Below are 56,411 nucleotides of genomic sequence, written 5' to 3'. Positions count from 1 at the left end.
GCGTTGTAGTGGGGGATGGGTTGTTCATATTGTCGAGGACGGCAAACTGACAGTTCTTCGGTTCAAGACACAGTTTCCCGCCGAAAATTACGCCGATGGCCAACGAGCCAGGCTCGGTCTTGCTGCCAAGCCACCGATCGACGAACCTGATATGTAACGCGATCAGGCGTCGGATGGCTGGCGAGCCTTGGCGCCGGCGGGAAACACTTTGCCGAAGGCCCACCTCAATGCTGCTTGCGGCCGTTCGGCTAGCCATATTCGCGATGATGGTTGGCACCGCTGCCGATGCGGAAGACGGTGGCCTGCTTGATCGACACGGCGGCAAAGATCATGAAAAGCCAGGTCGTCAAGGACCCAGCCGCGGCGCTTGAGAAAGCAGAAAGAATTTGCAAGCCGCCACCGCAAGTAACCTGAGACAAGGGTCAGACATGCAAACCGCTGTTCGCGGATCAGCAGCTGCGAGACATTGCGCCATCCCACGAAGGCCCACGGTGCCCAAGGCGCAGTGGGCATCGGCCTTTTTCAGCAACTTCGTCGAGTCTTAGACCAGACGCTCTTCAGTGCCGAGGCTCGCACATCTGCGGAGCGCGGCTCACGCCCCGGAAACCAAGGCTGGAATTGCCAAAGCTTCATTCGCCTCATCAAGGATCGAGAAACTGTAACGGCCGTCTGTGTCAAGATCGACGGAGTAGCTCAGGCGGTCGAGTATGTAGTTATCCTGGTCGAACGTGACGATGCGCGGCTTCAGCGAGGTGATATGCGCTTCGTCCAGGTAGATGGAGTTGCAGACGATAATTGGGTCGTCGGGCTGACAGGTGCGAGCCGCCGCTCCGTTGAGGATGCAGCACCGTGAACCGCGCTCGCCGAGGATGACATAGGTCGAAGTCCGCGCACCGGAATTCTTGTTCCATATCTCCACGAATTCCATCGGCAGGATCCCGGCTGCCTCGCAGTGGTCGGGGTCGAGCGTTATCGAACCATGGTAGTTGAGGTTCGCTTCGGTGACGTGGATGCCGTGCAGCTTGCCGGCGACTAGTTTTCGCATTGGTCGTTGTCCCTGTATTCATCGTTCAAGGTCAGTCTTGGCAGTTCGGTTCGCGCGGCTAAATTCCAACGACGATCGCACCGCCGCTAAGACCCGCACCCGCGGCCGCCAGAAGAACCTTCTCCCCCGGCCGGAACGGCGCCGCCCGATGGGCGAGCGACAGCGAGAGCGGGATCGTCGCGGCGGAAGAGTTGCCATACTCGGCGATCGTCTTGACGATCGCTTCATCGGCGATGCCGAGGTTTTGCCCGACCGCATCGAAAATGCGGGCATTGGCCTGGTGCGGCACAAACCGATCGATGTCCTGTGGTCGCACTCCGGCAACGGCAAGCGCGCTTGTAGAGCAATCGGTCATCATCTCAACAGCTTTGGCGAACACTTCGCGTCCGTCGGTCATCGTCATCCGAGTTTGCCCGAGATCCAGATCGTCATGGAATGGGATGCTGCTTCCGCCGGCCGGGATCTGGATCAGCCCGTAGCGCGAGCCGTCCGAATCCACCGAAGCGCCGAGAATACCTAGATCAGGGTTCTCGCACGCACCAATCACCAGGGCGCCGGCGGCATCGGCGAAAAGGACTGAGCTCGCGCGCTCGTCTGGATTGATGCGGCGGCTGAGGATGTTGGCGGCGATGACCAGCGCTGGTTTGCCGTGCAGGCGGGTGAACCCGTCCGCGAACATCAGCGCATAGATGAAGCCGGCGCAGGCGCCGGTTAGATCGACCGCGCCTGCGCGGCCAAGGCCGAGCTTGTGCGCGACCAAGGGTGCACTGGGCGGCAGAAGGTGGTCGGGCGTCGAGGTGGCAAGCAACAGCAGCCCTATGTCGCTGCGGTCAATACCGGCGTTCGCCAGCGCCATGTCGCCAGCCTGCGTGGCAAGACCAGACAGCGTGTCTTGGTCCGTTGCCCAGAAGCGCGAGCGTATCCCGGTGCGCCGCTCGATCCAGCCGGGTTCTAGCCCGAGACGGTTTTCGATTTCCGGGTTCTCGACCTTGCGCGACGGCGCATGATGACCAAACCCGAGGACGCGCGACGATCGGCTCATGGCTTTGTGCCGAAGCGTTCGCCGGCCTCCTCGATGGCGTCATGGAGCCCGTCCAATTCCTCGCCGATGATGCAATAGGGCGGCAGAAGATAGAGGACATTGCCGAGCGGGCGCACTAGCAGGCCGCGCTCGAGGAAGAAGGCGCGGAGCTTCGGCCCGATCTCGGCCAGATAGCCGGCTGAGCCGGTGCGCAGATCGAGTGCCGCGATCGTGCCGGTCGCCCGGCAGTCGGTGAAATATGGATTGTCCCGGAAGCGTTGCAGCCCGGCGGCCTGCTTCGCGCTCAAGGTCGCGATCCGTTCGGCCACCGGCTCGTCGCGCCAGATCTCGACATTGGCAAGTGCTGCCGCGCAGGCAATCGGATTGGCGGTGTAGGAACTCGAGTGGAAGAACGTCTTCGTGCGGTCCTCGGAATAATGGGCCTGGAAGATGGCATCGGTGGCAAGTGTGGCGGCCAGCGGGATGGCACCGCCGGTCAAGCCCTTCGAGGTGCACATGATATCAGGAGATATGGACGCCTGCTCGCAGGCGAACATGGTCCCGGTGCGCCCCCAGCCGGTCATCACCTCGTCGGCGATCAGCAGAGTGCCGGAGGTTTCTGCGATCTTCTTCAATTCGGTGAGAACCGAGGCCGGATACATCAGCATGCCGCCGGCGCCAAGCACGAGCGGCTCGACGATCAGCGCGGCCACGCGCCGGTCACGGCTGACGGCCTCGAAACGATCCAGCGTTTCCTGCTCGCGCCCGGAGGCCGGGAAGGGGATTGTGTCGACCTCGAACAGCAAGGGCTCGTAGGCGGCGTTGAACACGCCTCGGGCGCCGACGCTCATCGTGCCGATGGTGTCGCCATGATAGCTGTGCTCCATGACGACGATGCGCGAGCGCGGCGCGCCGATGTTGCGGAAATAGCCGAGCGCCATCTTCAGCGCGACTTCGACTGAGGTCGAGCCGCTGTCGGAATAAAACACCCAGTCGAGACCGGTGGGAGCGAGCCCGACAAGCGCCCTGGCCAAGCGTTCGGCTGGCTCGTGGGTGAAGCCCGCGAAGATGATCTGGTCGAGGCTCGACGCGGTCGTCTCGATGGCCCTGATGATGCGGGGATGGCGGTGGCCATGCGTGACGACCCACCAGGACGAAATGGCGTCCAGGATACGTGTGCCGTCAGCCTTGTAGAGATAGGCGCTTTCCGTCCTGACGATTTCAGGGATAGCCGGCTCGAGCGCGTGCTGGGTGAACGGATGCCAGACTTGAGACTGCGACATCACTCGCCTCCTGCGATCGCTGCGAGGTCGAAGCCGGCAACCATCGCTTCCCTCAGCGTCTCACTCGTCAGCGGATCGAGCAGCGGCAGCCTGCCAAGCTGGCGTATGCCGCTGAATTCCACGATTGTCCTTTGCGTATCGGCCACTTCATCGCCGATGAAGGCGATGCCGACGAGCGGGATCGAGCGAACCCGCAGGGCCTCGATCGACAACAAGGTGTGATTGATGGTGCCGAGCTTGGTACGGGCGCACAGGATGACCGGCACCCGCCACTGAGCGAATATGTCGATGAACTTGGTCCGCCGGTTGAGCGGCACCATCAGTCCCCCGGCACCTTCGATGACGATCGGACCCGGCAAGTCCGGAAGCGAGAGCCTTGCCACGTCTATCGCGACGCCATCGAGTTCGGCCGAACGATGCGGCGACAGCGGCTCCTTCAGGCGATACACTTCCGGCAGCACGCGCCCCGGCGGAAGGCCGGCAAGCCGCGCAACAACCTCGCTGTCGGTCTCGCCGTCGAGGCCCGACTGCACCGGCTTCCAGTAGAAGCCGTTGAGGAAGCCGGCCAATCCCGCCGAAAACACCGTCTTGCCGATTCCGGTATCTGTTCCGGTGATGACGATGCGCTTGGTCATGTCGAGGCCAGCACCTCGACGAGCGCCTCGACCATGGCGGAAATGTCGGCTTCGTCGACGTTGAGCGTCAGCGAAATGCGCAGTCGCGATGTGCCCTCGGGTACGGTCGGCGGACGAATGCCGCGTATGTCGAAGCCGCGCGTCTGCAGCGCCGCCGCCACCGCCATCGTGCGCCTGTTGTCGCCGATGACAAAGGGCTGGATCTGCGAGCCGCTGGGCTTCACGCCGCAGCGCTCGGCCAATTGGCGGCCCGCGAAGGCTACGCACTCCTGCAGCTGGACACGGCGTTGGGGCTCGTCGGATAGCATGGCCAGCGCTTCGCGCACTGCCACCGCCACCAGAGGCGACGGCGCGGTGGCGTAGATGAATGGCCGGCAGCGGTTGACGAGATAGTCGCATAGCGTTCCCGGCCCGGTGACGAGTGCGCCGGACGCGCCGAGCGCCTTGCCGCATGTGTGAAGTGCGACAATGTTGTCGCGGCCCTCGAAAGCGGCGGCCAGCCCGCGGCCGTCCGGTCCCCAGATGCCGGTGGCATGCGCCTCGTCTACGACGAGGAATGCCTCGTGCCGATCGGCAAGCGCGATAAGGCGCGCCATCGGGGCGCGGTCGCCATCCATGCTGTAGAGGCTTTCGACCGCGATCCAGATGCGGCCCATGCCGCCTTCGGCGCGCCAGCGGGTGATCGCATCCTCGACAGCATCGATGTCGTTATGCGCGGCGAGCTTGAACTCGGCGCGGCCAGCGCGGGCCCCCTCATGCATGCTGGCATGAGCAAGCTCGTCGAGGATCAAGAGGTCGCCCTTTTGCGGCAGCGTCGTCAGCAGAGCGAAGTTGGCGATATAGCCGCTGCCGAAGAACAGCGCGCGTTCGGCGCCGAAGAACGCCGCGGCGTCTGCCTCCAGGGCCTCGTGCTCCGGTGAGTTGCCCCTTAACAACCGCGATCCGGTCGCGCCGACCGGCGTCCCCCGCGCAATCGCCGCCGCCACCGCTTCGCCAAGTCTTTTGGAGGCGGCAAGCCCGAGATAGTCGTTCGACGAGAAGTCGAGCCCGGCGCGCGGTGCAATTGTGCGCAGCCGGTCCTTGCGCGCCAGTCCGCGCAAGGACGCGTCATACCGGGCAAGAAGTGCCTCGTTCATTGCGTGCCGATTTCCATCGGCTCGATGCCGAGACGCTGGAACAGCAGAGTATCCTTGTCTTCGCCGGGATTGTCCGCCGTCAGCAGTGTGTCGCCGACGAAGATCGAGTTGGCGCCGGCAAAAAAGCACAGCGCCTGCATTTCATCGGTCATGGCGGTGCGGCCGGCGGAGAGTCGGACATGCGATTTCGGCATCATGATGCGCGCCAGCGCGATGACGCGCACGAATTCGATCGGCTCGATGGGTTTAGCCTCGGCAAGCGGGGTGCCCTCGATCGGGATGAGCATGTTGATCGGCACGCTTTCCGGGTGCTCCGGCAGATTGGCCAGCGTCACCAGCATGTCGATCCGGTCCACCGGTTCTTCGCCCATGCCGACGATGCCGCCGCAGCAGACCTTGATGCCGCTGTCGCGGACATTGGCCAGCGTGTCCAGCCGGTCGGCAAATGTCCGGGTCGATATGATCTCTGAGTAATAGCGCTCGGAGGTGTCGATGTTGTGGTTGTAGTAGTCGAGACCGGCCTGTTTCAGACGAGCGGCCTGCTCAAGATCGAGCATGCCGAGCGTCATGCAGGTCTCCATGCCGAGTGCCTTGACACCCTCGACCATCGCCACCACCGCGTCCATGTCGCGCGCCTTCGGGTTTCGCCAGGCCGCGCCCATGCAATAGCGGGTGGCGCCGGCATCGCGTGCCTTGGTCGCCTCGGCGATGACGCGCCGGACCTCCATCAGCTTTGACGCCTTCAACCCGCTTTCGTGATGTGCCGATTGGCTGCAATAGCCGCAATCCTCCGGGCATCCGCCGGTCTTGATGCTGAGAAGCCGGCTCAGCTGGACCTTGTTGGGATCGAAATTCTGCCGGTGAACGGTCTGCGCCTGAAACAAAAGGTCGTTGAATGGCGCGTCGTGGAGCGCTTGGGCTTCCGCTCGCGTCCAAGGGGGAAGCGCCCAACCGATTGGATCCGAGGTCAGGTCTGGGCAGAGTTCGTTCATAAGGTCTTGTTCTCCATAATCTGCCGTCCTTGACCTGGAGCGTTGCAGTGGATGCTGAAGACAAGGCGCATGCCAGCGGGAAGTCTCGAAACGCGACTGGTGGCGCTCTTGAGCGGACTCTCCAACTGCTGCCCGCAGGCTCAACTCACGTCATCCGTGGGGATTACGGTTTCCGTTATTTTACTCTGAGCACAGGAATGCTCCTTTCTGATCGCGTCGCAGGATTCGGTGAAGGCGACGTCCAGCAGATAACTCAGAAGTTCCAGCCCGTGAGAGGCCGCCAACTGGCGCATCTCGTCGAGTCGGCAGATGATGACGCCAAGGGCTGCGACGCGGCTTTCTGTGCCTTGCTGGTCCGTCCCTCCCGCCTCCGTTGTTGAAGCGTGTCGCCTGGCGCCGAGAAGGCTTGCGTCGGCTGTTGGTGGAACCGGGGACGTGCTGACGCAGGTTAGCCTGCGACCAAAGGAGTTCCTGCGATCCCGGTTCATGTCCTCTCCATCAGTTCAGATGCCTGTTGCAATTTCGGTCGGCCGGCATGTCGAGACCAATGTCGAGGATGGGCGCGCTGTGGGTAAGCCAGCCGACCGATATGAGGTCGACGCCTGTCGCCGCAATTGCCGGGGCGCTCGCCCGCGTCACCCGGCCCGAAGCCTCGGTGATCGCGCGGCCACCGACCATAGCCACAGCCTGCGTAAGGTCCTCGACCGACATGTTGTCGAGGAGCACGGCGTCGACACCCGCTGCCAGCGCCATTTCCAACTGGTCCAGCCTGTCGACCTCGACCTCGATCTTGACCATGTGACCGATGGCGCTGCGCGCCCGCTCGATTGCGGTGCGGATATCGCCGGCAATGGCGATGTGGTTGTCCTTGATCAGCACGGCGTCGTCGAGCGCGAAGCGGTGATTGGCACCGCCGCCCGCTCGTACCGCATACTTTTCCAGGACACGCAGGCCGGGCGTCGTTTTGCGTGTGCACACGATTTTTGCGTTATGGCCCCTCACCGCGTTTACGAGCGTAGCCGTTGCCGTCGCGATGCCGCTGAGTTTGCATAAGAAATTGAGCGCAGTCCGCTCCGCCGTCAGCAGGCTGCGCGCCGGCCCGTTTACGATCGCGATGGTCTGGCCGGCCGAAACCTTTCCGCCCTCAGGACACCGCAGCTGGATGCTGATCCCGGGATCGACCAGCAGGAAGGCAAACATGACCAAGTCGAGCCCGGCAACAACGCCTGCCTGCCGGGCATTCAACGCCAGCGTCGCTTTGCAATCGGCGGGGATGATCGCATCGCTCGTGATGTCGCCGGCTCTGCCCAGGTCTTCAAGCAGGGCAGAACGCACGATGGGCTCCATGATGATCTGGGGAAGTGGTGCAAGTGAAGTCATGTCAACGGCTCCGTTCGGATGCTTGCCATCTGAGCGTGACGGCATTCTCAAAAGCTGTGCAGAGCGTCAATCGTGAGGGGAGGGCGGCGGCATCGCGCCCGGGGAAATCGGATCGAAAGTGGGAGCCGCGGCTCTCCTCGCGCCGAAGGGCGGCGATCGCCATCAACAATGCCACCAGGGCCGGACCGGCCGCGGCCGTCTCGCAAACAGAGATCGGCAGCAGTGTCGCGACCGTGTCGCACAATGATTTCCCATTCCGAACAATGCCAAGCGCATTGGACACAATCGGGCGAATAGGTGAAGGGTCGGGCCGGATGGGAACAGTTGCCGGAAGCCTAGGCCACTGCCAACCCGCAGAGGTACCCGCGACGCTTTCAGCCACCCAGGCGGCGGTTGCAACCGCTTCGGTCAGCGAGTTGCTGGCAAGCCGGTTGGCGCCATGCAGTCCTGTGCATGCGACTTCGCCACAGGCCCACAGGCCGCTAACGGAAGTTCGCCCCTCGGCGTCAACGGCCACGCCGCCCATGTGATAGTGAGCAGCGGGCCGTACGGGAATGGGTTCCACCGCCGGATCGATGCCGGCATGCTTGCAAATAGCGTCGATTGCCGGAAAGCGTCTTGCGAATTTCTGCCCGAGACAATGTCGGGCATCGAGATAGACGCCATGCCCGGCGGCGAGCTGATCGGAGATCGCCCGCGCAACCACATCGCGCGATGCGAGTTCTGCCCCGGGCGTGTCTGCCAGGAAGCGATGGCCGTGCTCATCGATCAGCACCGCGCCTTCGCCACGCACTGCTTCGCTGACAAGCGGCATTGGCCGGCGCGCAATGTCGAGGGCCGTCGGGTGGAATTGCACGAATTCGAGATCGGCTAGTTCCGCTCCAGCACAGGCTGCCAGCGCCAGGCCGTGCCCGAATGAGGAGAGCGGATTGGTTGTATCGCAAAACAGGCCGCCTATACCACCGGTCGCCAGCACCACGCGGCGTGTGGGCAATGCGAACACGGCGCCATGCAGGACAGTCAGCAAGCCAACAATGCTGCCCTCTGCGACAACCAAGCGAAGCGCTGTCATGCCTTCCATGATCGTGATCGAACGGGTTCGCCGCGCCACGCCGAGTAGCGCCCGAAACAACTCGCGGCCAGTTGCGTCGCCGGCGGCGTGCACGATGCGGCGACGCGAATGCGCCGCTTCCAGGCCCAGCCGTAGCCTCCCGTCTAGCGACCGGTCGAAAGGAGCACCAAGACGAATAAGGTTCTCGACGGCTTGAGGTACGGTCTCTACCACCCTCCTGGCCATTTGTTCGTCGCAAAGCCCATCGCCGGCAGCAAGCGTATCGGCGAGGTGCAAGTCGGGGCTGTCGTCCTCCCCCAGACTCGCTGCGAGCCCGCCCTGGGCTAGGATGCTCGAGGCTTCGGTTCCGAGCGAGGTCCTTGACAGAAGGACGACTGGTTGCGGCGCCAAGTGTAGCGCCGTCATGAGCCCGGCGATACCAGCGCCGATGATGACCGGCGCTCCGCCAATGTGATGGATGTCCGCCGTCATACAAAGAGCATGCGTTCCACAGCCCAGCGGGCCCGTTCAGCGACATGAGGATCGATCGTGACGACGTGGCGGTTCTCCTCGAGCGCGGTCCGGATGTTGGCGAGCGTGATGCGCTTCATATGCGGGCACAGATTGCATGGGCGCACGAAATCTACTTCCGGATGCTCGACCGCGACGTTGTCGCTCATGGAACATTCCGTCACCAGCACCACACGCGCCGGCCTATGCCGCGCGACATAGTCGGACATCGCCGCCGTCGAGCCGGCGAAGTCGGCTTCCGCGACCACTTCAGGCGGACATTCGGGATGGGCAAGTACGCTGATGCCGGGATGGGCCTCACGCAGCTCGCGGATGTCGGCCGCCGTGAAGCGTTCATGCACCTCGCAGCGCCCTTTCCAGGCGATGATCTCGACTTTGGTTTGCGCCGCGATGTTCTTTGCCAGATATTCGTCGGGCAGCATGATCACGCGCGGCGCGCCGAGCGATTGAACGACTGCAAGCGCGTTGCCCGAGGTGCAGCAGATGTCGGATTCAGCCTTCACCGCGGCGGAGGTGTTGACGTAGGTCACCACTGGAACGCTCGGATAACGCTGCCGCATCAGGCGCACGTCTTCGGCGGTGATCGACTCGGCCAGCGAGCAGCCGGCACCGAGATCCGGGATGAGCACGGTCTTGTCCGGGTTGAGCAGCTTGGCGGTCTCAGCCATAAAATGCACGCCCGCGAGCACGATGATTTCGGCATCGACCGTCATTGCCTTGCGGGCCAGCGCCAGGCTGTCGCCGACGATGTCAGCCACGCAGTGAAAAATCTCCGGCGTCTGGTAGTTGTGCGCCAGGATGACCGCGTTGCGCTGTCGCTTCAGTTCCAGGATCGCGTCGATGTCCTCGACGAAGAGCGGCCACTCGATCGGTGGGATCACTCGCCGAACGCGGTCGTATAGTGAGGCGCTCGAAGGCAGGACGGCGCTCATCGAGCCTCCAGTTATAGTCAACGCGATTATAAGGCCTATATAATCGTTGTGACTATAAGTGGTGTCAAGCCCGTGCGAGCGGCAATTTTGTGCCGGCCACAGGCCTCTCGTCTAGAATGGCATGGTGGAAGCGGTAGAGCTGCGCCGGCCGGCCGCCGGTCTCGGCGGTCGTCGCCCCGGTCTTCTCAACCAGCTCCTGCTGCTCTATGAGCCGTCGAAAGTTCGGCTTGTTGATAAGCCTGCCGGAGAGCGCCTCCACGGTTCGTTGTAGCTGTAAGAGCGTGAAGAGCGGCGGCATCAGTTCGAACACAACAGGCCGGTATTTGATCTTGGAGCGCAGCCGCGCAATAGCCGTTGCCAGAATGCGGCGATGATCGGCGCTCATCGATCTGCCCGGCACCGGAGCGAGGATGGCCGAATCTCCGCCGCGTTTTGCTTCCTCCACCAGGGCGGCTTCATACAGCAGCTCGTAGCGCTGCAGCGTGAGCTCTTCGTTCCATGCCCGGTCGTCCAAGCCAAAGGCGACCGCCGCTCGCCGCCGGCGATCGAAGCGCGTCGCGGCGTCATCCGCGCCGTCCGCCCATTCGATAAGGCGCGGCCACAATTCTTCCAGCATCGGGGGCCTGCCGGAGCGATGATCCTCCCAGGGGAAATAGTCGTACCAGCTGGCCCAGCTGCGCCTGCCCGAGGCGCCCGCATCTTCTTCGCGGGTGAGTGCGAGATAGCTGATCGAGATCACGCGCTCGTTGGCGCCGATCCGATCGCGATCGGCGAAGGTGTAGAGCTGCTCGATATAACCGAGAGGCTGACCGGTCTGCAGTTCCACCCATGCTCGGAGGCCCGATTGGAGCGAACGATGAGCGAGCTCAAACGGGCCCGAGGGAAGGGCGGCCCCCTCTTCGATGGTTAGAACACAAGGTCCAGCGTCGTTCACGGCAACGACGACTGCGATGAGGTCCGCGTTGACGTCGTTGGTCTTGCCTATGACTCTGCCTTTCCTTGGTCCCTTTGCCTGATCCATAGTTCCTGACCTACTTGGCAGAGCTCCGCCTGTCTAAACCGATTTAGTTCTGTTCTTTATCATACCACTCGTCGCGTCAACACCACGCGCTCTGGCGATTTTACCTCTTCGCACCTCGACAAAAATATGCCAAACGCGACACTGGCCGTGGGTGACGCTGGGTGAGGAGAGACGTGGATTGAGCGCCGTTGGTGTCGTCAAGGCGATCACGCCGCCGAACATCCGTGCGCGAAAGGGCAGCACGCCGCTGGTCTGCCTGACGGCCTACACCACGCCGGTCGCAAGGTTGGTTGACGGCCACTGCGACATCGTTCTTGTCGGCGACAGCGTCGGCATGGTTCTCCACGGCCTTCCCTCCACGCTCAGTGTCACGCTCGATATGATGATCATGCACGCCAAGGCGGTTCGGCGGGGAATGGAGCGGGCGCTCCTGGTCGTCGACATGCCGTTCGGCTCGTACGAGGAAAGCCTAGAGCAGGCCTTCCGCAATTCCGCGCGCCTTATGGCGGAGACCGGATGCGCTGCGGTCAAGCTCGAGGGCGGCGCGACGATCGCCGAGACGATCCGCTTCCTCACAGCGCGCGGAATCCCGGTCATGGCGCATGTCGGCCTGACGCCGCAGGCGGTCAACGTGTTTGGCGGATATCGCGTGCAGGGCAGGGGCGAGGATGCCGACCGCATTTGGCGCGATGCTCTTGCGGTCAGCGAGGCTGGCGCCTTTTCCGTCGTGCTGGAAAAAGTGCCCGAACCGCTCGCCCGCCGCATCACCGAGGAAATCCCAATCCCGACGATCGGCATCGGCGCCTCGGCGGCCTGCGACGGGCAGATCCTGGTCGTCGACGACATGCTTGGCCTGTTCGGCGACTTCCGCCCGAAATTCGTCAAGCGCTATGTCGAACTGGGAGAGGCCGCTTCGGCAGCGATCGAGGCCTACGCGTGCGACGTGAAGGAGCGCCGGTTTCCGGCGGCCGAACATGTCTTCGGCGATGAACTGAAAGCCATCACCGGAGGAGAAGCGACATGAGTACACCGATCGTCCGGACCGCCACCGAGTCGCGCAAATCCGTGGCGGCATGGCGCAGGCAGGGCATGAAGGTCGCGGTCGTGTCAACCAAGGCGCCCTTGCATGAAGGCCATCTCAGCTTGGTGCGCGCCGCACATCAGCGCGCCGACCGGGTGATCTTGCCGCCCACCTACGCACGGAGCATGAGGACGCCGCCAGCTGGCGCCGCTCGGCGCCAGATGCTTTACGCGCCGGATGCAAGAGAGATGTATCTGGAGTGGTTGCCACCGCGATCTCGGTGAGAGGGGTGAGCGGGCGGCCTGTGCGGCGCAGCCCAAGCCATTTCGACGGCGTGGGGGAGATTGGTGACGAAGCTCTTTCTCCAGACGGCGCCGTCCGCCTTCTTCGGCGAGAAGGATTTTCAGCAGTTGCAAGTGCCCCGGCTTGCCCGCGACCTCGACATACCGATCGGGATCATCGCCTTTCAGACAAGGCGCGAAGCCGATGGCTTGGTGATGTCGTCGCGCAACTGTCAGGCTGTCGGCCGCACAGCACAGCGCATGGCGGCGCCAAAGCGAAATTCTCTTGGAGCGGCCGAGAGGTTGGCAGCCATGCGAAGCTGTATTCGCCGAGGCGACGCGATCCTTGCCACCGGCTACAGAGACGTTGAATATCTCGAATTACGGGCCGGCGCCGAGAGGAGGGCTGCACCGCCTCACCGACGGAGGTCCGAGCCGAACCAACGCACGCTTGATTTGTCCCAACTATTCGCCTCGCTCGCTATGTCGCGGCCCGACATACTGAAGGTCGACATCCGGTTCAGAGATTCTTGATCTCGATACCGTATTTCCTCAGCGCGTAGCCAATCTGGCGCGGCGTCAGTCTAAGCAGGCGCGCTGCCTTTGCCTGAACCCAGCCGGATCTTTCCATGGCCGCGATGAGACGCTCGCGATCGGTCATCTGCGCGTCGCTTACGAGGGCTACCCGAACAGGCGCTGGCAGTGCCTGCTCGCTGTCAACGGGCGGGGCCGCAAAGGCGGCCGAAGCAAAATCACCAGACGAATGCATGGCCGGGTTCAATGGCGATGGTGCGATCGGCTCCGATTTCGGCGCAGTCTCCTTCGATGCGTGCTTCCATAGCATCGCGGAAAGGCATCGGCCGTGGCAGCAGTCAAAGTCGTTTCTGCCGATTGACGCTCCCGCTGCCAGGGTCGCTGTCCGCTGCACGCAATTTTCAAGCTCGCGGACATTTCCGGGAAAAGCACAGTTCATCAGCACTTCAGTCGCACTCGCATCGAAGACCATCGTACGGCCGTTCTCGCTGTTGAAATTCTTGAGAAACTCAGCGGCAAGGAGCGGAATATCACCGCGCCTTTCGCGCAATGGCGGCACCAGCAAGGGAACAACGCTGATGCGATAATAAAGGTCGGCGCGAAACTCGTTCCTTGCAACCGCGTCTTCCAGGTTCCTGTTCGTGGCGGCAATCACGCGAACGTCGACCTTAATCGTCTGGTTGCTGCCGACGCGCTCGAACTCCTGCTCCTGCAGCACGCGCAGCAGCTTTGCCTGGAACGAGGCCGAAATCTCACCGATCTCGTCCAGAAACAACGTTCCCTTGTCGGCGAGCTCAAAGCGCCCCTTGCGCGAGTTGAATGCACTGGTAAAGGCACCCTTTTCGTGACCGAACAGTTCGGATTCCAGGACTGTCTCAGGGAGCGCTGCGCAATTGAGCTTGATGAACGGCCGCTTGGCGCGTCCCGACATCTCGTGAACGGCCTTGGCGACCAGCTCCTTGCCGGTCCCCGATTCCCCGCGCAGCAAAACGGTGCTGTTGGACCTGGCTACTAACGCGACCTTCTCAAGCAGCCCGCGCAGCGCCGGGCTGTCGCCAATGATCCCCTTGACATGAGCCCTTTTGCCCTCATGCCCAGACTGCTTGAGTTCGCCGAATTGCTTTTGCATCCGGATTTTTTCGGCCATCAGTCGCTCGCGGTCGGACGCGAACAGGCGATGCAGCTTCACTGTCTGTCCAACCAGATTAGCGATTGTGGTAAGGAGGCGCAGGTCGTAATCGAGGAGGGAGCCTGATTTGTTGTCCAGGATGCGGTCGATGGTCAGCGTGCCCACGACGTTCGCATCGACGCGAATGGGTACGCCGATGAACGACACTTTCATGTTGTCGGACGCCCCGAGCACCTCCTTGTCGGCGGCGTTGAAAGCCGGATCCAACGCTATGTTCTCGGCGACGAGCGCCATGCCCGTCGTTATGATCTGGTCGATCGCCGCCCGTGGCAGATGCTTGCGGTAGCGCTCATCGCTGCCTTCGCTCCAGCCGGCGCCGACGGTCATGTCCGGTATGCCGGCACCGTCGCAGAGCGAGATGATGCCGTGCCGCACCTGCACCAACGATGGCAGGAGGTCGACGACGTTGGCCAACGTGGCTTCCAGCCCAGAGGGAGCGGTGAGCGCTGTCGACGTTTCAAAGATGTCCGGCGCCCTCTCGTGCAACGGCACAATAGGGACCACGTTATTCATCTCGGACTTTGAATTAGGGCTTTTCATTTTTGGAAGCGATATGCGGCGTGACGAGATCTGCCTGGCACTTTGCTCGGAGTTGCGAGTATCGTGCATGTGATCATCCATCTCGCGCCATGAAATCGCTGCCCGAGGCAAGTGCGCGCGTGGATGTCCTTGGCGAATCGCATTCGTCGGCGTCTTCGCTCCGCAGGCCGCTGCACAATCGACGAGTTTGCTCGCCTCGCCCTTGCACGCGGGGATTCATTGAAACACGAAAAGGCGTTGATGAAGATAGTCGTGACGATTGATCCGTCAGCAAGACGGGCGTCTGCAGCCGGCTTTTCGCGCGCAATGAAATTGCCATCGAGATGATAGCTAATGTCGATGCCAGTCAGGCCCGGGCCGCGAGCAAGTGCGGCCCTGGCAAGATGGGGCGGCGTCATGCGGTCGATCGCAAAGCGGAGCGATGCTTGACGCATGGCTTTCCTCTCTCTTCATGAAGTGCGGGTCGTCGTTCTTGGCTGACTGGCTTCCGCCGCGCAGCAATCATTCGTTGTTAAACGAGACCGGAATGAGGCAGGTGAGTCAATCAAACTCCCGCTGCTTTTCTTTCATGAATGAAAGGAAATTAGGCTCTCATGATAGTATTTTATCAGTTTTTCAGGTGTTTTCCGGCAGATAGATCTCAAACGGCAGAAAAGTCTGCCCAAGCGTCTCCGAAGTGCCGACCTTGATGGCCTGGGCCATCAGCGTCATCAGTTCCTGGCAAAGCAGGCGCTGGGGCGTGGCGACCGACATCGTGATCATGCCATTTGCGAGTGCAGCCCGTGACTCCGGCGTGATCTCGTTAACGATCGCGACGAGACCCCGGCTTTCGCCTTCTTCACGGAGCGCGGAGATCGCTCCCTCCATACCTCCGCCGGCCACATAGAAGCCGGTGAGTTCGGGTTCCCGTTGCATGAGATCCAGCGTGGCCTCGTAGGTGATCTGCCGTGCCTCAAGGTTCACGAGCGGATCGAGCAGCTCGAATGCCGGTGCATTCTCACGGAAATAGGAGCGAAAGCCGACCTCCCGCAGCTCCTGCCCCTGAAAACGGTGGCTGCCGACAAAAACCGCCACCTTGCCCGGCCGTCTTGCGACCTTTGAAAGCATCCACGCTGTCGTCCGCCCGACCTTGCGGTTGTCGAGGCCGATATAACCCTCACGAACACCTTCGGCGAAATCGGAAAGCAGCGAGAAAACGGGGATGCCTTTTGCCTTGAGTTCTTGGACGGCTGCCGTGATAGCCGGATGGTCCGGCGCCACCATGGCGATCGCGTGACAGCGCGCGCCGAATTCCTTGAGCAGTGGAACAAGGTCGCACGGCAGGTGCGACGGCGCGAATTCGATGAGCGAAGTGCCATGGAAGCACTTCGCCGCGTTGACCGCCGCTTCGACCTCACGCGCGAAGCCCTGGTAGAAGTGGTGAGTCGGTTTTCTCAAGATGAAGCCAAGCCGATATTGCGGCAGGTCCGGCTGCAGGCGCTGCTTGATAAGACCTGCGGCGTGATATCCGATGGCCTGTGCCGCCGCTAAGACCCGCTGCGCAGTCTCCTTCCGCACCGGATGACGGGCATTCAGAACTCGGTCAACGGTGGCAACACTAACCCCGGCTTCCCGGGCGATATCAGCAATTATGGGTCGCTTCGCCATTGTTCGAGTCTGATTAAACGACATCAAGAAGAAATCCGGCAAAGGTCGATTCAGTAAAATCTGTCATTCCTGCATTGATCCTGTTCGCTACCGAATTCTTGTCGTGGCGTGGTGCGAGGTAGAAGCCGAAACGTAGAGCGTGGGCGAATTGTTCAGCCGTGCCGACGGCTCCGATCGAGCTCCGCGCCCGGTTCCACGAACCGTCGCAAACTTCGGAGGCATTAAGCGCATCATCGATGGCTTGTGTGTCGTGACCGGTGCAAGACCTTCGCAAGGCACAGATGATTTTGCACCCACTGCATTTCGGGATTCTTGATTTCATCGGCCCGCGAGAGTTTGTTTGGAACCCGCGGCCCGATCGTCCGGCGTTTGGGACCAGCCAGGCGATTCAACCGGCAGCGATGCTGCCGAGTTGCTCGGCGCGGGCGTTGTCAGTGCCTGGCCAGTTGATGTCTCGGCAGGCTGGTGGCCGCAGAATGCAGCTTTCAATTGCGCCTGATCCAGTTCGCCTTCCCAGCGGGCGACGACGAGCGATGCCACCGCGTTACCGACCAAATTCGTCAGTGCCCTGCATTCCGACATGAAGCGATCGACGCCAAGGATCAGCGCCATTCCAGCAACGGGAACTGCCGGCACTACGGAGAGCGTAGCGGCCAACGTGACGAAGCCGGCACCTGTGACACCTGCTGCACCCTTGGAGGAAAGCATCGCGACGAGCAGCAGCAGGACCTGATCGCCAACTGACAAATCCGTATTCGTCGCCTGCGCGATGAAAAGGGCCGCGAGGGTCATGTAGATATTGGTGCCATCCAGATTGAAGGAATATCCGGTCGGGATAACCAGGCCCACGACCGAGCGCTTGGCGCCGGCCTTTTCCATTTTCTCCATGAGAGAGGGCAGCGCAGCCTCGGAGGAGGACGTTCCGAGGACCAGCAGCAGCTCTTCCTTTATGTAGCGGATAAGAGAAAAGATCGAGAAGCCATTGTAACGACAGACTGCACCGAGAACCCCGAATACGAAGAGGAAGGCCGTGAGATAGAAGGTCCCGACCAGCATCGCAAGGTTGGCTACCGAACCGATGCCATATTTGCCAATCGTGAAGGCCATTGCTCCGAAAGCGCCGATCGGCGCAACTTTCATCAGGATGCCGACCAATTTGAAAACGGGTGCAGTGAGGTCCTGAAGGAAGGAAAGAACCGATTTGCCCGATTCTCCGACCATCGCCAGCGCGATGCCGAAGAGGACGGAGAAGAACAACACCTGTAGAATGTCGCCTTCCACAAAGGCGCCGACAATCGTGGTCGGGATCATGTTCATCAGGAAGCCGGTCACGGACTGCTCATGGGCCTTTGAGGCATAGCCATTGACGGCTTGCACGTCGAGCGAGGTCAGATCGATGTTGAGGCCGGCGCCAGGCTGAACGATATTGCCGACGATGAGGCCGACGATAAGCGCGAGCGTCGAGAAGGTGATGAAATAGAGCATCGCCTTGCCGGCAACACGGCCGACCTTCTGAAGATCGCTCATGCCGGCAATGCCAGTCGACACGGTCAGAAAGATAACGGGCGCGATGATCATCTTGACGAGCTTGATGAAGGCATCGCCGAGCGGCTTCAGGTTTTCTCCGATTTGCGGATAAAAATGGCCAACCGCAACTCCGAGGAGGATTGCGACAAGCACCTGCACGTAAGGCTTGCCAAAAAGGGTCTTGCGGGGTGCGCGCTTTACGCTTGGAGCCAGTGGGGTCAACATGTAAGTTTTCTCTCCCTGACCGGTTTGGGGCGGGCTGTTCCTCCCCGCGGCTTCTCCCATCGCGGCGCCCCGGTCGAACGCTGCTGCGTTGTTGACCGCAATAGCCGTGCCAAGCCAAGAGAGCGCGGAAATCGCCGGAGCCTCAGGTCTCTTCAACAAATCGCGCAGCAAGATTGTGCGGTTTTCCGCACGGATCGCCTTCCCTTCTGGCGGAATCCCGCACTATGGTTCGTCAATGATCGGTTTGAAGAATGCGATGGCAGAAGAAGAAGACATGGGCGCCTTCCAGCGCGCGCCATTGGTCTTCCCTGGTAGATCCGGCGGTCGATCTCTCTGGCTTGTGGTTTTGCTTGCAATTCTTGGTGCGGCGCTCTGTTTCGTCGTCTTTGCAACGGGACGCATCGCCGGCACCAGAGCAGAGTATGCCCTACGCGACCGTGCTCTTGCCGCGTTCCCGCTTGCGGCCGACAGTTTGAAAGGAGAGATCGAGAAGCAGCGAATGATTCCGCTGGTTCTGGCACGCGACGGTGCCGTTCAGGAGATGCTTCGCAGTCCGAGCACTGCCAACGAAGCCGCGCTTGATGAGAAGCTTCGCGCCATCGCGCGCGACGCCGGCTCTTCTATACTCTACATCATAAATCCTGAGGGCGTAGCGGTTGCTGCGAGCAACGCCGGCGAGCCGACCAGTTTCGTCGGCAGCGATTACCGCTTTCGCCACTACTTCACCGAGGCGATCGCGGATGGCGCGGCTATGCAATATGCGCTCGGCACGGTTAGCGCACGGCCGGGGCTCTATCTGTCGAGCCGGGTCGATGGGCCGGAGGGGCCGCTCGGTGTGGTTGTGGTGAAGATGGAGCTCGATCGCGTCGAGTCGCGCTGGCTGGAGAGCGGCTTCGTGGTCTTCACGACCGATGAGCGAGGCGTGGTTCTTGCCACGAGCGTGCCCCAATGGCGTTTTGGCGCTCTCTCACCGCTTTCCGCAAAGGAGAAGCAAACCGCTCGCGATCGTCTGCAGCTACCGGGCGCGACTTTCGAGCCGGTGCCGCTTTCCCGCCGCGGCGACAACCTGGTCACCGCAACTCCTGAGAGTCGATCAGCCGGTTTCGTTGCGGTTTCGCAGGATCTCGGCAAAGCAGTTCCGGGCTGGCGCATGTCGTTGCTCATCCCCGCCGACACCGAGATCTCCTCGGCGGTCATGACAGCCCGCGTGACAACGCTGCTGGCCCTCGTTCTCGTTGGATTCGTCGCTTTCATCATTGTTCGACGGCGGCGGGCGGCCCGGCAGCGGCAAGAAGTGCTTGTGTTGCTGAATGCGGAACTGGAGCATCGCGTCGAACTGCGCACCGCGGAGCTCCAGCGCTCGAACGAAGCGCTCGCCGGTGAGATCGCCGAGCGAGAGAACGCTGTGGCAAGAGTGCGCCGCCTGCGCGACGAACTCGCCCAGGCGAACCGCTTGTCAATCCTGGGACAGATAACGGCCGGGGTCGCCCACGAGATCAACCAGCCGGTCGCCGCAATCCGCACCTATGCTGAAAATGCCGCGCGTCTTCTAGGGATCGGCCGGTCGCAAGACACCGCCGAGAATCTGACCTCGATCGTCGCCATGACCGGCAGGATCGGCACGATCACTGAAACGCTAAGGTCCTTTTCCCGCCGCGCCAGCGGATCGATGGGACCGATACTGGCGGACGACGCGATCGACGGCGCTCTGTCGCTTCTTTCAGGCCGAATTCGCGATTCCGGGGTGACGATTGAACGGAAGCGGATCGATCCGTCTCCAATTGTCATGGCAAGCCGCATGCGACTGGAGCAGATACTCGTCAACCTTCTCCAGAACGCGCTTGACGCTCTGAAGGATCAACCGGAGCCCCGCGTCGAGATAGCGCTCGCCGAAAACGGGGAAATGGTCGCTATTTCCCTTCGGGACAACGGCCCCGGCCTTGCCCCCGACATTCGCAGGAGCCTCTTCATGCCGTTCGTTACTAACAAGGAAAAGGGTCTCGGTCTTGGCCTGGTCATTTCGCAAGAGATCGCACGTGAGCTCGGCGGCTCGTTGCGGCATGATGATGCCGGCCACGGGAGAGGGACTTCCTTCACGGTCGAGCTGAGGCGAGCGGCATGAGTGCTGAATCAGGACCGGTCATTTTTATCGACGATGACGAGGATGTGCTTCGCGCAGCCACGCAGATGCTGAAGCTTGCCTCGTTCTCACCGAGCGTGTTCGGTTCGGCCGAGGCCGCACTCGCCAGAATCGACGGGAACTTCGATGGCCCTGTCGTGAGTGACATCCGTATGCCCGGGCTGAACGGACTTCAGCTCTTCGAGCGAGTGAAGGCGATCGACCCGGAAATTCCGGTTGTCCTGATCACCGGGCATGCCGACGTCGAGCTGGCCGTTGCCGCCATCAAGGATGGCGCCTACGATTTCATCTCGAAGCCATATGCGAACGACCGGCTTCTCGTGACGCTGCATCGCGCTTCGGAAAAACGGCGCCTGGTCCTGGAAAACAGACGTCTTAGAGATGCGGTTGTCCGATCTGCGGGCGATATCCCGCTGATCGGGGAGGCACCGACCATGATTCGATTGCGCGAAACTCTCCGCCAGATCGCCGATACCGATGTGGATGTCCTTGTGGAAGGCGAGACGGGCACGGGCAAGGAGGTGGTCGCGGATCTGCTTCACCGCTGGAGCAGACGACGCACGAAGCCCTTCGTTGCCCTGAATTGTGGAGCGCTGCCCGAAAGCGTCATCGATAGCGAACTTTTCGGGCACGAGGCAGGCGCCTTTACTGGCGCGCAGAGGCGCAGGACCGGTCGCATCGAGCATTCGAACGGAGGGACGCTCTTCCTCGACGAAATCGAGTCGATGCCGCCAGCACTCCAGGTGAAGCTTCTGAGGGTGCTTGAGACCCGGCAGATCACGCCGCTTGGCACGAACGAAACCCGCAGCATCGACCTTCGTGTCGTGTCGGCTACCAAGGCCGATCTCGGCGATCCGGCCGCCCGCGGAGATTTCCGGGAAGACCTTTATTTCCGGCTGAATGTGGTGACGCTCCGCATCCCGCCGCTTCGCGAAAGGCGCGAAGACATCCCGATGCTCTTTGGGCATTTCCTGGAACGCGCCTCCAAACGCTTCAGCAGGCCAGTTCCGGACATAAGCGCTGGCGTGCGCGATCGCCTCGTGAGCCACAATTGGCCCGGCAATGTCCGTGAACTCGTGCATTTCGCCGATCGCGTTGCATTGGGACTTGAAAGGCTAGGCACGCCCATTGCATCAGGTCGAAAGGAACAAGCGGTATCAAGCCTCCCCTTGTCCGAGAAGGTCAGCCTTTATGAGGCGACTGTCATCCGCGATGCCTTGCAGGAATGCGGCGGCGACGTGAGGCGCACGATCGAAGTCCTGGGAGTTCCCCGCAAGACCTTCTACGACAAGCTGAAACGACATGGGATAGACACGGCCGATTATCGAAAAACCGCCATTGGCTGAAGCCTTCTTGCTTGCATGTCGCGGAAAAGAAATTTCGCCATTCTCGTCCGACTCAAAGGATGCACTATGGGCTAGGTGAAGCGAGCCTGAGGTCGCTTTCGGAGCGCTATGGCATCAACCCCAAGACGGTCGCGAAGTGGAGAAGCGGAATTCGACCGCCGATCTGTCCACCGGCTCCAGGGAGTCGACAGTTCTGTCGAGGAAAACCGTTGTTGTGGCCTTCCGCCGCAACAAGGCTGCTGCCGCTCGACGATTGCCTCTACGCGTTGCAGCCGACGTCCCGCGTCTGACGCGCTCCCACCGCTGTCTGCAGGCAAGCATCGGCCGATTGCCAGATGTCGACGGCGACAGGCCGGCGAGAAGAGTCGAGAGAATGAACCGGACCATCAAGACGCAACCGTCAAGCGCTTCCACTACGACGATCGCGACCAACTGCGTCGGCATCTTGCCGACTTCGTTGCGGCCGACAATTTCGGCCGCAAGCTGAAGACCCTCAAGGGCCTCACGCCCCGCGAGTTCATCTGGAAGGCATGGGCTTCCCAGCCCGAGCGTTCACTTTCAATCCGCTCCAGCAAATGCCGGGACTAAACATTTAGCAAATGGCGGATGAGGTGCACGATGCAAGTTAGCACGTCGCCTGGGGAAAGGTGCGCCGATCGCCTCCCTCTTGGCCAACCAGTTCCAGCTTGCCGTCTTACCAGGCCCCCGCCAATCTCGTTACGTTGTTGTTTAGCGTTGCAACAGATCCTTCAAAGAAATTCATGGAATCGTTGCGAGCGCAAATCGCTGTCAATGGTACGCTCATCACAACTTTCGAGATCAGTGGCGGCAGAAATCTGGTGTCGTTTTATGTTCCGCCGCCAAACAGCATTTGCGAAGAGCGCGAAATGACAAAGCCAGCAGGACGAGGGTACCAGCCATGCGCACATCGATTACACCCAAGTCGCCCGCGATACGATACTCGATATTGGCTACGACGATGCCATCGGCTTTGATGGTCGAAATTGCGCCGTCGTTCTGGCTCTCACCGGGCGGTCGCCCGACATCAGCCAGGGCGTTGATGAAGGACGATGGCAGGATCTCGAGCAAGGGCGGGATCAGGGCCTCATGTTTGGATTCGCATGTTTTCGATCTCCGACCGAAAGGCATCATCAAGATGCTTGATCTCTTACGCCCGATATACCGCAAGACGGCGACATACGGACACTTCGGCCGTGAAGAGCCTGAGTTCACCTGGGAGAGGACGGACAGAGCCGACGACTTGCTGCGTGAGGCAGGACCGGCAGCTGCGTGAGCGCCGCTGGATCAAGCGCATGCGGCAAGCCTTTTCAACTCGCTAGGCCCGCGCCCGCCGCGGCACGCGCTTCGACATCATGCTGACGGCTGTATGATCGACACGGGCGGTTACCGGAAAGGCGACAAAAAAATGCGCTACGACATCGTCATCATCGGTGGAGCCATCGTCGGGTCCTCCATTGCCTATTATCTGCGCGAAGAAGGGTTTTCCGGCTCCATCGCGCTGATCGAGCGCGATCCGCAATTCGCGCATGCGGCAACGACGCTGTCCATGGCCTCGATCCGCCAGCAGTTTTCGATTCCTGAAAACATCCGCCTGTCGCAATTCGCGCTGAAGCTGTTCCGGCGGCTGAAGGAAGAATTCGGCACGGATGCCGATATCGGGTTCCGCGAGAGCGGCTATCTGATCCTCGCCGGAGAAGCCGGGCTACCGATCCTCAAGGCCAATCACGAGGCGCAGATCGCCGAGGGCGCCGACATCGTGCTCGAGGATGCCGAGCAGTTGACGCAGCGCTTCGCCTGGCTGTCGACCGAAGGCATTTCTGCCGGCGCCTATGGTCGGACCGGCGAAGGCTGGTTCGACGCGCATGCGATGCTGACGCTGTTCCGCAAGGCGCTGCGCGGCAAGAACGTGGACTTTGTGACCGCCTCGGTCATCGGCATCGAGCGGCAGGGCCACCGTGTCACCGGCGTCAGGCTCGACAATGGCGAGACGATCGAAGCCGGCACCGTCCTCAATGCCGCCGGGCCGAATGCCGGCAAGGTCGCCGCTCTCGCCGGGCTGGCGCTGCCGGTCGAGCCGCGCAAGCGCAATGTCTTCGTCTTCGAGGCGCGCGAAAAATATGCCGACATGCCGCTGCTGGTCGATCCCTCCGGCATCTATGTCAGGCCGGAAGGCTCGGTCTATCTCACCGGCGGCGCCGAGCCGGAAGAGGGCGACGGCTCGGCCGATCCCCAGGATCTCGAGGTCGACTGGCCGCTGTTCGAAGAGGTGATTTGGCCGGTGCTGGCGACCCGCATTCCGGCCTTCGAGGCCATCAAGCCTACCCGCGCCTGGGCCGGGCACTACGATTACAACACGCTCGACCAGAACGCGGTGATCGGGCCGCACCCCAAGGTGAAAAATTTCCTCTTCGCCAACGGATTTTCAGGCCACGGTCTGCAGCAGGCCCCGGCGGTCGGCAAGGCGCTGGCCGAGCTTCTCGTGCATGGCGGCTACCGCACGGTCGATTGCTCCGCGTTTGGGTACATCCGTGTCGCCGAAGGGCGGGCGTTTAGGGAATTGAATGTGATCTAGCAACAACGGCGCCGCGACGGTCTCCTTTGGTGCCGGCGGGCCAGAGGGGCGCGAAGGTTCGCGACAGGCGGTGCGCGGTACAAAGGCCTTGATGTTTAGCTTGCCCTGTTCGGTTGGGATCTCCGCAATATCAATGTGGAAGAAGCCGATGCTTGCGCTGCAGACATCGGTGCAATGAAGAGCGCGTCAGATGCGGGATCGTCGGCTGCAAGGCCGTAGAGGCAACCGTCCAGCGGCAGCAGTGTGTTGCGGCGGAAGGCCACAACAACGGTCCTCTTTTACGGCAGACAGAACCTTCGATCTCGGCTCCCTGGGGCCGGTGGGCAGATCGGCGGTCGAACTCCGCTCCTCCACTTCGCGACCGTCTTGGGGTTGATGGCATAGCGCTTCGAAAGCGAGCTCAGGCTCGCTTACAGCTCGACGCATCGCCTCTTTCTTCGTGGCGCTCCCATGCAGAACCTGGCCCAGTCGAAGCTTCGTGGCCGCGGCCCGCGCTCATTGCCGGCTCACTTAGGTCGATGCTGCGTGCTGTCACCGTGAGGTTCCGCTGGGGTTAGCGGTGCGTCGAGCACAGCGAGAGGGTTCACAGCCAACGCTCTGGAACCCATGTCACTAGCCATCCATGGCGTGGATGCGTTTCATCGAAACAGACGATTTTACCGATGTTACGGCACGATGCATAGAAAGAATTCAAGAATGTAGCAGCCTAAAGGAAAGTGGTTGATGTTTGCGTTGGCTCCGAAGAGCATTTTCTGGTCTGCGCGGAAGACCAGCCCAGGCGCGCGTCCATCGCGGCCAGGCACTTCCGCGACAGACGCGAGCTACATCGCATTGGCACAGCACGACATTCTTCCCCGAATTGCGCAGGCGCTTGCCTCAAACGCAGCAGCAAAGCTGAGGCTTGTGGTGATCTGGAGAGAGGCAATTTAGATGCTTGTTGATCGCTCAAGGAACGATCGGTTCGTTGTTTCTCGACGGCGCACGGGTCTCGGTGATTGCCTGTGGTCTCTCGCGTCGGCTTGGGACTACGCACATCGGACGGGACGAGCTTTAGCAATAGATTGGCGCGGCTCTTGTTACCTTGACAACCCGTTTGCGAATGCCTTTCCAGCTTTCTTCAAGCCAATTGAGGATATCGGTGGTGTACGGGTCATATGCGATGACCAGATCAACCACGTCTCATTCCCTGGTCCCTTCTTCCCGTCGTGGTGGAACAAGCCATCCATCGACTGCGTGTACCGTCCGGATGAACAGATTTTCCAAGAACGTGACGAGCTTAACGATCTTTTCCAGGCCCAAGATGATTGTGATGCCAACACGGTAGTGTGTGATGCTTGCTTGATGTGGCGCTGCGATGAAAAGGCCGAGCGAACCATATTTAGGAGCATCACACCGAGGGTCGAAATTGAGGATCGCATTGAAGCGCTCTACCAGGAACATTTTGACGGGCACAGCATAATTGGAGTCCATGTCCGCCACGGCAACGGCGAAGATATTATGGATCACGCACCTTACTGGGCTGATCCGAAGGTTGCCTTAGAGCAGGTATGCACTGCCATTCGTATGGCCAAGGCGCAACCGCATTCAAGACCTGTAAGGGTGTTCTTGTGTACAGACAGCGCCAAGGTTGTTGATCACCTGTCGGGCGTATTTCCCGAACTTTTCACCGTCCCAAAACGCTTCCAGGCGGATCAGGCCGGCCCCTTACACAGTGCAGCACTGGGCACCGACGGGGGGTTTTCCGCGCTCGTTGAGATGTATCTCCTCGGTCGATGCGACACTGTTATTCGCTTTCCTCCGACTAGCGCCTTCACCCGCTACGCCCGCCTCTTCGTGCCACGAATTGTCGAATTCGATTTGAATGACCCGCGTCGTTTGATCTTGATCGACAACACTTTCGAACGTTCCCCGGCTCCATGAAAGGCTGGCATCCCGACGAACTCTCCCTTGCCTTCGCGCAGAGGCCCCCGTTCGCCCTGCCCAATACGCCCCTTTCTCGCCACGCAATCCCGCCGCAGGCGAGCGTTTTCATGGGCGCGTCAAAATCAAAAGGATTCAAGCTTGTCAAAGAGAAAAGTAGCTTTAATCACCGGGGTTACGGGGCAAGACGGTTCCTACCTCGCAGAATTGCTTTTAGAAAAGGGCTATTCTGTGCATGGGATAAAGAGACGATCGTCTCTTTTTAATACGGGCCGTATAGACCATCTCTATCATGACCCTCATGAAAGTGGCGTTGATCTTACACTTCACCACGGGGACTTGACAGACTCGTCGAGCCTTACGCGCGTCATCCAACTGGTTCAGCCGGACGAAATTTACAATTTGGCAGCTCAGAGCCACGTTGCAGTCTCCTTTGAAGAACCAGAATACACCGCGAACTCCGATGCCTTGGGTGCGCTGCGTATCCTCGAGGCAATTCGGATCCTGGGGCTCGTCAAGCATACGCGCTACTACCAAGCCTCGACGTCTGAGCTCTACGGGCTGGTGCGGGAAACGCCACAGACCGAGACGACACCGTTCTACCCCCGGTCCCCCTACGCTGTTGCCAAATTGTATGCTCACTGGATCACCGTAAATTATCGAGAATCTTACAATTTGTATGCATGTAACGGCATTTTATTTAATCATGAGTCACCTGCGCGCGGAGAAACATTTGTAACTCGCAAAATCACGCGCGCCTTGACTCGGATTAAGCTTGGAATGCAGCGCACTCTATTCCTGGGCAACCTTAATGCGCGTCGCGATTGGGGGCACGCTCGAGACTACGTCCAGATGCAGTGGTTGATGCTGCAGCAGCAGCAACCTGAAGACTTTGTGATCGCTAGCGGTGAGCAACATTCGGTGCGCGAATTCGTCACCGTCGCGGCCGCTGAACTCGGCATCGATGTTCGTTGGGTGGGGGAAGGGGTCGACGAAGAGGGATACGATGCAAAGACGGGAGCTCTGATCGTAAAAGTAGATCCCCGTTATTTTCGTCCTGCAGAAGTCGAGACACTTCTCGGCGATGCCCGCAAGGCGAAAGAAAAACTTGGGTGGGAGCCCAAAATCTCCTTCATCGAATTGGTTAGGGAGATGGTTCGGGAAGATTTGCGCATGGCAGAGCGTGACGCAGTGCTGATGAAGCAGGGTTATTATTCACACAGTCCACGAGAGTTATGCTGACAACGGCGGCGCCATGCTGGGTTGTTGTCAGTGCTATGGTGGCCTTCTTAAGGAGCGCCCAGAGCGTTAACAATGGAAAACAAAAAGATGAAGAAAGTCTATGTGGCAGGCCATCGCGGCCTTGTTGGATCCGCCACAATGAGAGCCCTCGAGGCGTTAGGATCCTATGAGATAATAACACGTACTCACGACGAACTGGATCTATTTGACCGGAGCGAGACGCGCAGGTTCTTCATGTCGCAGCGGCCAGATTACGTCGTTATGTGCGCCGCAAAGGTTGGTGGTATACTGGCGAACGCTAGCTCCCCTGTCGATTTCCTTCATAACAACCTCGCGATTCAAGTCAGTGTTTTTGATGCCGCTTACGCTTCCGGCGTCGAACGGATGATTTTTCTTGGCTCCTCGTGTATCTATCCACGCGACTGTCCGCAGCCGATACGGGAGGAATACCTTCTCACCGGTCCGCTTGAAGCGACGAATCGTCCCTACGCTTTGGCAAAAATCGCAGGTGTCGAATCGTGCTGGTCTTTCAACCGGCAGTACAAGGCGCGCTATCTCGCGTTGATGCCGACCAATTTATATGGTCCCGGCGATAATTATCACCCCGAAAATTGTCACGTTCTGCCTGCTCTGATACGCCGCTTTCATCAAGCTAAAATGAACGGCGACTCCTCTGTGGGGGTCTGGGGATCCGGAAATCCTCGGCGAGAGTTTATGTATTCGTCGGATGTAGGCGATGCCGTTGCGTTCCTGCTTGGCCTGCCAGATTCGGATTTTGACGCCTTGACAGCCCCCGACACTGCGCCCCTGATTAATGTTGGCGTTGGTGAGGACGTCACAATTCGCGAGGTGGCGGAACTCGTCAAGGCGGCGGTCTGCTGGGAGGGCAATTTGGTGTTCGACACGACGAAGCCAGACGGTACTCCGCGCAAGCTACTGGACGTAACGCGCTTGCGTAACCTTGGCTGGAAAGCCAAAACGTCTCTTGGTGCCGGGTTGCAAGCGACGTATGAGGATTTTCTTCGCCTACATGCGGCTTGATGTGGAAGCGCGCATCCAGGTTGGACTGCACGTCCGACCGGGTGCAAGCTCGCCCAGTCCGGCCAAACAGATGAGAGGGACGCATACATCTCGAGGCGGCCGCAATAGTGGCCTGTGCTGACTTTGCAGACCGGACCTCTCTGCGACCGGCGATGCAGAGGATCACCCAGAAGCTTGCCCAAGCCAAATGGGAAGGGGAAGGCCGCATAACCGGCCGCACCTGGAACGGCTGTGCGTGAGCGCCGTCAACTCAAGCCGCCAGTTGGAACTGCTCGACCTCGCGGGAGCCGCTGCTTACGAAGCTGGCATCGACAGGAAAGCCAACCATGCCCGCATCATGCCTCGAGGCAGGCCTTATCCAAGGCGGTGCATGCGGAAATGGCGGGCGTCGACGTATGCTTTTCAACTCGCGCTTAGCCGCAGGCGGGATCGTGTCTCCCTGCGTGGTGGAGCTGGCGGCATTGGTCGCCGTGCTCTCCGGCATGGGCCGGGCTGATCGGATTGGTTCAGTCTGCGTTGTTAGCGCCGAACTCACTCGCCTCAAGGTCATGGCGCCACAAGCGCGGATTCGCGGCGCCGTGGTGCGGGCGTTTACAACTCATGCAGCAGCGGGTCTCGTTGATGGCGAAGCGGGCTGCCCTGAACCAATCGCTCGCGTCTGCGGCGCGCCAAGCTGTCGCGCAACGCGATCATCCTGACACTCTGGGATGGCAGTGGCAGGTGACCGCCTATGCGGTGAGCACGCTTGGCCTTAGCTCGATTGGCATCGACCCCAACCGGCCCTGGTCATCGCGCCGTGCCACAGCTTTTACCGCCAAGTGAAGCCGATCAGCTGCGACCGCTCGCCGCGACAACCCTGGCGCCAGACTATGCTCTGCTCGGCTGGTTCGAGCCCGTCGCCGCTGTGTTCATCCGCAGCATCGAATGCCATATCCGCTGCAGCCTCGAATGAAATAACCGTCGTAGCTTTTCAGAGTGCCTCTCGGAGTTGTTGAAAAACCCGGAAGTCAATTGCCCGTTTTACCTTTTCGGCAATGTTGAGGCGTCTGAGAATGGCTCAAACGATACCCCGTTTGGCTTCATGCAATGTCTCGCCCAGTCCGACGAGACGGGCTGCGGCCTGACCCGTCGGCATGTCAATGACCGTGATTGCGCTTGCCGCAAGGAAACGACGCTCGTTCTTGGTCAGCGTCGCTGTATCGATTGCCGCAAAATGTGGGCCATTGGAGCGCTTCATGATCTGTCGGGCATAGGTGCGCAGCATCTGATCGTTGAAGCGGCAGCCGATGAAGAAAAGACCACGGCTAGCTCGCCGTTCCTTCACCAGGTCAGGGATCGGCGTCTGGATGTCGATTTCGCTCAGCACTTCAACGTAGTCGGAATCTGCGACGAGGAAGTTTGCGGCCGGCCTGGCACCGCCGTGAGGGGCGTAGAGAACCGTCTTCGCCGCTGGTGCGGATTCGAGTAATATCCCGGACAAATCGTAGGCTTTCGTCCAAATGTCACCGATCTCGTGCGCCCGTGTTACGCCCTGTATTTCGACGACGTCCGTTCGGCGGGTCTGTATTAGAGCCGCGCGCATGGCACCGTCGTACCAGCTGTCGACGATCACGGAGAGCGGCAGCGTTGCAAGCCAGGCATGCAAGATGGTCGGCACCACCGGGGCCGCGAATATTTCGGCCATCCAAACTTGAAGCGTCCGGCGGTGCCGGCGCTGTTCGATATACTGCGCTACCGACCACATGTTGGTGCGAATCTTCGAAGAGGCTGGCGTGCGCTTGTTGAGCGCTGCGGCAACGGCTTCGGGGGTATGCGGTACGGGCGGTCCCGCGGAGCGGATCTCAAGCAGACCCGGGCCGAGATAGGGAATGACCTGATCGGCCGCGAGCGCTTTCTTCAAAAGGTCAAGCTGCCTTTCGGCAAAACTGTCCCGAATGACGACGAGATGGCCCGAGGTCATTGTGTTCATGCTCGTATCCCTTTGCCGCTCTCTTTGTGTAAACCCGAAGGTCAGTCCTCGTCGGAAATCTTCCTTGCTTCGACGGTAATCGGCAAAGGCGTGTCCCACGGAAGGTCGGGCAGCTCTAACCGCCAGCCGTTCTTCAGCGTCACAGCCCCGCCCCATAAGTGTTCGTTGTCAACCTTGATGATCGGCTCTTCGAGATCCTTTTTGGGAATATATGCCGATAAGCCAGCACCGGTCCTGCGGATCATTACCCTCATCGGGCCGTTCCTTTGTTAAAGCCACCACCGATTTCGGCACTGGAAGGAGTCCGGGCCGTCTCAAGGCTCATGAGTTCACGCGCACGCATGCCGACGACGGTGCCGCGATCGACCCATTCGACCGCATAGATGTAGAACTGCTGGAGAAAGGTGCCGATGTCGCGCACATAGCCCTCGTCGCCTTTGCGCACCAGATTTTCACCGATCTCCTTGCCCGGATAGGTGCCGTCATTTTTTATGTGGCGTGTGGCGCGGACCCGCTCACCCGGCATGAATCGCGGGGGTGTACGGATTTCGATGTCCTGTTCGCGTCCGAGGCTCATGGCCGTTCCTTTCTCTCGGCTGCAGCTTTCCAACAGGAGGTCAATGGTCCTGCGGAGGCGCCTCGACCGTGTCGGTAGCCGAAATGGAGGTCAGGCGGGGACGCAAGTCTTCGACACCGGACATACCGAGGCGCATTGCTGCGTTTCGAAGGTCCCCTCGCATTCGGTGCACTTTTTCGGATCGATCACGTAGGTCTCGCCCTTGAACTTAATCGCGCCCGAAGGGCATTCAAACTCACAGGCACCGCACTGGGTGCATTGGGAAGCGATGATCTTAAAGGCCATTTTCAACTCCGGTTCGGTTAGAATGAGGCGGCTCAGGCCGTCGCAGCCAGTGGCTCACTCCCAAACTCGGCGGCGTAAAGCGCGCCGATCGCGGTCTCGATGTAGTCATACCCGTAAGCCTCCGTTGCTCGGATCCCACCTTCCTTGAGACGATCCTCGGGGCAATTTCCAATTCTCGCGCACAGCACGATGTCTACGCCTTCGAGCGTAGAGATGACGCCGTCGAGGCTCTTGTCCTCGGCCCGGCCGCCGAGGCAATACTGTTCGACCTTGCGATGACCGACGAAACTGATCCCTTTCGGAGAGGCCTCATAAACCTGGAATTCCTTCGCATGGCCGAAATGCTCGTTGATGCGGCCGCCACCCTTGGTCGCCACCGCTACCAGAAGCGATTTGCCGGAGCCTGCGGTCTTGACCATTCCGAGCGCCTCGCTCTTGGCCGCGAGGCGATCGCCCCGCTCGCGCGCGACCACTGCCCGATATGTCTCGCGCTTGCTGGCGTCGTACGTGACCTTGTCGGGAAGCCGGTCGAGCGTGAATTCCTGGCCACGATCCTCGCCGAGCAGGCCGACAGCATCGGCCCGGCACTGCCGGCAGTGGCGCATCAACTTGGCGCCGCCTTCGAGACGATCCTGAAGGGCCTTCAGCTCCATTGCCTTGGGGCCGCGCTGCCCACTCAGGCCGTAATGCGTACCGTGCGCCGGGTCGGAAATCAGCGGCATGACATTGTGCAGGAACGCGCCGCGCTCCTTGACCCATTTATTCACCTCGATCAGGTGCTCATCGTTTACGCCGGGGATCATTACCGAATTGATCTTGGTGAGGATGCCGCGCGCCGTCAGCATCTCCAGCCCCGACATCTGTCGTTCGTGCAGGATCGTGGCTGCCTCAACGCCGGTATAACGGCGGTTGTCATAGAATATCCACGGATAGATCTTGGCACCGATCCGCGGGTCGACCATGTTGATGGTGATCGTCACGTGATCGACATTCATTTCGGCAAGCTCGGCGACGCGGTCTGGCAGCGCGAGCCCGTTGGTTGAGATGCACAGCTTGATGTCGGCGATTTCCTTGGCGACCCGTTGGAATGTCGCCTTTGTGTTCTTCCAGTCGTAACAGGCATCGCCCGGTCCGGCGATGCCAAGCACGGAAAGCTGCGGCACTTCGTTGGCAACCCCGATCACCTTGCGCAGCGCCTGGTCGGGCGTCAGCCTTTCCGAAACGACCCCAGGCCGGCTTTCGTTGGCGCAGTCATATTTGCGATTGCAGTAGTTGCATTGAATATTGCAGGCTGGGGCGACCGCTACATGCATGCGCGCGAAATAGTGGTGCGCTTCCTCTGAAAAGCAGGGATGATCCTTGATCTTCTCCCAGACGGCCGAGTCCATCTCGTGCGGCTTCGCGGAGGAGCCGCAGGATGAAGATGCGCAGCCACCGGATTTCGCTCTCGCCGGCGACTGATCGAAGACTGTCGTGCCGGAAAGGCCCTGTAGCGAAATCATCGGTGCGGACATGGAGCGGCTCCGTGCGTGGTGTGAACATCGCACTTCAGAGCGCAAGAGATATGCCAACTCCAAAAGCGGTCTTATCCGTCATGTTGGCTTTTACGTCGGCCTTTTGTGTCCAATTGTGTCCGTTTCCTGCGACACGGTTTTGTCAGGTCGCCGACAACGGTCAAAAGCAACGCGAAAAGTGACGTCTTGTCTCAGTTACGCCCGGTGCGGGCAGCAACCGCGCCCCCACGTTTGATGTCATCAGGGACGTTTAGAACTTCTTCACTCCGATACGATGCCGGCGCAAAGCATAGCCGACCTGCCGCGGCGTGAGACCAAGAACACGAGCCGCCTTGGCCTGAACCCAGCCGGCTTTCTCCATCGCATCAATCAGCCGGTCGCGTTCCGTCAGACGCGGGTTCATTGCAGGGCAAACGGGATGGTGGGGGTCGCAGGTCTCGCCGGGCGATGCCTCATTCTGTGAGGGGCCGACTCGCATGGCAGGCAGCGGCGATCCAACCGGCATCATATTGCCACGTGCGAACTCGTCGACGGCATAGGCGCCGTGCGAACGGCCGACTCCTTTCCACAGAAGCGAAGACAGGCACTGGCTGTTCTTGCAGGCGAAATCCGACGCAGTTATTGTCGTTGAACGCGCAAGTGTGGCCGTCCGTCTCACACAATTCTCCAACTCACGCACGTTGCCAGGGAAATAGCATTGCGACATCAGGTCAAGCGCCGACGGCGTGAAGCCAAGATCGCGATGGTTCTCCTTGTTGAATCGGTCGAGGAGAGCGTTCGCAAGGCGTGGAATATCGCCCGGTCGTTCTCTGAGGGGAGGCAGGACTATTGGCACCACATTGATGCGGTAATAAAGGTCGGCCCTGAACTCTCCATTCCGGACAGCCGTCTCGAGGTCCTTGTTGGTGGCGCATATGAGCCGCACGTCAACTTTTAGGGTCCTGGTGCCGCCCACTCGCTCCAGTTCTCCTTCCTGCAAGACGCGCAACAGCTTGGCTTGAAAGGCAGGCGAAATCTCGCCGATTTCATCGAGCAGCAGGGTTCCGCCATTTGCCAATTCGAACCGGCCAGCGCGCTGCAGGATAGCGCCGGTGAAGGCGCCCTTCTCGTGGCCAAAGAGCTCCGATTCCAAAACGCTTTCGGGCAGTGCGGCGCAGTTCAATTTGACGAAGGATTTCTCCCTCCGATGTGAAAGCTTATGGATGGCCTGTGCAAAGAACTCCTTGCCGGTACCGCTTTCGCCTCGAAGAAGCACGGTGGAATTGGTCCTGGCCACGACCGAGACGATCTCGAGCACTTGCTTGAGCGCGGGACTTTCTCCGATGATTCCGTCGATCTTGACATGCGGATGTCGGGCCGAATGGGTCCTGTCCTCGTCGAGCGACTGCTCTGGTCTCGGTCGCTTCTCGATAAGTCGCCGACCACCAGCCGTGCTCAAAGTGCGATGCAGGCGGATGGTCCGGCCGACCAGATTGGCGACCATGGCCAGGAAACGTAAGTCCTCCTCGTAGCGGAAGCAGGTGGTACCGTTCCTGACGCGGTCGATCGACAGGGTCCCGAAGATCTTTTCCTCAGCCTTTAGCGGGACACCGATAAACGCAGTTGCGACCGTGCCGCTGCTTAATTGAGGATCAGCCTGAAATAGCTCGGACGTGCTTGTGTCTTGTATGACGATCGGCACTCCAGTAGCGACGATTTTGTCTATTACAGCCTGGGGTATGACGCTGCCGGCGGCTGACTTAGGCACAGTGCCGCCGGTAGTTGCGCTAATCTGCGGCTTTCCTTCAGCGTCCAGGACGACGATTGCGCCGTCACGCATTTGCACAAACGAGGAGAGGATATTCGCGACATTGGCAAGCGTAATCTCCAGCCGGGTCGGGGCAGTCAGAATCTTCGATATCTCGTAGATTCCCCTGAACAAGCTGTCCGCATTGCGCGCCGCTTCGACCGCAGGTTCAGGCGGGGTGTTCCGAGATACAATTTCACCGACCTGATCTGGAAGCATGTGAGCCATGCAAACACCTCAAGGGTTGTCCAAGGTGCTCCTCCCAAGCCCTTTTTTGTATTTCGAGTTCCAGAAACATGGTATTTTCAGCTTTTCGGGCGTTTGTGAGCAATATTGGCGGTCTTGACCGCAATTGCGAGCCTCTCGTTTCTCGCTCTTTGCGGCAGTTATCCAAACTTGAAGAGAACGCCAAAGCCGCCGCGCGGGTAATTCCATACGATCTCACCGCTGGCCTCGCACAGCACGCGACAGGTGCCGCATTCCATGCAGCCGTCGGAAGTCGTCTCCACCTGTCCCTTGTCGTTCAACTCATAGCACTTGGCCGGGCAGATGTGTGTCAGCGCGAGCAGGTTCGCGCTCGGCCTCTCGTGCGGTCGCACTTTGATATGCGGGCGGCCCGGATCGACCAGATAGCGGTTCTGATAAAGCTTCTCCTCGACACGTAACTTCGTCACGGCCATCGTCATCCTGTTTCTCCTTCAGCGCCACGCGAGTGCCAGGCGGATCACATCGCTGATCAGCCCCCAGCGCGAACGCGCCCTGATGAAGGCAGCAGTGGTCGCCTTTTCCTTCTCGATTTTTGGGGTGCCGTCGACCCGCATGAAGTTCTGCGCGGCCTGCGACATCAACTGCGGGTAAGTCATGAAGAAATTGCGGGAATTGGTGTGTATCAGGGCCGGCATGTCCTTATATTTCATCAGGTCTTTGACTACGAAGGACTTGTCCAGCATGGTCTTGTAGAGGGCGAGGTTCCTCCTGATCATCGGCTGGTTGCGGCCCTTGATCTCAATAATTGCCTCGCCCGCGATGCGGCCGGAAGTCATGGCGAGGTTCGAACCCTCGCGGTGGATAGCATTGTTCAGTTGGGCGGCATCACCGACCGCCACCCAGCCGTCGCCGAAGAGCTGCGGAATTGCCTTGTAGCCACCTTCGGGAATGAGATGCGCGGAATACTCCTTGACTTCCGAGCCCGCGATCAGCGGCCGGATCGAAGGATGGTTTTTGAAGTTGTCGAGGAGGACGTAAGGGCTCTCCATTGTCTGGGCGAAATCGGAGACGAGGCAGCCGATGCCGAGAGAGATCGACTCCTTGTTGGTGTAGAGGAAGGCCAGTCCGGCCATGCTGCGGGAAATCGTGCCCGCCGCTTCGATCACGCAGCCTTCGTCGCCCTGGAGGCCGAACCGCTGCTCAATGACCTCATCGGGTAGAAAATGCATTTCCTTGACAGCGAGCGCCACGCTTTCTGGCTTCGGCATCTTGCGCAGGCCGGCCCGTGTACCGAGCAGCCCGTTGACACCTTCTGCGAGCACGACGACGTCCGCGTAGATCGGCCCGCCAGCCCGGTCGGTGCGCACGCCGATCACCTTGCCGCTGGCACTGCGGACAAGTTCGGTCACCGTCGTCTCGCACAGCACCGTCGCGCCGGCTTGGCGCACCTTGCGCGAAAACCACTTGTCGAATTGGGCGCGGATGATCGTGTAGCGATTGGGCTTCGCCTCGTTGAAATCGTCCGATCGATACTGCATCCCGGTGTGGGAGGTGTCGTCCATCACCCAGAATCGCTGCTCGACCAGATGCCGCTCGAGAGGCGCATCATCCCGGAAATCCGGAATGATCTGCTCCAACATGTCGGCGTACATGATGGCGCCTTGGACATTCTTGGAGCCCGGATACTCGCCGCGCTCCAACTGCAGCACCGTCAGGCCCTGGCTTGCCATGGTGTAGGCGGCCGCGTTTCCGGACATACCGGCCCCGACGACGATGGCGTCGAATTCTTGCTCGATCATGGCCCTCTCCCTTAGCTCGCAAGCTTGTCGTGGCTGTGCGGCGACAGCCGCCGGGTGAAAGCTTCCGTCAATGCCGGCAGGAAACGGATTGCATCGGTGACGATGCCGAGATGGGCAAAGTCGAAGATCGGGGCGTTCGGGTCGGTGTTGATGGCCACGATCAAATCAGCCCCCTCCACGCCAACCCGATGCTGAATGGCGCCGGAAATCCCGGCCGCTATGTAAAGCTTTGGCCGGATGGTCTTGCCAGTTTGGCCAACCTGCCGATCGGCAGGCATCCAGCCCTTCTGGACCAACGGGCGCGAACAGCCATATTCGGCGCCGATTGCCCGCGCTAGATTCTTCACAAGCTGCAAATTCTCCGCTGAGCCGAGACCGAGGCCTCCGGCAACCACGATGTCGGCGTAGGCGAGATTTGCCTTTGCCGATTGGCGATCGAGGTTGAAGCCAAGGACTTTGGTGATGATCTCTTCCTCGGTCATTGACAGCTTGTGCCGGATGACACGCCCGACCGGCTTGTCCGTCCGCGGTGGCATGGCCATAACCCTCGGTCGTACCGTGGCCATCTGCGGCCGGTAGTTGAGCGTATAGATCGTGCATAGCAAGGAACCGCCGAAAGTCGGACGGGTCGCGGCGAGCGAACCGTCGACATCTACATCGAGTTCGGTACAGTCGGCAGTGAGCCCTGTCAGCAAGGTCGTCGCTACTGAGCCAGCGAGATCCCTGCCGAGCGTGGTCGCACCGAGAAGCAGGATCTCCGGTTTGTGGGTATTGACCAGATCCGTCATCGCCTTGGTGAAAGGCTCGTTGCGATAGTCGGCAAGCAGCGGTGCCTCGACGAGGTAGACAAGGTCGGCGCCGTAAGCAAAGGCCTCGGCAACGGCATGCTGCGTGGCCTCGCCCGGCGGTCCGAGCACGATCCCCGCAAGCTGGATGCCTAGCTTGTCGGCGAGCTTGCGGCCTTCGCCAAGCAGTTCGAAGGACACCGGATGGACCTCGCCGCGTTCCAGTTCGATGAAAACCCAGACGTGCCGATAGTCCCTAAAGTGCTCAGGCAATTCCCTCTTGATGCCGGCACGGCCGGCGGAAGGAGGGGCTTCGCGGTTCGCGTTCGACATCATCTCTCCTTGCCGTCCCGTCACTGGCCGCCGTCGAAGGCGAGTTCGTGTTCCAGCGCTGGCTGGCGGGTAAAGATTGCGGCGATCAGTTCGTCAGCGAGGTCGTGCTGCGTCTTGTCGGTCATGTCGATCTGCGTCGCCTTTTCCGCCCGCGTGGTTGGGGCGAAAACGCGCTTGACGACCGTCGGCGAGCCGCGCAGGCCGCATTTGTTGAGGTCGTCAATGCCAGCTTCGGCCGCGCTCCATTTCACGATCTGGCTGCGCGCGGCGCGCATGGCGTCGTCGAGCGAGCCCCTGCGGATTTCGTTGGTGCCTTCCAGCATTGTGACGAGGCAAGGCAGTCTGCTTTTCAGCATCTGCGTACCGCCTTCCGAACGGCGCTTGACGGTGATCTCGCGCGCATCGACATCGATAGAGTCGATCTTCGCCACATAGGTGAACTGCAGGAGGCCGAGGCGCTTGGCGATGCCGGGCCCGACCTGGGCGGTATCGCCGTCAATCGTCTGCTTGCCGGCGAAGACGATGTCCGGCGCGCCGAAGGTCTCGCCAATTCTCACGATTGCCCGAGAAAGCGCGAAGGAGGTCGCCAGCGTGTCGGAGCCGGCAAAACAGCGGTCGGTCAAGAGTACCGCGCGGTCGGCGCCATAGGTGAGCGCCTTGCGCAGCGCATCTTCTGCCATCGGCGGACCCATCGTAAGCACGGTGACCTCGCCGCCATGGGCGTCGCGCAATCTCAGTGCCTCTTCGAGGGCGAACAGGTCGTAAGGGTTGATAATGGTCGGCACGCCCTGGCGCATGATCGTGTTCGTCACCGGGTGGACACGTATCTGCGCGGAGTCCGGCACCTGCTTGATACAGATTACAATGTGCATTGCGTCTTTCTCGGCTCCAATCCGCAAGCGGCCCTGGCGTTCATCTCCTTCGCAGCATCATTCGTGCCAACCGCTTTGCGTTGCTCTGTTCCTTTTGACAGGGTTGTTTTCTTCCGAAGGGTGCCGTCGTGATGACCGGGTTTGTCGGCTTTTCGACATTGTCGCGTCGCAATAGTGTCGCGTTCATTCTGTCCCGAACCGCCTCAGGATCGACTCGAACGGGACAAAGGTGTGGTCCCGAGTGGCCGGTTTGTCGGGATCGTGCTCTTTGAGCACCTTGAAGACCCGGTGGGTGAGTGGCGAGGATGTCGCGAAATCCTCATAGGCGCGTTCCAACGTCGCACGCGCCCGCGCGGCGATCACCCCGTCGGGAAGACCGGCAAAATCCTCTTCAGCGAGATATTGGCCCATGCGCTTCAGGATATGCAGCCGTGAGACATTGAGCACCTTCGGATCATAAGAGATGCCAAGGACTGCGAAGAACTCCTCCGCAGCCGACAGGCTCTTCAGCCGGGCGAGGATGTCGGTGACATCGATGGCACGGCTTTCAGCGAAACAACTGCGCATTGCATTCTCCTGGGCCGGAAACGGTGGTCGGGTTTGCGTTGTCGCCCAGGCCTGGAGCTGATTGAAGTCCTCTCGCCTGGCTGGCAGATGGGGAAAGCTCACGCAGCTTCTTAACGATCCCGGGCATGACCTCGAGCACCCGGTCGACGTCCTCCTCGCCGTTGTTGCGCGAAAAGGAGAAACGGATTGCCCCGTGTGCCGCGCTATTGGGGATATTCATCGCCACCAAGACGTGGCTCGGCTCCAGCGAGCCGCAGGCGCAAGCAGAGCCGGAGGAGCAGGCGATGCCCTCGCGATTAAGGAAATGCAGTATGCCCTCACCTTCGATATCTCCAAAGGCGATGTTTGCGGTGTTCGGCAACCGCTTTAGCAAATCGCCGGCGACGAAGGCGTGTGGGATGCGCTGGAGAAGTTCCTTCTCCAGGCGGTCGCGCAACGCCTTTACCCGTGTGTTCGCGTCGTCCATGAATTTCAAGGCAAGATCGGCGGCCACGCCGAGACCGACGATGCCTGGCGTATTCTCCGTGCCGGCGCGGCGGTTGCCCTCCTGGCCTCCCCCCTTGATCAGCGGACAAAGGCGGACGCCCCGCTTTACATAAAGTGCGCCGACCCCTTTCGGTCCGTGTAATTTGTGACCGGACAGAGACAGCATATCGATTGCCGTCGATTTCAAGTCGATTGCAAGCTTGCCGACCGCTTGCACCGCGTCGGTATGGAAAAGGGCGCCGACTTCCTTGGCCAGCTCAGCAAACTCCACCACCGGGAAGATGGTTCCGGTCTCGTTGTTCGCCGACATGATCGAGACGATCGCCACGCGCGGGGTGAGGGCGGCCTTATAGGTGTCGAAGTCGAGCCGGCCGTGGTGATCCACCGGGATCCTATGCACCTTGATGCCGCGCGTCTTCTCAAGGTCGGCGCAAAGCGTCAGCACGGCCGAATGCTCGACTGCGGAAGTCACGATCTCTGTGCGCTCAGGCATCACCTCGAGCGCCGAAAGGATCGCCGCGTTGTCGCTTTCCGTCCCGCCCGAGGTGAAGGTGATCTCGTCGTCGAACTCCGCGCCGATCAGCGTTTGCACCTGCAGGCGCGCCTTTCTCACCGCCGCCCCGGCGGAAGCGCCAAAATCGTGGCTCGACGAAGGGTTGCCGAATTGGTCGGTAAAAAACGGCAGCATTGCTTGAACGACTTCAGGATCGACCCGTGTCGTTGCGTTGTTGTCCAGATAAACAGGTCTCATGGATGTGATCCTTCTCCTGAGCGCAATCACGCAAAGCGCACGCCCGGTCTGTCATGATGATGATGATGATGGTTAGCCGAAGGAGTTGCCGCGGCCACATTCGGCCTGCGCGCTTCTTGGCGCCGGCGCGGTAACCCGCCTCGACCTTGGTGCGCCAGCGTTGCGCCGGCTCGGCCCCCGGCAAGCGCGGTCTTTAGGCCACGGCGTTTTCGGTGCGCTGGATCATGGACTGTCTCTCCTTCAGGCCGGACGCGTTCGCGAACAGCTACGCATCGACCGTGCCAAAGAAGGGAATCATTTCAAAACAACATGATGGCTCTAACACTGCTATGTCGCATTTCCGACATCGGCGGGAATTGTTCAACGCGGAACGCCGTTGAATCGGGCGGGCGTAGATTCCGCCTCGCGTGAGGAGCAATCCTGTCGGGCCGTTCGCCAAGGACGCCCGCGCGACCGAGGCGTCCTGTCGGGTTTGTCGAGTGCGCGACACGGCACTGTTACGCCCCCGTTGCCCTGCTGAGATCTCGTTTGTCATTGTAGAATATGCAGAAAATTCTTCTGAGCTTCTTTCTGAGCCTTTGGCGCGGTTTTTGCGGTTCTCTCCTCGTAGGGCAGCGCGTGCCTGCGGCCGATATTCATCTCGCGGGTGACATCGCGATCGATGGAACGAAGGAAAGAAAGCAACATGTCAGCTCCAGATCAGCCACCCGCATTCCGAGCGATGTTTTCGTCCTCACGCAGACCTTCCATTTCGGGTTTCTTGAGACCGAGCGGCCTGCTGCGCTCGTACAAAGCCACGCGGCGTTTTCACATCGATCTGCGCGGCGCCGCCTTTCGCGACGTTTTCGCCTTCAACATACGCCACTGGAGCAGGCAGCCGGTCCGGCTCGCGATCATTATGATCGCGGTGCTTGTCGCAACGCTCCTTGACGTTCTGACGCCGCTCTATTCCGGACGGCTCGTAGACGCGGTCGCCCAAGGAGCGGCAGCCGACGCCGTCGTGTGGGATGCGGCTCTTGCGGCCTTTTCAATGTTGATTGCGCTCACACTCGGTGCCGTCGTCATGCGCAACATCGCCTTCATTGCCATCAATGACTTCATTCTGAAGATGATGTCCGACATCGCCAGTGACGCGTTCCATCGCGTCCAGCGCTTTTCGACCGATTGGCATGCGAAAACCTTCGCCGGCTCGACGGTGCGCAAGGTCACGCGCGGCATGTGGGCGCTCTACTTCTTCAACGACACGATTCTTCTCGCGTTGTTCCCCTCGCTCATTATGCTCGTAGGGTCGAGCGTTCTGCTCGGCTGGTATTGGCCGATGATGGGGCTGATCATCGCCTGCGGCTCGCTCGGCTATGTGGCGCTGATCATTATCCTGTCGCTCGGCTATGTGGCGCCAGCGGCGAACCTTGCCAACAACTGGGATACGAGGCTTGGCGGCTCGCTTGCGGACGCGATCAGCTGTAACGCGATAGTCAAAGGCTTCGGCGCCGAGGTGCGGGAAGATTATCGCCTCGCGAAAGTCATCTCCAAGTGGCTGCACCGCACCCGCCGGACCTGGGTGCGCGGGACGATCAGTGCTGCATTCCAGGGAATCCTGCTTCTTGCGATGAGAGCGGCTTTGATCGGCTATGCCTTATTTATGTGGTCGCGCGGCCAGGCGACCCCGGGTGACATCGCCTTGGTGCTCGCGTCTTTCACCGTCCTGTATGGCTACTTGCGTGATGTTTCCATACACGTGCGCACCATCCAGCGCTCTGTAAATGAGATGGAGGAACTGGTCAAAACCTACAGCCAGCCGCCCGACGTGGCCGATGTTCCGGGCGCTAAGCCGATCCGGATCACGAAGGGTCACATTGATTTTGAGAGCGTCCATTTCCACTACGGCAATCATTGGTCGCCATTCTACAGCGACTTGTCGATTTCGATTGAGGCCGGCGCACGGGTCGGTCTGGTCGGCCCCTCTGGCTCCGGCAAGACCACCTTCGTCAAGCTCATCCAGCGGCTTTATGACCTGGATGCTGGACGAATCTTGATCGATGGGCAGGACATCTCGCTGGTGACGCAGGCCTCGCTGCGCTCGCAGATCGCGATCGTACAGCAGGAGCCCCTCCTGTTCCACCGCTCGCTGGCCGAGAACATAGCCTATGGGCGGCCGGGTGCTTCTCGGTCCGACATTGAGCAGGCGGCGCGGCTCGCCAGCGCGCATGACTTCATTGCGCGCCTGCCGAACGGCTACGGTACGCTGGTCGGCGAACGCGGCGTGAAGCTTTCAGGCGGCGAGCGCCAGCGTGTGGCGATAGCGCGCGCCTTCCTCGCCGATGCCCCGATCCTGATTCTGGACGAGGCGACATCGAGCCTCGATTCGGAATCGGAGATGCTGATCCAGAAGGCGGTGGAGCGGCTCATGGTCGGGCGCACCACGCTCGTCATTGCGCACCGGCTCTCGACGGTGCGCGAACTCGACCGGCTGCTTGTCTTCGACCGTGGTTGCATCACCGAGCAGGGCGACCATGCCGCGCTGATCCGTCGCGACGGCATCTACCGCCGCCTGTTCGAGCGGCAGGCCTTGGAACTGACAAAGGGGTGCGATGAGACCAATGTGCAACACGGTTGAACGCGGCGTGAATTCAGCTCGCCTCCCCAGCAATCCTGTCGGGCCGTTCCTGAAAAGGCGGCCGCAACCTGTCGTCGGGCTTGTCCAATCCACGATACGCCTGGTGCCGGCCTGTCTTCCTGCCGCGCCCTCGAGCAAACCAATGAATGGGATGCAAACAATTTTTTATGAGCTTCGTCCTGCGTTCCCGGCACGGCGCTTGAGGCTTGCTTCTGAGGCGGCAGCCGCCGCGCGATCATCTAGATCCTCGTTGATGCGATCAATGGAGCGAAGGAAAACAACGCGCCGGGTCCGCGCCAGATACGCGTTCTCTGGCATAGGGCGTCGCCAAATCGACACCCTCACAATATGCGCTCACCGCCCGTGGCGACTTCGGGAACAAGAACTTGATTCTCGTCTGCGCCCAACCGCTCTTATGCCGAACTCGAAGGTGCAGGATACGGACCTGCGTCTCGCCGCGCGGGATTGCATAAGCTGGCTGTAGCGTCTCGCCTACCATCGGCATCACCGGTTCGGCTTCGAGACGTTCCGGAAACCCGCCGAGGCCGGCACGCCGGCGATGCGGTCGCGGCCATCGAAGCGCGTCCCGACATGGCGCGGGCGTAAGAAAACCGGCTTGCGAGGAGGGGGATCATGTCAGACCTTGAGCTGTTGCAGAAGAAGGTCCGCAAGCTGCAGTCGCGCGCGGGAGCCGCCAAGATGGAATTGCACGACCTTGCCGAGGACCTGCCGGTCAACTGGACCAAGATCAAGGCGGTCGCCAGGAAAGCCTTCAAGATATTTGCCGAATTGAATGCAGCAAAGGAAGAGCTCGCGGCGTTGGAGAATTCACAATGACCGGCGCTTTTGTCACCCGCGACGGCTCTCCCTGGACGCCGCACTATCTGACGGCGATCAATGGCACGACCTGTATCGGCTGCGGCCGCTGCTTCAAGGTCTGCTCGCGCGAGGTCATGCACCTTCATGGCGTCGATGACGCAGGCGAAATCCTCGGCATCTGCGCGGGCGAGGACGACGACTTCGATGGCGATCTCAACCGCATGGTCATGATCGTCGACCATGCCGGCCGCTGCATCGGCTGCGGCGCCTGCGGCCGCGTCTGCCCGAAGAACTGCCAGACCCACCTTGCGGCCGACAAGCTTGCTGCATGAGCCGGGGACAAGACCAGCAGAACGGCGCCACATTCGCCCATCACCGTGGCTGTTTCAGCACCAGCCAATGGCCGCCGACAGACCAGGCGGCGGCGTTCGACCGGCATGTGCTTGCCTGTGTTTTCTACCTCGCGTTCGAGGAGGTCGAGGCCGGCAAGGCGACCGCGACCGAAGCAACCGGCCTTTCGCGTGCCGACCTGCGAGATGTCATGACACGCTATTTCCCGGCTGTGCCCGTCAACGCCTTCGCGCTGGAAAAGCTGACCGATCCCGAGCCGGATATGGAGGAAGGGCTTCTGCGCGACCTGCTCATTGGGCATGCCAGGCCAGGCGATCCGGCGAGCATCCTCTTCGCCAAGATCATCGCCAGGCGCAGTTTGCGCAATGACCATCTGTGGCAGGACCTTGGCCTTTTCAATCGGGCCGAGCTCAGCCGCTTGATCGCCAGGCATTTCCCGGCGCTGGCGGCCGGCAACACCAAAAACATGAAATGGAAGAAGTATTTTTATCGTAAGCTCTGCGAGGCTGAAGGCTTTTCGCTATGCACCGCGCCCAGTTGTCAGGAATGCCGCGATTTCGAAAGCTGTTTTGGCCCGGAGGAAGGCGAAAGCCACTTGGCACGGATCAAGAACGGGTTCGCTTTGGATTAAGAGCCGCTTTCGTCGCCGCCGCCGCCCGGGCTTGATTGGCATCGAAGCCGCACGCGCTTTTCCCGGCGACGTCGCGCGGAGGACGGGATGTTCAGCGCCTCACGATATTTCGCAACGGTGCGGCGAGCAATGTCGATCCCGGTTTCCTTGAGCCGGGTGGCGATGTCGTCGTCGGAAAGCACTTCGTCGGGCAATTCCACGGCAACCATCGCCTTGATTTGATGGCGGACAGCTTCGGCGGAGTACGCCTCGCCGCCTTCGGAGGAGCCGATCGCGACAGTGAAAAAATACTTCAGTTCGAACACGCCGCGCGGGGTCAGCATGTACTTGTTCGACGTTACCCGGCTTACCGTCGACTGGTGCACGTTGATCGCATCCGCGACAGTCCTGAGATTGAGAGGCCGCAGGTGGGCGACCCCATGTTCAAAAAAGGCGTCCTGCTGGCGGATGATTTCAGCCGCTACCTTGAGGATCGTCTTGGCGCGCTGATCAAGGCTGCGGATTAGCCAGTTCGCGTTTTGGAGGCATTCGTTGAGAAATGACTGGTCTTTCGAATTTTGGGCGCTTAGGCGGGAGACCTGGGCAAAATAGTTTTGGTTCATCAGCAGCCTGGGCAGCGTGTCTGGATTGAGTTCGATTTGCCACCCACCTCCGGGAGAGGGCTGGACCAAGACGTCGGGAATGATCGATTCAGGCCCTCCGGATTGGAATCGATTTCCAGGCTTGGGATCGAGCGCGCGGATTTCGTGCAACATGTCGAGAAGGTCGTCTTCATCGACACCGCAATGGCGCTTCAATGTTTGAAAATCGCGTCGCGCCACCGCTTCAAGATTGGCGACCAGCGCTGCCATTGCCGGGTCGAACCTGTCTAGCTGCCGCAATTGTATCTCAAGGCATTCGCTGAGAGTTCGCGCAAAAATACCCGGTGGATCGAACTGCTGCAAGGTTCCGAGAACCCGTTCCACAACAGCCTCCCGGACATTCAGGCTGCGGGCCAGTTCCGAAAGGTTCACCGGAAGGTATCCGGTGTCTTCCAGATGACCGGCAAGCTCGCCAGCTATTCGCCGCTCCAGCGGCGCGAATGCGCTGAGAGCGATCTGGCGAGCGACATGGTCGTGCAATGTTTCGATGGACGTCCAGGTATCTTCGAACGCATGGTTTCCCCCCGGTTGGACATTGTTTTTGCCGCGGATTGATTTCCACTGCGAGGCCCGATCCGATATTCCGCCCGTGGTCGGCCCGATGCGCGGGTTCCCGGCCGAAATCGACGGAATGTCCTTCGGCGCCCGGTTTGATGCCCGTTCCAGAAAGGGGTTCTTCTCGATTTCCTGCTCGACGAACTGATGCAGTTCGGGATGCGCCAGTTGCAACAGGCGAATGGATTCCATCATTTGCGGCGTCAAAACCAACGATTGCTTCTGACGCTGAAGCAGGCTTGCTGAGGACTCCATGGTTAGCGTGAAACTCCTACCGAGCGACCCTTCGCCTTGTGCAAGGGGATTTTCAAGACGTTGACTCGTCTAGATCATGCAGCCGTCACGGCTTTGGCGGCTCTCAGAGTTTCAAGGACGTTCTGCGGCGACGATACGCCATAGGGGTCGGCCTCGCAGTTGTCGCAGAAACCGTCCTCCTCGAAGCACTGCTCCACTACGCCATTGTTGATCACTGCAGCGTAGCGCCAGGAGCGCATGCCGAAGCCGAGATTGTCCTTGGCAACCAGCATGCCCATCTTGCGGGTGAACTCGCCCGAGCCGTCTGGGATGAGCTGGACTTTCTGCAGCCCCAGGGCCTTGCCCCAGGCGTTCATGACGAAGGCATCGTTGACGGAAACGCAGTAGATCGCGTCAATTCCCTCCTTCTCGAACTCTTCGTAGAGCATTTCGAAATCGGGCAACTGGAAGGTCGAGCAGGTCGGGGTGAAGGCACCGGGCAGCGAGAACAGGATGATGCGATTGCCGCTGAAATAGTCGTCGGATGTCTTGTCTTCCCAGCGGTACGGGTTTGGCCCCTCGATGGACTCATCGCGAACCCGCGTGCGAAAGGTGACGAAAGGAACCTTTTTTTTGACCGTCATCAATGTGCTCCTGGAGGAAAACTGGTGCGCTGCTTTTTCGGTTGAAACTGACACGGCATCGACCTCGGCCGGCAATTCCGCCGAGCGCCGCGCGTTTTGTGTCGGCCTTGGATCAGCCATGGCAAAACCGCTCGCAAGCACGGGCGTCTGAAGAAACGAGGTCTCGATTTGCGGCGGCAACGAGAACGGTACGCGCTTGTACGGGGCGTCGCGATGTCAGCAATGGTCTTACTCCTGGCCACCTTGTGATGGGTTCTGCCGGGTACGACGCAAGCGCCATGCCATTTGATTGTCAGGCTGGGGTTCACACTGTTTTTTGCAGCGACACTCTTTGCCTTGAGCGGCCAGGACCGTGCCTTCGCCGACAGCGCGCGCGCGCCTATAATCACCTGATCGTGGGCTCTGGGCGGAGGGGATCTCCTTTATGGGTATCAAGCCGCGACCCTCTTTGTCCGAAGCTGGACAAAAATGTCGGAAGTCGGACCGGAGGGTCGCCAGGTCGCCGGCGCGGAGAACAGGTGGCCCGTATTCGAAGCGAAAATCTGGGGCTCAAACTCGGAACGAGGGACAGGAGTCGATCGGGGTTAACCTGACGAGGTCCCTATGGCCTCCGTTCTCAGGATTGAGACGGCTGAAGGGCCTACGCCTCGCCCTATCGACGCTCGCGAGACAGCTTCTAAATCGGCAATGGGTACAAGAAGCCAGCACGTCCATTAGCAAGCTGGCCATGCCCATCTTCCTGAACTGCGCTTGCGTGAGGCGGGCACGGTCCCGAAGTGACGGGAAAACCGCCTTGTGCTCTCGGGGCATTTTGAAGCTCCCGCGACTTTGCTGTCGGGTTTGTCAGGTCCGGGACACGGGCTCTGCTCCGCCAGGCTTGCGGCTGCGCATTCGTTCAAGCTGTTGAATGATGTGTAGAAAATCTCCTGCAGGGCTCTTTCCGCGCTCTGGCACGACTTTTGAAGCTGTCTTGTGAGACGGCAGGAGATACCGACCGGCGTCCATTCGTAAGTGATATCGCGCTCAATGCAATGAAGGAAGACAACATGTCAGGCCAGCGTCAGTTCAGATTCTATCCGAAACGGGCATTGCCTGTGGAATGTAATATCGACCGGCGTGACTGGCGTCACCATCACGATCGCCCCGCACCGACCAATGGCCACCGATCGACCTGGAGGTACGGTTCGACCAGAATGTGCTTGCTCGTGTCCTCTCGCCGGCGCTCGAGGAGACCGGCGAGCACGTCGACGGCCAACCGGCCTTTCGCGTGCCGCGCTGCGGAAATCCTTGAAGAGATGACCGACCCCGAACCGCTTTGGAGCAAGAGCTTCATTCCGGCTCGCCGTTCGAAGCTGGAAAACGCCGCGTCTCCGACGATTTCGCTCGTCGGCTCTTTGGCGGGCAGGCAGCGGTCTGGCCAAGAGGGTTACAAGTTGCCGGATGGCCAAGATGCAATGCCGCGCGGCCTGGTTAGTTGTTAGACGGCAGAAAAAATCCAATGACGCTCAACCAGGTTCCGGATCATGTCCCGCCCGAAATGGTGGGGGACTTCAGCCTGTTCACGTCGCCTGGCATGCTGCCGACGCCCGACGGGGACCCGCAGGCCGCCACTGCTTGCGTTCATGCCGGGCCACCGATCTTTTATTCCCCCTTTAACACGCGCGATGGCCGAGGTACCTGGGTCATCACTCGCGCCACAGACCAGCGCAGGGTGCTGCAAGACGCTGATACCTTCTCCAGCCATCGAAGCATCTTCGCCTCCGCGCTTGGCGAGAACTGGCCGATGATCCCGCTTGAACTCGATCCACCGGCCCATGGCGTTTTTCGCTCGCTACTCAATCCGCTGCTCTCGCCCAAGCGGGTGATGGCACTCGAACCGGCTGTCCGTGAGCGAGCGATAGCCCTGATCGACAGCATCGCCGCATCGGGCACGAGCTGCGACGTCATGAAGGATTTTGCCTTTCCTTTTGCGGTCAGCATCTTCCTTCGCCTTCTTGGGCTACCCGATCACCGACTCCATACATTTGTCGGCTGGGCGAAAGACCTGCTCCACGGCGACGATGTCAAAAGACCGGCGGCGGCCCGCACGATCCTGGCGTTCATCGATGAGCTCGCAGCCATGCGCCGCGAGGAACCGGTCGATGATTTCATGACCTTCATCGTGCAGGCACAGGTCGAGGGCCGACGGCTGACCGACGAGGAAGTCCGTGGCATCGGCGTGCTCGTGTTCGTCGCGGGACTCGACACGGTCGCTGCAGCGATTGGCTTTGACCTGGCCTTTCTCGCGCGTCATCCCGAAGAACAGGAACTGCTGCGGAGCGAACCGAACCGAATCGTGCTCGCAGCCGAAGAGTTGCTGCGTGCCTATCCGACCGTGCAGATTATCAGGGTGGCAAGGAAAGATATCGACTTCGAAGGCGCCCCGATCCGTAAGGGGGACTATGTTTCCTGCGCCACGATGATTGCAAATCGCGATCCGACGGAATTCGAATGTCCCGACACGATCGATCTCATGCGCGAGGACAACCGCCACGCCGCCTTTGGCTATGGTCCCCACCGCTGCCTTGGCTCACACCTTGCCCGGCGAGACATTGTTATTGGCCTGGAGGAATGGTTGGCGCGCCTCCCGGCCTTCCGGATCAAGGAAGGTACAGCGCCCATCACCTGTGGCGGCCATGTGTTTGGGATCGAAAATCTGATCGTCGACTGGTCCTGACCAAGCAGCCTTAAGCCACGGCACAGACAATGGAGGAGCGCCATGCACATCGTCGTCCACAAAGCCAAATGCCAGGGTCACGCACGATGCTGGGCGCAAGCGCCGGACATCTTCAAGCTTGATGACGAGGGCTACATCCTGCCCGGTGACATTCAGGTTGAGGAGGGGGAGCAACTGCCTGCGTCACAAGGCGCGCGATCCTGCCCCGAACGTGCGCTGGAAGTCGATAGCACATCGGCCGCGCGGTTCGAACCAGCCGACACGCAACCAAGAGCTGGGGAAGCTTAGGTGGAATCGACGAGACGTGGCCCCAAACCGCAAGGCAAGATGTCCGCTTCCCTGCCTATCTCCTCTCCGGCATCGAGACTTCAATGACACGCACGCGACGCGTGAAGTTCGTCTCCGTTCTGGCTTCTTCAGTTGCCGATCGGTTCGTCCTTACACGCACCTAGAGGCACGAAGCGCCTCTTCCAATCTCAGAATTTGCGACAGAGCGATGAGCCAGGCAAAAATCACCGAACTGCGCGACCGCGAGGCGATCCGCGACTGCCTTTATCGGTACTGCCGCGGCATAGACCGCGCGGATGAGGCTGCGCTGCGCAGTGCGTATTGGCCCGATGCGCATGACAATCACGGTGCCTATTGCGGCTCAGCCGAGGGCTTTTTTGAGTTTGCGTTTGGTCTCTTCAAGACCGGACCGCGCTTAATCCACCAGATCACGAACGTATTGATCGAATTCATCGATCCGGCGGAGGCCGTGGTTGAAAGCTATTTCACCGCGCTGCAATGCGGACCAGACGACGACGGAGAAGCACGCCAGGTGCTTCTCTGCGGCCGTTACTGCGACCTGTTTCAGAAGAGGGAAGGGGCGTGGCGCATTGCCGAACGGACCGTCGTTTACGATTGGATCGAAGAGCAGACCCCACCAGCGGTCCCCGAGGCAGAACGGTTCGGGTTACGGCAACCGATCGGAGCAGCGCATCCCAATGACCCGGTTTACGCGCTCAGGAAGCGCCGCAGCTCGTCATCAAAATGAAAATGCCATGCATGTCACCACAATGCTTTCCAAGGCTCCCAATTGCGGAGCCGCGTTGCGGGAGCGGTACCGGAACGCAACACGTCTGCCCGGTATGGAAACTTGCGGTCACCAGGACGTCTTGCAATGCCGCGACCGGCTGGCTCGCGTCGAGATCGCTGACGCTGGCTGCGGAAAGGTTCATATGAAGCAGGCAGGACGGGTCGTCATCATAACGGGAGCGGCAGGCGGAATCGGCCGTGCGCTGGTCGAGATCGTTGCCGCCGATGGAGACATCGTCGTTGCGGTGGACCTTCCTGGCAGCGGCGTTCTTGAACTGGCCGGCGGTCTCGGCCATCCGCATCGGGGCCTCGAATGCGATGTCTCACGAGAAGAGGACATTATCGCGCTTTTCGGCCGCGTCGAAGCGACGTTTGCGAAAATCGATGTTCTCGTCAACAACGCGGCGATAGGACCGGCCATGGCTGCGACTGTCGACACCGGTTTCGAGGCCTTCCGACGCGTGCTGGCAACAAATCTGATCGGGCCTTTCATCATGGCCGGCGAAGCGGCGAGGCGCATGCAGCCCGGCGCTGCCATTGTCAACATCGCTTCGCTGGCGGGCGTGCTCGGCGATCCCAAGCGCAACGCCTATGCCAGCTCGAAGGCGGGCCTGATCGCTCTCACGAGGTCGCTTGCATGCGAGTGGGCTTCGCGCGGCATCCGCGTAACGGCGGTAGCGCCAGGATACGTGCGCACGCCGATGGTGGCGGAACTGGAACGCGCGGGCAAGATGGACCTCGCGGTCGTGCGCCGCCGCGTGCCCATGGGGCGAATGGCGCGCCCCGACGAGATCGCTCGGGCCGTGCGTTTTTTGGCCAGTCCACAGACGGGCTACATCACTGGATCGGTGCTGACGGTCGACGGCGGTTGGATGTCGTTCAACCAGCCGGGCGACGCGCACCCGCCGGTCGACGAGACGCCTCGAGCCGAACTCTTCCGGCCGGCCGATCGAACCGGCGCGCGCACAGTGGTCGTGACGGGCGGCGCGAACGGTATAGGCGCCGCCGTCGTTCGCCGCTTCGCAGCGAACTCCGACACAGTCGTGATTGCTGATAAAGACGGTGCTGGGGCGGCAGAACTCGCTGGTTTGCTGGGCGGCAGGCACGTGGCGAAATCCGTCGACTTGGCGGTCGAGAGCGAGGTGGTGGCCCTGTTCGAGGAGATACGGGGGCGCTTCGGTCGCATCGAGATCCTCGTCAACTGTGCTGCTATTGCCGATACGTTTGTGCGAGGGATCGAAATCCCGCGACAGATCGAGCGGGTACTGGACGTCAATCTCACCGGCACCTTCACCTGCGCGCGCGAGGCGATCAAGTCGATGGACGCCGGCGGCGTAATCCTCAATCTTGGATCGATCAATAGTTTCCTGCCCTTCGTGCCGCGCCATGCCTATGGGGCGTCCAGGGCGGGTATGAACATTCTGACCCGGTGCATGGCGGCCGAACTCGGGTCGGTCGGCATCCGAACGGCCACCGTCGCTCTTGGCTATATCCGTACGCCTGACATTGCTCAGCTGATCGAGTCCGGCTGCATCGATTCCGTAGCGATCAAACGGCGCATCCCGATGGGGCGGATGGGAGAGCCCGAAGACGTCGCCGAGGCAGTGTTCTTTCTGGCCTCGCCTGATGCCTCATACGTAAACGGCTCGACCCTCTACGTGGACGGCGGCTTGACCTCGTTGGCTGACGCGCGAAACGCCCAGCCAACCGATCAAGAAAATCCAACCGAATGTTCGCCGGCGACGGGTTGCGGTTCGTCGAAGCCGACGAGGTTCGAGGATTGAGACTGCGGCTGCATGGCACGTGCCAAGCACGGCTTGCCAAGTGATCGTCTTCATCGGTGACGGAAAACTCGTCATCAGGGTCGAATCACTAGCCAGGTTTTGGCGCTTGCCTGCGGCCGCCGAACGATAAGCGGCTTTGCGCAAGATCGTCGACTACGTCGCCGCCAGGCCGGATCGATACCGCGGCCCACCGCAATCGGCACAAGTCGAAGGCTTGATTGGCCACTTTGTGTAAACGAGGGACACGCCATGGAATTCGCGACGTTCATCTTGGCGGCCCAGCGAGGCTATCATCAATCGTGCGACAGCGTCATCGGTAATTCCATAGAACAGACAATCGCTTCGGAGCAGGCTGGCTTCAACACCGCTTGGTTCGCCGAGCACCACTTCAACAATTACAGCCTGGTTCCCTCGCCCTTGATGATGGTGGCGCACTGTGCTGGCCTTACGAGCACCATTCGCCTTGGCACCGGTGTGTGTGTGCTGCCGCTATATCAACCGCAGCGCCTGCTCTCCGAGATCGGCTTTGCCGATATCGTTTCGAACGGCCGCCTCGAACTCGGCGTCGGCTCGGGATACCAGCAGTTCGAGTTCGAGCGCTTCGGCGTCGATGTCGATCAGGCGCCGGCCGTGTTTGCGGAATACCTGGATATCCTTCTCAAGGGCCTTAACCAGAAGGTCTTCGAGCACAATGGCCAGTATGAGAAAATACCTTTAACGGCGATTTCGCTGCGCACCATCCAAAGGCCAGCCCCACCGATCTGGATCGCCTGCGGGTCCGCGCGAAGCATGTGCCGGGCCTATCGTGAGGGCCACAATCTTTTCGTCACGGCGTTCCACAACGGCTTGGAAAACTTGAGAACGCTGCGTGAGACCATCGAGGCAGCAGCGGCCTCGCGGGGTAAGGATGTCACTGCCGCCAAGATAGGGCTTCTGCGCTGCTGCTATGCCAGCGACGATCAGGCGGAGTTCGACAGCTATCTCGACAACGCCCGCTTCCAGCGCCGGCTATCTGAAGCACTTCATCAGCGCCGCCAGCAGAGCCGGGACGGCTATCTGCTGCAGGAAACACCGACGCAGCAGGATCTGTCGTTCGAGACCATGCGCCAGAACCTGCCGATCGGCAGCGTAAGTCGCGTCATCGATCGCCTGCTGGAAGAGATAAGTATCCTGAAGCCGGACCAGATCGCAATTCAGACCCAATTGGGAGATTTCGACCAAAAGACGATGCTACGCCAGATTGAGCTCTGGGGAGACAAGATCATTCCAGCGATCAACAAGTCGCTTGGTTAGGTCAAGGCTTGAAGCTTGGGGCGGGCCCCTGGGGGTGTTGAAATCTCGCATGCCGATGCTCGACACTTCGTCCATGAGGCATGGATAAATAATCAAGCCGACTGGCGATTGCCGGGATCGAAGACCAACGTCGTCCGTCCTTGCCTGCACGGACCGCCGGTCTTCCGCTCCCTGGCCATCTCGCTTGAGACCGTTGATCGGCAGCCTCGGAACGGCCGCCATGGCGTAGACGAATAGCCACTCCCGCGACCCTTCTTGTGTCCGAAGTTGGACGAGGATGTCGGAAGCCCGACACTGGTCGAGAGGGGACCTGGCCCGCCGGTATGGAGAACTGGTGCGGCGCAGGTGGTTCGCCAATTCGGCACGCGCCTTGCTTCATTGATTCTGTATGGGTGCACGACAGTGGCGGATCGCCAATCGGCGGGCAGAGCGTGCGTCACTGAAAGTACTTCGTGCGGCAGCGATGACAGGCTTGTCGGCTGGATAGCGTTGGTGGAGGTGAGACCGCATGGTGGAGAGGCAGTCTGGTGCGCAGACGCGAGAGAGCTTGCGCCGAATGATCGCGTCCAGTGAACTCGCCTTCGCAATGGAGGCTCATGACGGCCTTTCGGCGGCGATTGCCGAACGCGCTGGCTTCAAGGCGCTCTGGGCGTCCGGCCTCTCGATTTCATCCAGTCTCGGATATCGAGATGCGAACGAAGCTTCCTGGTCCCAACTCGTCGATGTCGTTGAGCGAATTTCCGACACGGTGGACATTCCAGTCCTCGTCGACGGGGACAGCGGGTTCGGGAACTTCAACAATGCCCGTTTGGTCGCCCGCAAGCTGCGCCAACATGGCGCGAGCGGCATATGTCTCGAGGACACGGCGTTCCCGAAAATGAACTCGTTCATCGGTGATCGGCACCCGTTGGCCGATATTCCCGAGTTCTGCGGCCGGCTTAAGGCGGTGAAGGACCAAGTGCCGGATGCGGAGTTCGTTCTGGTCGCCCGGATCGAGGCGCTCATCGCCGGCCGCGGAGAGGATGAGGCGCTGGCGCGAGCACAAGCCTACGCTGAGGCCGGCGCCGATGCTATTCTGATTCATTCCCGCAAGTCCAACGCTGAGCAGATTTTCGCCTTCACGCGCGCCTGGCAGAACCACCTTCCGGTCGTGATCGTGCCTACGAAATATTACCGCACACCGGTCTCCGCGTATCGGGCGGCCGGAATCTCCACGGTCATATGGGCGAACCATAACATGCGCGCGGCGATCTCGGCCATGCGCCAGGTCTGCGACCGCATCCTCCGCGAAGAAAGTACCGCCGGTATCGAGGACGAGGTGGCGACGCTCGACGAACTCTTCGATCTGCTCAATTACCAGGAACTCTCAGCGGCGGAAGAGAAATATCTGCCGCAGACGGCGACCGGCGTCCGGTAGCAGGCCCAGCCCGTCTTTTGAAAAGCAAAACGAAAACGGGAGCGCACATGCTTGCGCATCGGACAAACCTGTTTGGCACATCGGGTACCGCCGCGGCGCGCGCTGCCGCAAAAGCGGCGGCCGATGCTGGCAAGGAGATCATCGATCTCACCGCCGGCGAGATCTGGAGCGAGCTTGCTCCCACGATTCGCGACGGCGCGATCGATGCCATCAATAAGGGCGTCAATCGCTATACCGATACGCTTGGCATGGTGGAGCTGCGCGAGGCACTGGCGCGGAAGATCTCCCTCGATACCGGACAGATCTGGAAAGCCGAGGAAGTTGCCGTGACGTCCGGAGCGAAGCAGGCCTTGTTCAATGCCGCAATGGTGCTGCTAAACCCGGGCGACGAGGTCATCATCCCGGCGCCTTACTGGACAACGATTCCAGCCCAGGTGCTAATCGCCGGCGGCACACCAGTCTTCATCGACACCAAATCCAATGGTTACGTCCCGCGCCCCGAGCACATCAAGGACGCGGTCACTGAGCGCACGCGGGCGATCGTCATCAACACGCCCAGCAATCCGGCCGGTGCGGTTTACGATGTTGAGACCATGATGGCCATCGCTCAATTGGCGGTCAGCTGCAACCTGTGGATCATTTTCGACGAGTGCTATGGCGACTTCGTGCATGGGGATCATACCCACCATCCGATCGTCTCGGTCGCTCCCGAAATTCGAGCACGCGCGCTGATCGTCAACTCCTTCAGCAAATCGCTGGCATTGACCGGCTGGCGCATCGGTTATCTGGCGGGTCCAAAAGAGGTGATCAATGCCGTCAAGGTCCTGCAATCGCACACCACTTCGAATCCAAACGTAATTGCCCAGCACGCGGTGCTCGCCCATTTGCAAAGGGATGGATCGTACTATGAAGGCAAGCTGCGTTCACGCCTGACAAGCGCCAGACGGGTGGGTCTTGACGTGCTTGCTTCGTTGACGCGTGTCCCGGTCGCCAGGGCGCAAGGCGGCTTCTATTTCTATCTCGACCTTTCCCGTCTGCTGCGACCGGGATCGGAAGACGGCACCTCAACGACAGCCGACGATATCGTGACGGCTCTGCTTGCCGAAGCTGGCGTCGCAGCGGTGTCGGGCACCGCGTTCGGTGACCCCGCCGGCCTGCGCCTGTCCTATGGAATTCCACCTGAAAAACTCGCGACCGGCCTGGCCCGGCTCGTCGAATTCCTCAACGCCTGGAAATGACACCGCAACAAAACGAAAGAGGTGAATGAGATGCCTCCCGCTGCTCCCAGGAAAGCCGTCATTCTCGCTGCCGGCTTCGGCTCCCGCCTGCGTCCGCTGACCGATCTGTGTCCCAAGCCCCTCGTCGAAGTCAACGGCACACCGATACTTCACAATGCACTGTGGAACCTTCAGACGGTGGGAGTTGAAG

Annotated in this window: 52 protein-coding genes and 2 pseudogenes; 24 read left to right on the top strand and 30 right to left on the bottom strand. The window is 60.5% G+C overall.

Annotation, left to right across the window (positions count from 1 at the left end):
• Window positions 1-592: 592 nt before the first annotated feature.
• From panD to C9427_RS31210, 10 genes are all read right to left on the bottom strand, one after another.
• The gene (gene panD / locus C9427_RS31260; protein WP_107652867.1) at window positions 593-1,045 is read right to left on the bottom strand and encodes an aspartate 1-decarboxylase; all 453 of its coding nucleotides are present in this window, start codon (window positions 1,043-1,045) and stop codon (window positions 593-595) included.
• A 58-nt stretch (window positions 1,046-1,103) separates the two neighbouring features.
• Window positions 1,104-2,087 (bottom strand): beta-ketoacyl-ACP synthase III, encoded by a 984-nt coding sequence (locus C9427_RS31255; RefSeq protein WP_107652866.1) that lies wholly within the window; start codon window positions 2,085-2,087, stop codon window positions 1,104-1,106.
• The gene (locus C9427_RS31250) at window positions 2,084-3,349 is read right to left on the bottom strand and encodes an adenosylmethionine--8-amino-7-oxononanoate transaminase (protein ID WP_107652865.1); all 1,266 of its coding nucleotides are present in this window, start codon (window positions 3,347-3,349) and stop codon (window positions 2,084-2,086) included. The genes C9427_RS31255 and C9427_RS31250 overlap by 4 nt, the downstream gene beginning before the upstream one ends.
• Window positions 3,349-3,984, bottom strand: coding sequence for a dethiobiotin synthase (gene bioD, locus C9427_RS31245; protein WP_107652864.1), 636 nt, complete (start codon window positions 3,982-3,984; stop codon window positions 3,349-3,351). Before bioD ends, C9427_RS31250 begins: the two co-directional genes overlap by 1 nt.
• Entirely contained in the window at window positions 3,981-5,120 is a 1,140-nt protein-coding gene (locus tag C9427_RS31240) for an 8-amino-7-oxononanoate synthase (protein ID WP_107652863.1), read from the bottom strand. Before C9427_RS31240 ends, bioD begins: the two co-directional genes overlap by 4 nt.
• Window positions 5,117-6,112 (bottom strand): biotin synthase BioB, encoded by a 996-nt coding sequence (gene bioB / locus C9427_RS31235; protein ID WP_107652862.1) that lies wholly within the window; start codon window positions 6,110-6,112, stop codon window positions 5,117-5,119. The genes C9427_RS31240 and bioB overlap by 4 nt, the downstream gene beginning before the upstream one ends.
• A 498-nt stretch (window positions 6,113-6,610) precedes the next feature.
• Window positions 6,611-7,492: a carboxylating nicotinate-nucleotide diphosphorylase gene (gene nadC, locus C9427_RS31225; protein WP_107652860.1), complete on the bottom strand. Its 882-nt coding sequence runs from the start codon at window positions 7,490-7,492 to the stop codon at window positions 6,611-6,613.
• Window position 7,493: 1 nt separating this feature from the next.
• Window positions 7,494-9,035 carry an L-aspartate oxidase gene (locus C9427_RS31220; RefSeq protein ID WP_107652859.1) on the bottom strand — a complete coding sequence of 514 codons (1,542 nt, stop codon included), beginning with the start codon at window positions 9,033-9,035 and terminating at the stop codon, window positions 7,494-7,496.
• On the bottom strand, window positions 9,032-10,006 hold the full coding sequence (nadA, locus tag C9427_RS31215) for a quinolinate synthase NadA (RefSeq protein WP_107652858.1): 975 nt from the start codon (window positions 10,004-10,006) through the stop codon (window positions 9,032-9,034). The genes C9427_RS31220 and nadA overlap by 4 nt, the downstream gene beginning before the upstream one ends.
• A 64-nt stretch (window positions 10,007-10,070) precedes the next feature.
• A complete protein-coding gene (locus tag C9427_RS31210) occupies window positions 10,071-11,027 on the bottom strand; it encodes an NUDIX hydrolase (RefSeq protein ID WP_107652857.1) in 957 nt (318 codons plus the stop codon).
• Between the two features lie 178 nt (window positions 11,028-11,205).
• Between C9427_RS31210 and panB the strand changes: the two genes are divergently transcribed.
• The 3 genes from panB (at window position 11,206) to C9427_RS31195 (ending at window position 12,863) form a co-directional block, all read left to right on the top strand.
• A complete protein-coding gene (gene panB / locus C9427_RS31205; protein ID WP_107652856.1) occupies window positions 11,206-12,051 on the top strand; it encodes a 3-methyl-2-oxobutanoate hydroxymethyltransferase in 846 nt (281 codons plus the stop codon).
• Window positions 12,048-12,332 (top strand): pantoate--beta-alanine ligase, encoded by a 285-nt coding sequence (locus tag C9427_RS31200; protein WP_107652855.1) that lies wholly within the window; start codon window positions 12,048-12,050, stop codon window positions 12,330-12,332. Before panB ends, C9427_RS31200 begins: the two co-directional genes overlap by 4 nt.
• A 63-nt stretch (window positions 12,333-12,395) precedes the next feature.
• Window positions 12,396-12,863, top strand: a complete 468-nt coding sequence (locus C9427_RS31195) for a pantoate--beta-alanine ligase (RefSeq protein ID WP_167434557.1) — start codon at window positions 12,396-12,398, stop codon at window positions 12,861-12,863.
• Here C9427_RS31195 and nifA (C9427_RS31190) read toward each other — a convergent pair.
• The 3 genes from nifA (C9427_RS31190) to C9427_RS31175 all read right to left on the bottom strand — a co-directional run bounded on the left by nifA (C9427_RS31190) (window position 12,850) and on the right by C9427_RS31175 (window position 17,991).
• Entirely contained in the window at window positions 12,850-14,565 is a 1,716-nt protein-coding gene (gene nifA, locus C9427_RS31190; RefSeq protein ID WP_208636445.1) for a nif-specific transcriptional activator NifA, read from the bottom strand. The genes C9427_RS31195 and nifA (C9427_RS31190) overlap by 14 nt on opposite strands.
• A 642-nt stretch (window positions 14,566-15,207) precedes the next feature.
• Window positions 15,208-16,239: a LacI family DNA-binding transcriptional regulator gene (locus C9427_RS31185; protein WP_107652852.1), complete on the bottom strand. Its 1,032-nt coding sequence runs from the start codon at window positions 16,237-16,239 to the stop codon at window positions 15,208-15,210.
• Between the two features lie 318 nt (window positions 16,240-16,557).
• Window positions 16,558-17,991, bottom strand: coding sequence for a dicarboxylate/amino acid:cation symporter (locus C9427_RS31175; protein WP_107652850.1), 1,434 nt, complete (start codon window positions 17,989-17,991; stop codon window positions 16,558-16,560).
• 235 nt (window positions 17,992-18,226) lie between these two features.
• On the opposite strand from C9427_RS31175, the gene C9427_RS31170 reads away from it, so the two are divergent.
• The 3 genes and pseudogenes from C9427_RS31170 to C9427_RS31160 all read left to right on the top strand — a co-directional run bounded on the left by C9427_RS31170 (window position 18,227) and on the right by C9427_RS31160 (window position 22,073).
• Window positions 18,227-20,113, top strand: a complete 1,887-nt coding sequence (locus C9427_RS31170) for a sensor histidine kinase (protein WP_245437238.1) — start codon at window positions 18,227-18,229, stop codon at window positions 20,111-20,113.
• Window positions 20,110-21,477 (top strand): sigma-54-dependent transcriptional regulator, encoded by a 1,368-nt coding sequence (locus C9427_RS31165; RefSeq protein WP_006333917.1) that lies wholly within the window; start codon window positions 20,110-20,112, stop codon window positions 21,475-21,477. The genes C9427_RS31170 and C9427_RS31165 overlap by 4 nt, the downstream gene beginning before the upstream one ends.
• A gap of 59 nt (window positions 21,478-21,536) precedes the next feature.
• Window positions 21,537-22,073: pseudogene (locus tag C9427_RS31160) on the top strand (transposase family protein).
• A 223-nt stretch (window positions 22,074-22,296) separates the two neighbouring features.
• Here C9427_RS31160 and C9427_RS35030 read toward each other — a convergent pair.
• Complete coding sequence (locus tag C9427_RS35030; RefSeq protein ID WP_245437237.1) at window positions 22,297-22,566, bottom strand: hypothetical protein; 270 nt, start codon at window positions 22,564-22,566, stop codon at window positions 22,297-22,299.
• Between C9427_RS35030 and C9427_RS35480 the strand changes: the two genes are divergently transcribed.
• Entirely contained in the window at window positions 22,457-22,771 is a 315-nt protein-coding gene (locus tag C9427_RS35480) for a methionine adenosyltransferase domain-containing protein (RefSeq protein WP_425351694.1), read from the top strand. The genes C9427_RS35030 and C9427_RS35480 overlap by 110 nt on opposite strands.
• A gap of 132 nt (window positions 22,772-22,903) precedes the next feature.
• Window positions 22,904-24,070 (top strand): NAD(P)/FAD-dependent oxidoreductase, encoded by a 1,167-nt coding sequence (locus C9427_RS31150; protein WP_107652872.1) that lies wholly within the window; start codon window positions 22,904-22,906, stop codon window positions 24,068-24,070.
• A 66-nt stretch (window positions 24,071-24,136) separates the two neighbouring features.
• Here C9427_RS31150 and C9427_RS31145 read toward each other — a convergent pair.
• A pseudogene (locus C9427_RS31145) lies at window positions 24,137-24,538 on the bottom strand (transposase family protein); the annotation flags it as partial.
• Window positions 24,539-25,000: 462 nt separating this feature from the next.
• Here C9427_RS31145 and C9427_RS31135 point away from each other — a divergent pair.
• From C9427_RS31135 to C9427_RS31120, 4 genes are all read left to right on the top strand, one after another.
• The gene (locus tag C9427_RS31135; protein WP_107652848.1) at window positions 25,001-25,990 is read left to right on the top strand and encodes a nodulation protein NodZ; all 990 of its coding nucleotides are present in this window, start codon (window positions 25,001-25,003) and stop codon (window positions 25,988-25,990) included.
• A gap of 141 nt (window positions 25,991-26,131) precedes the next feature.
• Window positions 26,132-27,232, top strand: coding sequence for a GDP-mannose 4,6-dehydratase (gmd, locus tag C9427_RS31130; RefSeq protein WP_107652847.1), 1,101 nt, complete (start codon window positions 26,132-26,134; stop codon window positions 27,230-27,232).
• 72 nt (window positions 27,233-27,304) lie between these two features.
• Complete coding sequence (locus C9427_RS31125) at window positions 27,305-28,273, top strand: GDP-L-fucose synthase family protein (protein WP_107652846.1); 969 nt, start codon at window positions 27,305-27,307, stop codon at window positions 28,271-28,273.
• Between the two features lie 600 nt (window positions 28,274-28,873).
• Complete coding sequence (locus C9427_RS31120) at window positions 28,874-29,095, top strand: hypothetical protein (RefSeq protein WP_107652845.1); 222 nt, start codon at window positions 28,874-28,876, stop codon at window positions 29,093-29,095.
• A gap of 235 nt (window positions 29,096-29,330) precedes the next feature.
• Here C9427_RS31120 and C9427_RS31115 read toward each other — a convergent pair whose 3' ends face one another.
• The 13 genes from C9427_RS31115 to C9427_RS34285 form a co-directional block, all read right to left on the bottom strand.
• Window positions 29,331-30,242: an SIR2 family NAD-dependent protein deacylase gene (locus C9427_RS31115; RefSeq protein WP_107652844.1), complete on the bottom strand. Its 912-nt coding sequence runs from the start codon at window positions 30,240-30,242 to the stop codon at window positions 29,331-29,333.
• Between the two features lie 41 nt (window positions 30,243-30,283).
• Entirely contained in the window at window positions 30,284-30,496 is a 213-nt protein-coding gene (gene nifT, locus C9427_RS31110) for a putative nitrogen fixation protein NifT (protein ID WP_107652843.1), read from the bottom strand.
• Window positions 30,493-30,819, bottom strand: a complete 327-nt coding sequence (locus C9427_RS31105; protein WP_107652842.1) for a nitrogen fixation protein NifZ — start codon at window positions 30,817-30,819, stop codon at window positions 30,493-30,495. Before C9427_RS31105 ends, nifT begins: the two co-directional genes overlap by 4 nt.
• Before the next feature lie 90 nt (window positions 30,820-30,909).
• On the bottom strand, window positions 30,910-31,104 hold the full coding sequence (locus C9427_RS31100) for a 4Fe-4S binding protein (RefSeq protein WP_010913566.1): 195 nt from the start codon (window positions 31,102-31,104) through the stop codon (window positions 30,910-30,912).
• Window positions 31,105-31,136: 32 nt separating this feature from the next.
• Window positions 31,137-32,618, bottom strand: coding sequence for a nitrogenase cofactor biosynthesis protein NifB (gene nifB / locus C9427_RS31095; RefSeq protein ID WP_107652841.1), 1,482 nt, complete (start codon window positions 32,616-32,618; stop codon window positions 31,137-31,139).
• A 250-nt stretch (window positions 32,619-32,868) separates the two neighbouring features.
• Window positions 32,869-34,632, bottom strand: a complete 1,764-nt coding sequence (gene nifA / locus C9427_RS31090; protein ID WP_107652840.1) for a nif-specific transcriptional activator NifA — start codon at window positions 34,630-34,632, stop codon at window positions 32,869-32,871.
• A 158-nt stretch (window positions 34,633-34,790) separates the two neighbouring features.
• Window positions 34,791-35,090, bottom strand: a complete 300-nt coding sequence (locus tag C9427_RS31085) for a ferredoxin family protein (RefSeq protein WP_006333856.1) — start codon at window positions 35,088-35,090, stop codon at window positions 34,791-34,793.
• 12 nt (window positions 35,091-35,102) lie between these two features.
• A complete protein-coding gene (locus C9427_RS31080) occupies window positions 35,103-36,410 on the bottom strand; it encodes an FAD-dependent oxidoreductase (protein ID WP_107652839.1) in 1,308 nt (435 codons plus the stop codon).
• Window positions 36,411-36,421: 11 nt separating this feature from the next.
• Window positions 36,422-37,528, bottom strand: coding sequence for an electron transfer flavoprotein subunit alpha/FixB family protein (locus C9427_RS31075; protein WP_107652871.1), 1,107 nt, complete (start codon window positions 37,526-37,528; stop codon window positions 36,422-36,424).
• 20 nt (window positions 37,529-37,548) lie between these two features.
• Window positions 37,549-38,400 carry an electron transfer flavoprotein subunit beta/FixA family protein gene (locus C9427_RS31070; RefSeq protein WP_107652838.1) on the bottom strand — a complete coding sequence of 284 codons (852 nt, stop codon included), beginning with the start codon at window positions 38,398-38,400 and terminating at the stop codon, window positions 37,549-37,551.
• Between the two features lie 183 nt (window positions 38,401-38,583).
• Window positions 38,584-38,967: a nitrogenase stabilizing/protective protein NifW gene (gene nifW / locus C9427_RS31065; RefSeq protein WP_027056555.1), complete on the bottom strand. Its 384-nt coding sequence runs from the start codon at window positions 38,965-38,967 to the stop codon at window positions 38,584-38,586.
• Window positions 38,948-40,204: a cysteine desulfurase NifS gene (nifS, locus tag C9427_RS31060; RefSeq protein WP_107652837.1), complete on the bottom strand. Its 1,257-nt coding sequence runs from the start codon at window positions 40,202-40,204 to the stop codon at window positions 38,948-38,950. Before nifS ends, nifW begins: the two co-directional genes overlap by 20 nt.
• A gap of 531 nt (window positions 40,205-40,735) precedes the next feature.
• The gene (locus C9427_RS34285; RefSeq protein ID WP_167434556.1) at window positions 40,736-40,891 is read right to left on the bottom strand and encodes a hypothetical protein; all 156 of its coding nucleotides are present in this window, start codon (window positions 40,889-40,891) and stop codon (window positions 40,736-40,738) included.
• A 34-nt stretch (window positions 40,892-40,925) separates the two neighbouring features.
• Between C9427_RS34285 and C9427_RS31055 the strand changes: the two genes are divergently transcribed.
• The 4 genes from C9427_RS31055 to C9427_RS31040 all read left to right on the top strand — a co-directional run bounded on the left by C9427_RS31055 (window position 40,926) and on the right by C9427_RS31040 (window position 44,622).
• Window positions 40,926-42,821 carry an ABC transporter ATP-binding protein gene (locus C9427_RS31055; protein ID WP_245437239.1) on the top strand — a complete coding sequence of 632 codons (1,896 nt, stop codon included), beginning with the start codon at window positions 40,926-40,928 and terminating at the stop codon, window positions 42,819-42,821.
• Window positions 42,822-43,454: 633 nt separating this feature from the next.
• The gene (locus C9427_RS31050) at window positions 43,455-43,658 is read left to right on the top strand and encodes a CCE_0567 family metalloprotein (RefSeq protein WP_107652835.1); all 204 of its coding nucleotides are present in this window, start codon (window positions 43,455-43,457) and stop codon (window positions 43,656-43,658) included.
• Window positions 43,655-43,972, top strand: a complete 318-nt coding sequence (gene fdxB, locus C9427_RS31045) for a ferredoxin III, nif-specific (RefSeq protein WP_107652834.1) — start codon at window positions 43,655-43,657, stop codon at window positions 43,970-43,972. The genes C9427_RS31050 and fdxB overlap by 4 nt, the downstream gene beginning before the upstream one ends.
• Window positions 43,969-44,622: a nitrogen fixation protein NifQ gene (locus C9427_RS31040; RefSeq protein ID WP_107652833.1), complete on the top strand. Its 654-nt coding sequence runs from the start codon at window positions 43,969-43,971 to the stop codon at window positions 44,620-44,622. The genes fdxB and C9427_RS31040 overlap by 4 nt, the downstream gene beginning before the upstream one ends.
• Here C9427_RS31040 and rpoN read toward each other — a convergent pair.
• Together rpoN and C9427_RS31030 are read right to left on the bottom strand one after the other, a co-directional pair.
• Window positions 44,619-46,073 (bottom strand): RNA polymerase factor sigma-54, encoded by a 1,455-nt coding sequence (gene rpoN, locus C9427_RS31035; RefSeq protein ID WP_107652832.1) that lies wholly within the window; start codon window positions 46,071-46,073, stop codon window positions 44,619-44,621. The two genes, C9427_RS31040 and rpoN, sit on opposite strands and share 4 nt — an antisense overlap.
• 74 nt (window positions 46,074-46,147) lie before the next feature.
• Complete coding sequence (locus C9427_RS31030; RefSeq protein WP_107652870.1) at window positions 46,148-46,696, bottom strand: peroxiredoxin; 549 nt, start codon at window positions 46,694-46,696, stop codon at window positions 46,148-46,150.
• 1,498 nt (window positions 46,697-48,194) lie between these two features.
• Between C9427_RS31030 and C9427_RS31020 the strand changes: the two genes are divergently transcribed.
• From C9427_RS31020 to C9427_RS30985, 8 genes are all read left to right on the top strand, one after another.
• A complete protein-coding gene (locus C9427_RS31020) occupies window positions 48,195-49,412 on the top strand; it encodes a cytochrome P450 (protein WP_107652830.1) in 1,218 nt (405 codons plus the stop codon).
• 42 nt (window positions 49,413-49,454) lie between these two features.
• Window positions 49,455-49,700, top strand: coding sequence for a ferredoxin (locus C9427_RS31015; RefSeq protein WP_107652829.1), 246 nt, complete (start codon window positions 49,455-49,457; stop codon window positions 49,698-49,700).
• 208 nt (window positions 49,701-49,908) lie between these two features.
• Window positions 49,909-50,448 carry a nuclear transport factor 2 family protein gene (locus tag C9427_RS31010; protein ID WP_107652828.1) on the top strand — a complete coding sequence of 180 codons (540 nt, stop codon included), beginning with the start codon at window positions 49,909-49,911 and terminating at the stop codon, window positions 50,446-50,448.
• A gap of 184 nt (window positions 50,449-50,632) precedes the next feature.
• The gene (locus C9427_RS31005) at window positions 50,633-52,273 is read left to right on the top strand and encodes an SDR family oxidoreductase (protein WP_107652869.1); all 1,641 of its coding nucleotides are present in this window, start codon (window positions 50,633-50,635) and stop codon (window positions 52,271-52,273) included.
• A 249-nt stretch (window positions 52,274-52,522) separates the two neighbouring features.
• Entirely contained in the window at window positions 52,523-53,566 is a 1,044-nt protein-coding gene (locus tag C9427_RS31000; protein ID WP_107652827.1) for an LLM class flavin-dependent oxidoreductase, read from the top strand.
• A gap of 508 nt (window positions 53,567-54,074) precedes the next feature.
• On the top strand, window positions 54,075-54,983 hold the full coding sequence (gene aepX / locus C9427_RS30995) for a phosphoenolpyruvate mutase (RefSeq protein ID WP_107652826.1): 909 nt from the start codon (window positions 54,075-54,077) through the stop codon (window positions 54,981-54,983).
• Between the two features lie 47 nt (window positions 54,984-55,030).
• Window positions 55,031-56,221: an aminotransferase class I/II-fold pyridoxal phosphate-dependent enzyme gene (locus C9427_RS30990; RefSeq protein WP_107652825.1), complete on the top strand. Its 1,191-nt coding sequence runs from the start codon at window positions 55,031-55,033 to the stop codon at window positions 56,219-56,221.
• 30 nt (window positions 56,222-56,251) lie between these two features.
• Window positions 56,252-56,411: sugar phosphate nucleotidyltransferase (locus tag C9427_RS30985; RefSeq protein ID WP_167434555.1), on the top strand; the 160-nt coding region annotated here is incomplete at its 3' end.

The sequence above is a fragment of the Mesorhizobium helmanticense genome (assembly GCF_003034915.1).
In the GTDB taxonomy this organism is placed as follows: Bacteria; Pseudomonadota; Alphaproteobacteria; order Rhizobiales; family Rhizobiaceae; genus Mesorhizobium; species Mesorhizobium helmanticense.
The sequence above is the reverse complement of the archived record's forward strand: the minus strand, read 5'-3'. Positions and strand labels throughout refer to the sequence as shown.

What these genes read in the sequence shown, in the direction of transcription:
- C9427_RS31050 (WP_107652835.1), top strand. Translation starts at nt 43,455, where the DNA reads ATGTCAGACCTTGAGCTGTTGCAGAAGAAGGTCCGCAAGCTGCAGTCG.
- C9427_RS31185 (WP_107652852.1), bottom strand. Translation starts at nt 16,239, where the DNA reads ATGGCGAAGCGACCCATAATTGCTGATATCGCCCGGGAAGCCGGGGTT.
- C9427_RS31220 (WP_107652859.1), bottom strand. Translation starts at nt 9,035, where the DNA reads ATGACGGCGGACATCCATCACATTGGCGGAGCGCCGGTCATCATCGGC.
- C9427_RS31000 (WP_107652827.1), top strand. Translation starts at nt 52,523, where the DNA reads ATGGAATTCGCGACGTTCATCTTGGCGGCCCAGCGAGGCTATCATCAA.
- C9427_RS31115 (WP_107652844.1), bottom strand. Translation starts at nt 30,242, where the DNA reads ATGAACACAATGACCTCGGGCCATCTCGTCGTCATTCGGGACAGTTTT.
- nifS (WP_107652837.1), bottom strand. Translation starts at nt 40,204, where the DNA reads ATGAGACCTGTTTATCTGGACAACAACGCAACGACACGGGTCGATCCT.
- C9427_RS31165 (WP_006333917.1), top strand. Translation starts at nt 20,110, where the DNA reads ATGAGTGCTGAATCAGGACCGGTCATTTTTATCGACGATGACGAGGAT.
- nifA (WP_107652840.1), bottom strand. Translation starts at nt 34,632, where the DNA reads ATGGCTCACATGCTTCCAGATCAGGTCGGTGAAATTGTATCTCGGAAC.
- nifA (WP_208636445.1), bottom strand. Translation starts at nt 14,565, where the DNA reads ATGAATAACGTGGTCCCTATTGTGCCGTTGCACGAGAGGGCGCCGGAC.
- nifT (WP_107652843.1), bottom strand. Translation starts at nt 30,496, where the DNA reads ATGAGGGTAATGATCCGCAGGACCGGTGCTGGCTTATCGGCATATATT.
- C9427_RS31250 (WP_107652865.1), bottom strand. Translation starts at nt 3,349, where the DNA reads ATGTCGCAGTCTCAAGTCTGGCATCCGTTCACCCAGCACGCGCTCGAG.
- C9427_RS34285 (WP_167434556.1), bottom strand. Translation starts at nt 40,891, where the DNA reads ATGTTGCTTTCTTTCCTTCGTTCCATCGATCGCGATGTCACCCGCGAG.
- panD (WP_107652867.1), bottom strand. Translation starts at nt 1,045, where the DNA reads ATGCGAAAACTAGTCGCCGGCAAGCTGCACGGCATCCACGTCACCGAA.
- C9427_RS31125 (WP_107652846.1), top strand. Translation starts at nt 27,305, where the DNA reads ATGGAAAACAAAAAGATGAAGAAAGTCTATGTGGCAGGCCATCGCGGC.
- C9427_RS31210 (WP_107652857.1), bottom strand. Translation starts at nt 11,027, where the DNA reads ATGGATCAGGCAAAGGGACCAAGGAAAGGCAGAGTCATAGGCAAGACC.
- C9427_RS31170 (WP_245437238.1), top strand. Translation starts at nt 18,227, where the DNA reads ATGATCGGTTTGAAGAATGCGATGGCAGAAGAAGAAGACATGGGCGCC.
- nadC (WP_107652860.1), bottom strand. Translation starts at nt 7,492, where the DNA reads ATGACTTCACTTGCACCACTTCCCCAGATCATCATGGAGCCCATCGTG.
- bioD (WP_107652864.1), bottom strand. Translation starts at nt 3,984, where the DNA reads ATGACCAAGCGCATCGTCATCACCGGAACAGATACCGGAATCGGCAAG.
- nifW (WP_027056555.1), bottom strand. Translation starts at nt 38,967, where the DNA reads ATGCGCAGTTGTTTCGCTGAAAGCCGTGCCATCGATGTCACCGACATC.
- C9427_RS31040 (WP_107652833.1), top strand. Translation starts at nt 43,969, where the DNA reads ATGAGCCGGGGACAAGACCAGCAGAACGGCGCCACATTCGCCCATCAC.
- C9427_RS31175 (WP_107652850.1), bottom strand. Translation starts at nt 17,991, where the DNA reads ATGTTGACCCCACTGGCTCCAAGCGTAAAGCGCGCACCCCGCAAGACC.
- C9427_RS31055 (WP_245437239.1), top strand. Translation starts at nt 40,926, where the DNA reads ATGTTTTCGTCCTCACGCAGACCTTCCATTTCGGGTTTCTTGAGACCG.
- C9427_RS31085 (WP_006333856.1), bottom strand. Translation starts at nt 35,090, where the DNA reads ATGACGATGGCCGTGACGAAGTTACGTGTCGAGGAGAAGCTTTATCAG.
- nifB (WP_107652841.1), bottom strand. Translation starts at nt 32,618, where the DNA reads ATGTCCGCACCGATGATTTCGCTACAGGGCCTTTCCGGCACGACAGTC.
- rpoN (WP_107652832.1), bottom strand. Translation starts at nt 46,073, where the DNA reads ATGGAGTCCTCAGCAAGCCTGCTTCAGCGTCAGAAGCAATCGTTGGTT.
- C9427_RS35480 (WP_425351694.1), top strand. Translation starts at nt 22,457, where the DNA reads ATGCCATCGGCTTTGATGGTCGAAATTGCGCCGTCGTTCTGGCTCTCA.
- C9427_RS31080 (WP_107652839.1), bottom strand. Translation starts at nt 36,410, where the DNA reads ATGATCGAGCAAGAATTCGACGCCATCGTCGTCGGGGCCGGTATGTCC.
- C9427_RS31135 (WP_107652848.1), top strand. Translation starts at nt 25,001, where the DNA reads ATGCTTGTTGATCGCTCAAGGAACGATCGGTTCGTTGTTTCTCGACGG.
- fdxB (WP_107652834.1), top strand. Translation starts at nt 43,655, where the DNA reads ATGACCGGCGCTTTTGTCACCCGCGACGGCTCTCCCTGGACGCCGCAC.
- C9427_RS31010 (WP_107652828.1), top strand. Translation starts at nt 49,909, where the DNA reads ATGAGCCAGGCAAAAATCACCGAACTGCGCGACCGCGAGGCGATCCGC.
- C9427_RS31200 (WP_107652855.1), top strand. Translation starts at nt 12,048, where the DNA reads ATGAGTACACCGATCGTCCGGACCGCCACCGAGTCGCGCAAATCCGTG.
- C9427_RS31005 (WP_107652869.1), top strand. Translation starts at nt 50,633, where the DNA reads ATGAAGCAGGCAGGACGGGTCGTCATCATAACGGGAGCGGCAGGCGGA.
- bioB (WP_107652862.1), bottom strand. Translation starts at nt 6,112, where the DNA reads ATGAACGAACTCTGCCCAGACCTGACCTCGGATCCAATCGGTTGGGCG.
- C9427_RS31150 (WP_107652872.1), top strand. Translation starts at nt 22,904, where the DNA reads ATGCGCTACGACATCGTCATCATCGGTGGAGCCATCGTCGGGTCCTCC.
- C9427_RS31255 (WP_107652866.1), bottom strand. Translation starts at nt 2,087, where the DNA reads ATGAGCCGATCGTCGCGCGTCCTCGGGTTTGGTCATCATGCGCCGTCG.
- C9427_RS31030 (WP_107652870.1), bottom strand. Translation starts at nt 46,696, where the DNA reads ATGACGGTCAAAAAAAAGGTTCCTTTCGTCACCTTTCGCACGCGGGTT.
- C9427_RS31100 (WP_010913566.1), bottom strand. Translation starts at nt 31,104, where the DNA reads ATGGCCTTTAAGATCATCGCTTCCCAATGCACCCAGTGCGGTGCCTGT.
- aepX (WP_107652826.1), top strand. Translation starts at nt 54,075, where the DNA reads ATGGTGGAGAGGCAGTCTGGTGCGCAGACGCGAGAGAGCTTGCGCCGA.
- C9427_RS31075 (WP_107652871.1), bottom strand. Translation starts at nt 37,528, where the DNA reads ATGTCGAACGCGAACCGCGAAGCCCCTCCTTCCGCCGGCCGTGCCGGC.
- nadA (WP_107652858.1), bottom strand. Translation starts at nt 10,006, where the DNA reads ATGAGCGCCGTCCTGCCTTCGAGCGCCTCACTATACGACCGCGTTCGG.
- C9427_RS31240 (WP_107652863.1), bottom strand. Translation starts at nt 5,120, where the DNA reads ATGAACGAGGCACTTCTTGCCCGGTATGACGCGTCCTTGCGCGGACTG.
- C9427_RS31105 (WP_107652842.1), bottom strand. Translation starts at nt 30,819, where the DNA reads ATGAGCCTCGGACGCGAACAGGACATCGAAATCCGTACACCCCCGCGA.
- C9427_RS31015 (WP_107652829.1), top strand. Translation starts at nt 49,455, where the DNA reads ATGCACATCGTCGTCCACAAAGCCAAATGCCAGGGTCACGCACGATGC.
- C9427_RS31070 (WP_107652838.1), bottom strand. Translation starts at nt 38,400, where the DNA reads ATGCACATTGTAATCTGTATCAAGCAGGTGCCGGACTCCGCGCAGATA.
- C9427_RS30990 (WP_107652825.1), top strand. Translation starts at nt 55,031, where the DNA reads ATGCTTGCGCATCGGACAAACCTGTTTGGCACATCGGGTACCGCCGCG.
- C9427_RS31120 (WP_107652845.1), top strand. Translation starts at nt 28,874, where the DNA reads ATGCAGCAGCGGGTCTCGTTGATGGCGAAGCGGGCTGCCCTGAACCAA.
- C9427_RS31020 (WP_107652830.1), top strand. Translation starts at nt 48,195, where the DNA reads ATGACGCTCAACCAGGTTCCGGATCATGTCCCGCCCGAAATGGTGGGG.